Genomic DNA, 48,582 nt, shown 5'->3' with positions numbered 1-48,582 from the left:
CGGGGCTATGACAGTAACCGGATCAGAGAGTCTCTCGCAGACCGCAATATCACCGCCTGCATTCCTCCAAAGAAGAACCGGAAATCAAAGCCACCTTACAACTGGCATCTGGAGGGTTCGAAAAACCCCTATCCAAGCTTTTGTGTAATGCGCAATATCAATGAGTTATGACTCTGCTGTGATCGAAAAAGGAGGGTTTTTAGAACCCTCCATCTGTATAAAAAGCGCCATCTGCTCGAAAACATGGTCGCAAAGCTCAAAGACTGGCGACGGGTGGCCACCAGATATGACCGGTGCGCTCATACTTTCATGTCCGCAATCCATATCGCTGAGCGCGGCCGATTGGTTTTGGACTAAAAGACACAAGGTTCTGTACCCCAAAACCCGAACCTGTAACGCCTCAAACAGGGTCTGTGAGAGCCCTGTTTGAGATCACTAATTCACCTCTGAGCGGTAGCTTTCCGCTCCCTGTGCCAGACGACCAGCGGGTCACGACAGGCACAGCTTCAAACGCTCTGAAGATGTCTCTGACCTCCGGCTGGTCGTTAATTGACAACACAAATGCGCCCTTCAGATGTGCCAGCAGATCCGCCAGACGCCCGAAGTCGTCGGGTGTAAACGGTGCGTCGTAATAATCTTCCGTCCCGAAATAGGGTGGGTCCAGATAGAACAGGACGTCCGGCCGGTCATAGCGCGTCAGGATGTCTGAATAAGGCCGACACTCGATCGTAACGCCGGCCAGGCGCTGGTGGACGTCCTCCAGCATCGGAACCAGTTTCCTGACGTCGAACCGTGAACTGCGCGTCGCCGGCGAGAAATGCTGACCACGGACCTGCCCCGCATAGGCAATCCTCTGGAGATAGAGAAACCGCACGGCACGTTCCAGATCAGTCAGTGCCACCGGATCTGTGACCTTCAGCCGGTCAAAATGCGCCCGTGACGTGATCTGCCAGCGGAGCATGTCCGTGAGCGGGATCAGGTGACGCTGCAGCACCCGAAACAGGTTGGCGACCTCACCGTTGTAATCGTTGATGACCTCAACCTGAGCGGCTGTTTTTCGCCGGAAAAACACGCCTCCCATTCCAACAAATGGCTCAATATAAACTCTGTGCTCAATCCGGCTGATCAACCGCGTCAGAACAGATGCCAGATTCCTTTTTCCACCAATATACGGTGCCGGAGGCAACGCACTGACAGATTTTTCCTTTTTCATAACCAGGGACACTCATACTGACTCCGCCTCTGCAGAGGTGGCGGGTCGATTTATCGGGCGTGTGTCCGCACGCGGCTGGGCTGTGTCAGCAGCCTGAGCCCCCGTCCGCAAATCTGGCGGATACGGAGGTAACGGGGTGAACTGGCGAGGCGGTAACCCCAGACGATCATCCAGTTCATGAACAATAAGTCTCGCGGCCAGCGCCTGCGCCTGAATATCCGCCAGACAATCCAGCAGGAGCCAGCGACCCTGACGCAAGCCATCAATCTCGTCGGCGTAAGAGAGGAGCAGATCATTCAGCCTGACGATCTGCTCCTCAGACGCTGAAACCAGCCTGAGAGCGAGCTGACCAGTCTCATAGCGTTTCTGGCGGGCGACCTTCCGCGACCTGAGAAGATAGCCCCACCAGCCGCTGAGAACGCCACTCGCGAACTCAATCGGCTCATGAAACTGCGTCCAGAAAGGCAGAAAGCCGTGAACCATTATCAGACGACACTCGCGCCATTTCCGGAATCAACATTCCAGACCACGCCTGCGGCATCCGTAACCGTGGAAGCCCCGGTGGATGCTGTCGTGAAATCAGGCCCGTAAGCCGGCGCTCCGTTGCCGTTTCGGGCAAACGCACTGAAGACCTTGCCGCCAATCATTCCAGCGGCAATGACAGGATACGATCCGCCGGACGCGGCTGTTTGCAGACCTGTGCCTGAATACGCCTGCGCGGACCCGAGCGCCTCCCATGTCGAACCATCAAGCGACTGAAAGAACTGCGCGGTATCGTTCGCCACGACCTTCCCGTCATATGCAGTAAAGGCGGCGCCTGACGCATTCAGAATGCAGCGAATGCCACCCTCTTTACCCGTGGAGAACCCGACTGGCGTGCCGGCAGTGCCCGTCTCTGCCCAGAGCTCATGCGTTGTCCCGCTCTTGTCGTAAACGTTGATCCCGGGTGTGCCATCTGTCCCAAGCAGAAGCCCAAAGGAGCAGTTCGCGGCAGTATTGTTCGTGTTGTTGGGATCGTAGTCACCGAACAGGAACGTGTTTTTCGTGAACGCCGGAACCGTGGCCGAGGTGTAGCCGTTCAGATCGAGCAGGATTTCAGAATCAAGGACGCCGTTCGTCAGGTCGATGCTCTTCTGCACCCACGCGCCACCATCATTCGTCCCGAGCTGCAGATAATGCGCAGGCTCTGTTGGCGCGACAGGAGCGACAGGCGTAGCCGACTGGTCAGCCGAATACGTGGTGCCGACGCTGTTCGTGGCACCCACCTTCACGGATACAGCCGTGCCGTTCGTCAAGCCCGTGACCGCGTAGGATCCTGCCGCCGTCAGGGTCGTAACCGGGCTGCTCGCATCGTTCACGATGATCGGATACCCCGTGATCGTGGCGCCGCCGTTATTGGCAGGAGCCGCGACCGCGACGACGATCTGTCCGTTGCCTGGAGTCAATGTGACGGCCGGAGCACCAGGCGCCGTCGCCGCCGCACCCGGGGTTACGCTGGCTACGGCTGACTGTTCCCCTTCGCCAACAGCGTTCGTCGCAGAGGCGGTCATATAAACCGTCGTGCCGTTCGGCTCAGGTGACTGGACATACGTCACCGGAGCTGTGCCGTTGGCGGCGACAGTGCCGATTTTCGACAATGATCCGGCGCTCGTGCCGCCATAGATGGAGTATGACGCAAGAGCTGCTCCGCCATTATCGGCGGGTGGCGTGATGACGATCGTAACCTTCGCATCACCAGGCGTCAGAGCGATCGTCGGAGCACCCGGAACCGCTGTTGCAATCGGTGTCACCGTTGTCGTTTCAGACTGGGTGCCAGCCGTGCCGTCGGCCTCGATGGGCGTCGCTGCGACATAATACAGTGAGCCGGCTGTCAGTCCGGTCGCTGCATAGGTCACAGGACTCGTGCCATTCGCCGCGACATTTCCGATCTTCGCCAGTGTGGTTGCGGACGAGCCCGCGTAAATGTCGAATGACGCCGCCGCTGTCCCGGATGTAGCCGGCGCGACAGTAACGTCGGCACCGTTAATGGTCGCCGTCGCTGATACGGTTGGCGCGCCTGCTGGCGGCGCAACCACCGCAACAGAAACCTGAGCCGACGTCGGACCACTACCACCCACACTCAACGGCGCGAACGTCGCATAGATCGTCTGCCCTGCAGTAGCCGCTGGCGTCCAGCTCGTCGCCGTTCCCGACAGTGTGGTGGACAGGGACGTGTCCGTCGGCGACGTTCCTGCCACCACACGGATGCCAGCAATGTCGCAGGTCGCTGTCGACGGCAGGCCCCACGAAAACACCGCTTTGCCGCCGCTCGAAACGCCAGCGACGTTCGTCAGAGCAGGCGGAACAGCCAGCGTTCCTGCATCAGAGACCGCATCAGCCACCGACCATTCCAGCGTCGAGAACGCGTAAGGCTGGAGCGTCACCTGGCGCGCTGTCCCGGTCACACCATCGCGCACGACACATGTGTCCGACCCAGCCTGATTGTTGAACAGCGCGACGACAATCGTGCCGTCAGGGCGCAGACCGGCAGCGTTCTGAATGCCTGCATAATTGATGCCGAAGCCCGGATTTGTGCTGCGGATGATTTTCGTGCCCGGCGGAAACATCTGCGCGATATGCGCGAGGTAGTAATATTCGGCGGTTTTTGTCACAGCCAGCGTGCTGCGATTGAAATCCAGAACGCCGTGAAAACTGTTTCCTTCGGTCAGGGATGCCTGCCACGGGCCACCGATGTCATCCAGAATCATATTCCAGAGTGTCAGGGAACAGCCCTGCGCACGAATATTCCCGATGAACATCTCCGGAATCATCATCTGCGCGCGATAAGTCGCCGTGAACCGGTAGTCGGCACAATACTCGGTCATGTGCGCGCGAAGTGGTGTCGCGATGTCGCCATAGCCCGAGATCAGAAAGGTCTGGCTGCTCACGCTGCCGGCGTAATTATGAAACGCATAATCGCGGACGAACGCGCCATTCGCGGCCATGCTTTCCGTGAACCGGTTTTTGCTGTTCAGATCATCGCCGTACTGCCAGCTAACGTCGCCCCCCATCACCAGCGTATCCAGACCGGCTTCCATCAGCGCGGATTTCAGGATCGGCGCAAATGCGGTGAGGTTGTCGGCCGACCAGTAGGTCGAGGGCCACGTACCAGAACCGAAATTGTTCTCGTTACCCATTGTGAGCGCCCACACAGGGACGCCGTGCGCCGCATAAGCCTGAACGAATTTAATCAGATAGAGCGCATACGCATTGAAGACCTGAGTGGTCGGATTGATCTGGCCAGCGTTCCAGCTTGGACCGGTGCCGCCCGAGCCCGGACCGGAGTAGGCTTCTTTGAACATCAGCGGCGGCGTCCACGCGCTGCCGATGATCTTGATATCCGGATTCACCTCGCAGATTTCGCGCAAAATCATCAATTTGTATTGTTCGTCATGCGGCATCGAGAACGTGCTGCACGTCCAGTCGTCTGTCACATCATCCGCAATGTAGGGAGGCCAGTCCGTGAAACGATAGTCGCACGGTCCGATTTCGGTGCGGATGGTGTTCATGCCACCTGAGCCCCAGATCATATCATAGAGCTTGAGACGATCGGCTTTCACCGGAAAATAGGTGAGCAGATTATAGGCGACACTGTCCGTGACCGCACAACCGCAGCCCATCCACTCCTGCACGACGGTGCGCGGATCGACAGTAATCTGATTCATGCCGCCATTGTTCACGACTGGCGCAAAAGCAGCGATTTCCTGATCGGATACCGGTGCTGCCAGTGCGAGGTCGGTCACGGTGAGCTTTGGCTGAACAATCAGTCCGCGTGTCAGTTCGGCTGCATTTCCTGTCCCGGCCTGGATCTGAGCAAGTGCCGCGGCGATCGACATCCGCGTGCCACCGACCGAGACACTCAGATCGTCAGCCTCTGTCAGAGGCGCGTCACCGATAATGGTGACACCACCGTCATCCGTCGAAAGCAGCACAAGCAGCTCCGCGCCAGCCGCCGTGCTGAAAACAGGAGCGCTGCCGGATCGCCAGATAATGCCGGAACCCCATGTCACGGCAAAACCACCCGTCGCAGGCTGGGTCAGATGCACAGCCATGAACTGCACCTGTCCCTGCGTTCCGCCCGACGCCGACAAGGTCAGCGGTGCATTAGGCACAATGGAAAATCCGTTGTTTCCAGCGGCTCCGAACGCAAGATTATACGTCGCGCCCGGCCCGATGACTTCGGTGACAGGCTGACCGCCCGCGAGCAGGCTGCTGCTAACGCGCTTCCAGTTGCCCGCCCTGACAAGCAGAATAGCATCGCCTGCCTGAATTTCAGTGACCTCTTCAAAAGACGCCACATCCTGAAATGTCGGCATTGCCGCTGTATCGCTCATTTTGTTCTCCTCAACCCTTCGCCAGAACCATCGGCACCACACCACCCGCCGACGGGACAGCCTCCGCCACACTCACTTCACCGCCCAGAGCCGCCGCGATCGCGAGCCCCACGGCCGAAGCCGGGTCAATCGCAACCACAGTCGAACCATCTGAAAGCGTCAGAACCAGAAACCCGTCCGCAGCCGTCGTCGCCGACACCACCTGAGGCGTCACAGACACCGGCTGCGACGGGTAAACCCGCACGCTCATCATCGCGGTCATCAGAGGCCCGCTCATCGCGTCACGCCGCGCAGCATCGTGAGCATCCATGGCCGCGTCGGTGTCGTCAGACCGTTCGGCCAGGTCACGTTGAGATCACACCAGAGCTGCCCGGGCGGCCACTGTGTCGTGTCCGATACCGCGATCTGAACAGAGCCGGGCTGCGAGGCCACCGCCGTCACGGTCATCGTCGCAACCAGCGTGCCGAGCGCATCGCGGACCTGAGAGGCGAAGGCACAGCCCGTCAGATCCGCCACACCACCATTCGGCGCATCAATAGCGACCAGCATTGCCAGAGGCAGACCGAGCCGGAATCCCAGCGTCGTCATGCCGTCACCCATGCCGGCAGGCCATCAGGCCCCGTGCCGCGACGTTTTCCGGGCCGCGCCGAGCCAAGCCCATACTCAACGAACAGCGCCGTATCGACCTCGACCGCGTCGGACGGCCAGCCGTGAACGCTGGTCTTGTAAATTTCGCGCAGTTCAGCCGGATAAAACGTCGAGCGTGACGCGCTCCAGAAAAACACGCGGCCTTTCATATCAGTAGCCATCGGCGAACCAGACACAGGAGAGCGCGTGCGTGCAGTTGATCATCATGTGATCGAGTTCGGGAACATCGACGCAGATCGACACGCCCGACGGATTTGCTGAATCAAGGATATTGACGCCCCACCGCCGCACGCCGTTCGGAAACGGAATCGCGAAATACGGCTCATAGACAGTCGGATCGAGCGCACCCGTCGGCGCATCGTGCCAGACCACACCGGACTGCATGATCAGTCCGTCCGGAGAACGACGGTAACCCGAAGCGGCTCCCGTGTCCGAAACCCAGGTGGACGGGGCGCTCCAGGCCGATGAATAGTCCGGCAGACCGACCAGACGGCCGTTCCAGCCATCGCTGGACAGCCACGGACCGCCAGATCCTGTGGAATCAATCAGGTTCCGGACAGGGCGATCAGCCGCCGCCGGAGAAGATGGAACCAGAAACCCGAGATCATTGCCGTCGACCGCGAACCGAAGAATGCCGGCGAGATCCGCAGCCAGACCAATATTGATCTTATTGGCACCCTGGTCCGGCCGGCCTCCCTGCTGCACGGGCGTAAACCCGACCTCGCCTTCAACCTCGACACCCTTCGCGATCGAGACGATGGCCTGCCATAGCTGGGTCAGATCCGTCGCTGACGGCGCCAGGCCGGCCTTGGCGATAACGGTCATGATCTCGACCATGGTCGCGGTTCGGTCTGCCGCGATCAATGCGGTGCCTGGCACACCGTTCGCCGGATCGCGATCGGCATACTGACGGACACCGTCCACCGTCACATAACCGGGCGCAGTCGTGTAATCCATCAGCTGTTACCCGCATAATCAAAGACCAGCGTGAGATCGGGCGGCGAGTTGCGGCGGAACGGACATTCGAGTCCCGTTTCGTGATTCGGAAGCGTCACGATCCAGATGAAACGCAAATCGATGTCACCACAGACCGTCTCGCCGCAAACCACCTCACCACAGACTGGCGGCTCAGGCTCCTCAATCGAAATCGTCACGCCAGCCGCATCGGACAGTCGCCTGAAAAACGCGTCGCTGACACCGGATGAGCCGATCCAGCGTGCATTGTCGAACGCCTGGCGCGCTGACAGGGCCATACCCGCCGGATCAGTTCCGCAGGGATCCGCGCCGAGAACCACCTCATAATCAGACAGCAGCAGCGTTGACTGCGCCGGGCTGATCTCAAGAGCGAGCGCCGCGATATCCGCGTCCAGAGCCTCGATCGGCACCCCCAGGCCCGACACCATTGATCCGAGATTACTGCCCGCGACATGTGGCCACGCCCATCCGGGCGGCAGCAGATCGCGCAGAATGCCAGTCCGGATTTCGTCGAGCGTGCGCGGCGGCCGCGGACCCTGGTCGAGCAGAGGATCGCCATTCTGATCCAGTATGACCGTATCAGCGCTGTCCAGAAGAACGCTCATCTGCCGGTCATCTGCGCTGAAATACGCGAAATGACCGGTGCGCTGACTTTAAATGGCACCTCGACGAGCAGAGACGTGACAAGATCAACGTCCCTGCGCTGAAGCCGTAGCGTCACCTCAGCCTCCGGCCTGGTCGGCGGAGAAGACGGGGATGCGTCCCTGGACCCAGCTTCCTCCGACCAGGACACCAGCCTGCAACCACCCATACGCAGGAGCGGCTGTAAAAGGCGTCGCAGTATTCGCTGCCACCATTTCGCCCTGGAGCATGAAATTACCTCCGGTGGCGCAGGAGAGGAGCATGTTTGGCGATCCATTATTTCCCTCATTGACGTAAAGGCCGGCAGCCTGCTGTTCAGTTCCGGCCTGCACCTGCAGCGTCGCGTTCGGATCCGCCATCGGCAGGACGGAAAAAAGCAGATGGCCGGTGCTGTTTTCGAACAGCAGTCCGTTGTCACTGAACTCGATCCGCTGGCCGTTCGCGGCTGCCGCCACCGATGACCAGACCATCGCGCCAGTGCTCGCGCCCTGAACATTTTCGACTGTCTCGGGCGTCGACCACGACAAACCCTGCCGGGCCGCCATCACGATCGCAGACCCGTAGCCGCTGTCCGTGCCGTCCGTTCCGGTCAGCGAGCCAGCCGCGAACATCAGACCATATTTCCAGCGCGACGGGTTCGACACGAATGTCAGCGCCGCCTCCGCGTCACTCGTTCCACTCGTCTGACCGCCGCCAGACCCGAGCTGAATGCCGTAAACACCACCACCGCAGTTCACGTGGTAGGGCGTGGTCATGCCTGACGCGTCGCCACCCAGATTGACCGCCTCAAGCTCCATCCCGAAGGTCGGCTGATAATTCACGCCCGCCATCCGCCACGCCTCGCCGTAAAAGGCATAAGCCGTTGCGTCCGTCGGGTTCTGTGTGCTGTCCGCAATGCCCCACGATGACACACCGATGCTGCTGGGCATCGAGCCCAGCGCGGCCGCATTGCTCACCGCGTCGGACGTGCGCGATCCTGCCGCGACCGCGCTCGCACCGATCGTCGACAGTGCAGCCAGTGTTGAACGCCAGATCGCCCAGCCACCGATCGATGTCGCAGCCATCTCTGAGGTCAGCCAGTCCGTCGGTCGGTTATCACGGTCCGCCGCACCGTCGTTCGCGGTGGCTGACCCGACAAACAGCCGGTCTCCATAGCGGGCCACAGTCGCGCCCTGATCCGAATAAAACTTACCCGTGCTTGCAAACTGCGCCGCCGCGCCTGAAATCGATCCGGTTTTCGCCCGCCTGGACCGGCCGTTTTCGTCCACGACGTAAAACGTTTCATCGCCAGTCAGAGACGCAAGAAGGTCGTAGTCAGGAATTCTCATGACGCTGCCTGCCACGCCACGCCACCGAGAACGGTCAGCTGATTTGGCGCGAGTTGCTCGTTGTCGGTCGGAGAGATGATCAGATGACTGGTTTCGCCAGCCACGGACGAAATCGCGTCGGACAGCTGAGAGAGATAAAGTTCAGCCCCGAGACCAGTGCCGCCGTAAAATGAACTGACAGCCTGCTCCACTGCTGCCCGTGCTGTCAGAGTGTCAGGATCAATCGACAACACGATGGTTTTCGACACGATGGTCGCCGGAATAACCGTCGCATTGGCGCGGACGATTTTTCTGGACGGATCGTCGATATAGGCCTGAATGGCCGATATCTGCGCAGCGGTCGGAGCGACGCGACCAGCCATAGCGACAATCACGCCAACGGTGCCGACGCCGAGCCAGCCGCCCACCACGTTCACATAGGCAGCGCCGGCAGCCTTCGCCCATTTGACGTAATCGTCCGGCGTGCCGCCACCCGGCGGATTGCGGATTTCGTCGATGATCCGCGCCCGCCAGCTGTCGGCCGCTTCAATCGCAGCCCCGCCAGCGAGCCCTGATCCGTCCACCACAACGGACGTCACGCCTGCGATCGGTGTCACCGCTGTCAGAGCTGTTCCCGCAGCCAGATTACCGACCGATCCGGACGTCGCGGCCATCACCGGCATGCTGACTGTTGTGCCGGCCACCAGTGTTGTTTCCGCCGTGACCGTCCAGTTCACAGATCCGTCGATCGTCACGGCCTGTCCGATCGGCACAACAGTCGGCAATGTGCCTGCCACCAGAACGTTGCCGATCGCGGACTGCGCGGCGATGCGCGGCACCCCCCACTGCACCGCATGCTGCGGCAGTAACCCGTTCGGGGTCGCTGTCGTGACCATCAGCTCAAGACACCAGTCGCGCGCATAGCGATAGACGCCGGTCATCTCCATCGAGAACGCACCGCCAAGAACCTGCTCGACCGAGCCCGGAGCGTTAGCGTCAAGAACCACCTGAGATCCGTCAGACGCAGTCACCGGGTTCGCCAGCAGTGCCGCAGCAAAGCGGCGCGCGATGGTCGATGGCGTCGGAATTTCCAGCGTCATGCGCGGCCTGCCCGCGCGCGGACCGTCGTGCTGGCCACTGTCACTGAAATCTGCAGAACACCAGCCCGAAGCCAGCCGGCTGTCACCTGCGCGTCCACTCCGGTATAATCCGCAACAGGACCGACGGCCTCTGCCGCGTAGCCGATCGCCGCGACCCGGTCGTCCTCGTCGGCTTTGCCTCGGGAGAGAAGCCACAGACGCGAGCCCTGCCTCGTCGCGAGCGGCAGCAGTGTGTCGCCAGGCCAGCCACGGCGACCAAAGGCACCGCCGCTCTGCGCGGGCAGCAGCGCCACTTCCTGCGGCAGAGTATCAGACGGATCAGCGCGCCGGTCGCTTCCTATCTGAGATAAAAGCATCGTTTCCGGGGTGGCATCGACCATGATCCGGCCGCGACCGTTGCCGGACGCCGCGACCATCAGGTCGCACGCACCCAGCTCCGCACGAAACCGCATCATCATTCCGGCTGTCTGAACCATGCGCGAACCATCGCGCGCGCGGAGGGCTCATACTATGATCCAGCGCTTTATCAGTCCTGCGGCGCGCCCGTCGTCGATGAGCCGCCCTGAACACCGCCATGCACATGCTTCGTGAGTGAGATCCCACTGGCCACAACGTCTTTCTGCGACGTGACATTGCCCTGAACCGCGACATCACCGGAGACGCTCAGACTGCCCGTTACCGCCGCGCCGCCCGCCGTGACCTGAAACACCATCTTGCCACCGATCCGCACGTCCATCGACGTGTGCGCGTCAACCCGGACAATCCTTCCGCCGGACAGATACACTTTCTGCCCGACTGAATCGTAGAGAACCGCTTCACCTTCGGCCAGCGGACCCACCCGCGCGACCGACGGATTAGCTGGCGGCAGCGCAACCAGATCAGCCTGATCGCCACCCGTCGCCACAACATGCGTGACGGCCCCGTCCAGAGGAACGCTCGACGCGAACCCGAACGGATAATGAACAGGAACTTTCGTGCGCGGAGAGCCATAATGCGCAGTCAGATCCACAGCCTGCTCGGCACCCGTGTCATCGATCGCATGAATCACCGCGCGGACCGTATGCGCGCGAAGAGCCATCCACAGATGATCGCTCATCGTCTCGCCGCCGTCGAAGGCTCGCCCTCGATGTTGTAGGCATCCAGGCTGACCACCGAAATTCGTGTGCGGTATCCACTGGCATCCGCGACATACGTCACAGCCCCGATCAGCCTGTCGCCGTCAATCCCTGAATAACTGTCGCGGACGCGCACAACCGTGTTCGGTCGCCATAATTCGTCATTCACCGCGTAGCCAGCGACCGTATAAACCCGCGCGGTGCCATGAGCTTTCGTGCTGCGCATCCGCCACTCGGCCTGATCCTGGAGCGTCCACGGGTCTGTATCGGACCGTGGCTTCGAAGCAGCCCGCTTTTTGCTGCGACCCGTCGCCGCAGGCGCCGCATGATAGGCTGCCGGATTCAGGCCCTGACTTCGCAGGAATCCGGCTGCATCAGCGTCCAGCGGCGGATTGCCCGCGTTCTGCGTTGCTTTCGAGCCACCACTCTGCGTTTTCGCCAGCCACAAACGCGGACGCCACCGGCCGACCGACGGATCGACCGCATGGCCATACCGCGCCGACGCATTCATTTCCTGTTGCGTGAACGACTGCGCTCCGGACGCGCTGACCGGCCGATCAGCCGGCGCTGAGGAAGCACTGAGCGTGGCCTGAGCGGGCCGGAGCTGGCTGGGAAACTGCCCCTTGACCCAGACGTCCGAATAATGCTCGCGCACGGAGACCCTCGTCTCCAGAGACGTGCCTCGTGTCGGAAAGATAATGTCGCCGGCAGCGCGCTGCTGCCCGGCCTTCGTCAGCCTGAGACCACCCACACCATCGGACACGATCAGAACCCCGCGCTGACGGCTCAGTTTCTCGATGGCCGACATCACCGGCTCTCCCTCGTCAACCGCCACCAGCGTAAACGGCGCACCGGTGTCCGTATCACTGTCGATTGACAGACCGTAGGGTTTCACCAGCGAGCCGACGACATCGAGCAGCTGCACCTGTCGATACTCACCCGGGCCGACCGGATTGGCCGCACAGTCCACCAGGTCGCCAGCGCGGTCGCGACCCGATGCCGTGCAACGTGCCTGGCCGTCCTGGCACACCAGGTCGAGATCATCGATGTAACCGTTCAGAACCAGCGCGCCGTGAATGTAAATCTGCACGGCCATGTGCTCATGAACCGGAATCGCATCGGACGACGCAGACTGGAAACCTGCATCAGAGTCTCTGAGAACATCGGTATATTCAATGCGGAAAGCCCCGGCGATGTCAGCGAGATCGCGGCCGGCCTCGACCGTCGTCCATGTCAGCAGTTCACGGCCAGCGACCAGGACGCGCACCGGGCGCCTTGAAGCCGTGACCGTCGCGGCCGTCGCGCTCACGATGAAGGCTCCAGCACCATCACATCGCCCGGACCGGCCAGAGCCGGATGAATCAGGTCGTTACGGGTGACGAGATCATCCCATATGGACGCAACATCCGATGGCGTGTCACCTGCCACCGCATAAGCGACCGCCCAGGCGTTTACCGGACAGCCCGTCGTGACAGTCACCAGAGCAGGCAGACGGCCAAGCTGTGCGCTGATGTCGGCCGTCACCTGAGTCCGTGCGTTCTGAACTGAAAATCCCAGAGCCATAAGCGGCACGGTCGCCACTGACATCGCCGCATCGAGATCTGCCTCGACACCAGCCAGCGCGGCCAGCATCGTATCCCGGGCCGTCAGTGCATCAGGCTGGCTCGCATAAACCTGCGCGGTCTGTGCCGCCATCGCCTGAGAAACCGTCAGAACCCGGGCAGCCAGAGACAGCGCCAGAACATTGCCAGGCACCACGGAAGATGCCGCCGCCGCCGTGCCCGCCGCACCGATCTGAACCGCCGCTGTCAGCAGCAGCGTGACGGCCGTCGTCACATCGACATCATCCGACACATCACCGACGACCGCGACCGAAGCCGCCACCGCAGACGTATCGGTCGGGATGGCCGCGTTCGCGATCGATGACGGCACGTCCGAAAGGACTTCCGTCACTGAATCCGCCCAGCTCGTATCCGCGTTCGTCGTCGGCGCGGTCACACCCGCAGCCAGCGCCGTCTGCCCGCTCAGCGCCGCTGCCTGCACCGCGACAGGCGAGGAGCCCACGAGCGCGTCCCAGACACCGCTGACCTGACTGACCACTCCCTGCGCCGCGCCCGCCAGCGCGAGCCCCACATTAAGCGGCGAGAGCACACTCTGGACCACCATCGTGGCCTGATCGACCAGATCGTCCGCCGATGTCAGAACTGAATCGATCGTGCTGGCGATCTGTGAAAACAGACCTCCCGAAGTGCTGGCGGCCTGCTCACGCAGAAACGTTGCCTCGAAGCGTGCGAGACGGATCTCGCCGTCCGAGAAACTGATCGACGCCGGCTCCAGCAGCCGTGCCTGCACCGTCCCGAACCATGGATGAATCAGCGTCGCCGGGCCGGATTTCTCCAGCGCCGCCGCCATCCTCTTCGCACGAATGACATAGTCGTCACCGATGATCAGCCCGCGAATCCGGATCGTCTGCGGTGCCTTGCCGAAATCCTGGACCCGCCAGGTGTCCGACCCCGGAAACAGCAGCTGGACGAGACGACGGCCGGCGGAACTCTGTGAAGACGGCATGAAAAACGTCACGCCACGCCAGCTCGCCGTGCTCAGGATCGAACCGAACGGCGATGCCAGCAGACCGGAGACACCGCCGGCCGAACTCAGAACGGCGGCGCCCTCGCCCTGGGCAAGCGACCCGATACTGCTCAGCGCACCCAGAAATCCACTCACGGCTGCGCTACCATCCGGCCGCGATCCGGACCGATCGTCATCGCGCCACGTGGACCACCCGTCTGCGTGATCCGCAGCCCGGGCTCATGCGACACATGCAGCCCGAACTGAGACTGGCCACCACCCGAAGGGATCGCCGGCACAAGATGAGGAACCGCAGACATCCCCATAAGGTGACCAAGAGACGACGATGCGATCCGGTTTTCGATGTCGTGAAACGCCGCCGAAAAACCGTCGAAAATATGCGAGAAGAAAGACCCGATCGACCTGCCCCATGACGTCATCCACGAACCCAGAGCCGTGAAATAAGGCTTTATCCCGTCCCAATGCTTGTAAATTTCATAAGCGGCCACACCGACGCCAGCGAGCGCCATCCCCACGAGTCCCCAGGGGCTGATCAGCGCCAGTGCGCCGATGCGCAGCAATGACAGGCCGGCCAGAAGCGGACCACACACGGCACGGATCACGCCAAGAGCCGTCGCGAAAGCCAGAAAACCACCGACACCGCCTGAGATCGTCGAGGCCCAGCCACTCGTGATTTCATTGACCGCATCAAACCCGCTGACCAGACCTTTCAGACCGAAAGTCAACGTGTTGAGAACCGGCACAAAGCTTGAACCGATCCGTCGGTTCAGCTGACCCAGCGCATCTTCAAAAGCCTGCAGGCGGATTAGTGTCGACTGCAGACCCGTATCGAAATCCGCATTGATCATTTGCGGTGAGGTGTTCTGAATCCTGTCGCGGATCGCCATCATCTGATCGAACTGACGCGTCATCGCTGCTGCGGCTGTCCGGTCTTCTAAATTGGCGAACAGCTCGGCAACCGCGTGCTGTCTCCCGCGCGCTGTCGGAACGGCCTGTATCCGGTCCATGACGGCGGCAAGCGGATCTCGCCCCTGGTCGTTCGCCTGATCCATGATCGTCTGCGGGTCGACCCCCAGAAGCTTTTTGAAACGCGTGCGACCGTGATTTGACGTAAATGTTGAGATGACACGACGAAGGTCCGTCGTGGCCTCGCCTTCTGTTCCGACATTTTTACGGATGATTGCCATCATTGACGCAAGATCGGCCACACCCTGCGGCCCGCTCACACCGATTTCTCCGGCAGCCGACGCGACCAGAGGAAAGAGCGGAGCAAGCTGCTCCATAGGAAGCGCGGATTCTTTGCCCACTCTCGCTATCATCGCCAGAGCTGTTGGCAGCTGTGCATCGCTGATGCCGAGATTCTGATTCAGGGCGAAGGCGGTTTTCGCCACGGCGGACGGCGCTGAATTATAGGCCGTCGAGATCCGTGCAACCTGCGGCAAAAACGATTCAATCTTCGGCAGCGAATAGCCTTCCTGGCTGAGAAAGGATGCCGCCCCCACAAGATCCGGACTTTTCTGCCCGGTCTGCCGCGCGATCGCATCGATCCGCTCGCCCAGCGCGCGCGCGAAAGGCGCGTTCGCAGCACCCGTCTGTCCCAGCGTAATACCGATATGCGTCAGATCGTTGTCATATTCCGCCGCCGCGTGGATCGGAGCAATAAGCCCAAGTCCGGTCGCCGCCGCGCCAAAAGCGTTACCGATTCCTGCGTTTATCGAATCGCCAAAACCACTGATCGCCCCTCCGGCAGCCCGGACCCGTCCCATCCCGCCGCCAGCACTGCCCGCGCTACCGCCATAACCTGCGTGAAAATCATTCATCGCGGAAACGCCGCGCATCGCCGACTGCATTCGCGCCGCCGCATCCGAAACCCGCGCCGCCGCACTCTCGGCCTGCGTGCCCACAACACTCAGCCCCTCGCCGGCTTCCGCCGCCGCCGATCCGGTCACGTTCAGCGCTTCATTCAGAACCGTCGTCGCTTCACTGGCGCTCCCGGTCGCCTGTGTCGTGCGCGCCAGCGTTTCATTCAGAGCCTGAGTCGCGGCGGTGGCGCGCGCGACAGGCGCGGTCATTTCTGCGAACGGATCGACAGCCCGGCGCAGCTTGTCCAGCGCCCCGTCAATTCTCTGAAGGATCTGCTCGACACGACTGATCGCCTCGGTCGAACCGACGTTGAAATCGAGCTGAAACTTTGCGCGAAGATCATCAGCCATTACGGTTTCTCATGGCCTCCTCAATCGCATCCCGCCGCTGTTCGGCCAGCCCGGAGGCAGCCGCACACCAGAACGCGACGTCCTCGTAAGACATGGCGAGAATTTCAGTCCCCGAGAACCTCAGCTCGCGGGCAAGTCCTGCGAGGATGACGGGCCAGCCCTCCGGCCATTCTCCAAAAAACCGCCCGCGACCTCAGACAACGTGATGAAATCCTGTCCGTCGAGATCCGAGATGAACTTCGCGCCCTTTGGCCCGACAAAGCCGAGAGAGCCCAGCACCATGCGCTCCGCACGATCGCCGTCTCCTTTCGCGTTCATCACATCGACCATCGCGCGACCGTTCAGCCGCGCCATCACAACTGAATCGGGCGAACCCTGAACCGGAAAACCGAGCGGCACAGTCACGGTTCCGTCGTCGTTACGCACGCATCCTGCCGGCAACGTCCCGCCAGCGTTCAGATCATCGCTCATGATGTCGTCTCCGAATAAGTGCTCATTTCCCAGGTGATCGGCATCTTGCCGCCGTCATCGGTCAGTGTCGGTGCATCCGTGATATACGCATCAGGAAAAACCCAGCTCTGACCGGTGTCCGCCAGAACCTGCAGCTCGCCCTCATCCCCCGGATTGAATGTCTCCAGACTCTGCCCGACAAGGAGGAGTGGAGTCGCCTTCACCTGGCCCTGCTGAAACTCTCTCGACCGATGCGCGGTATAACCTGCCACCTGCGTCACGTTGCGCATCGCCGGCAGCCGGATCGAGCTGCCTTTCTGACAATCATACTGCGTTCCGAGCCACCAGATGCTGAGAACGCCAACTGATTCCGCCATGTCTTACTCCTGCAACTGAATCGAGCTGGCGACGACGATCAGCGCACCGATCACCTGAATCGGCAGATAGGAATCCAGCCTGTTCCTGTCAGTCGCGTGCCGCGTAAAGATCGCCTTTTTCGCCAGATCGGACGTGTTCTCAATCCAGCCCTGATTTTCATACAGACGGGACTGCCCGGCCCACGCGTTACGCACGACTGTCGGCGTTACGACCTGTGCGGATGTCACGTTCGCCAGCGGCGATCCGTCATCGGCCAGCTTCGCGCGCGGATACGTGGTCGAAATATACAGATTCCACTCATACCGGATCCGTGTGGCTGTTTTCGGAACCATGATGTCGCGCGCGTCCATCTCAGCCGCGTTCCCGTTGGAATCGGCCTGATATGTCGTCATCGCCCGCTCGATCGTCACGCTGCCGTCCTGCCCGACCAGAAACGTGCTCATGCCGTTCTGAAGCAGAATGTTGCGCATCGATTCATCAAAGCGATCCGCATCATCCGGGCCGAGCCCCGCCAGCGCGGTCAGCGCAAGTCCGCGCAGCTGTCGCGACGGATCCGTATTCAGCGCCGCCGACGCCACCGCCGCCAGAGAAGCAGCCGCGACCGCAGGATGCCACCGCGCGCCCCCGGCCGGCAGACACGTCATCTGCTGACAGTTCAGCGTCTCAGCCTGCGCCAGAGCCTGCCCGTACGTCGCTCGCGCTCCGAAATATCCATGCGCGTCCAGCTTCACCATCGCATTGAAACGACGCTTCAGTTCCGTCGCGAAAGTCACCAGATTGGCAGCGTCATACAGGCACGTGACGATATCAGTGTACCACGTGTGGCTGGTGACACTCAGGGCCGGTGTCATATCCGGCCAGCCTGTTCCGGCCGTGAGCGTCGAAATCGCAAATGAAACGCCAGGCACCGTGTCGATCGCCAGCGCCGACTGCCGCACGTCGATATCCGCTGTCCACCCACCAGCCTCAACAGCCGTCAGTGTCAGCACGCCAGAGGCATCGGCGACACAGGCCACCCCGGTCGTTAACTGAATGTCGGACGTCCACGCCGCCGCGACCGCAGCTCCGAGCTGAGCCGCCGTCATTCCGCCGCTCACCGCGACAGGCACGCGCACACCGTTCACCTGCAGTGCAGTCTGTCCGGACGCAGACGCTGCGGCAACCACGACCGGCGCGACGCCGGTGGCAGTCGTCGAGGTGCCGGACGCGGAAGCAGCCGTTGTTCCGGAGGAGGAAGACGAACCCGAGACCTGAGGTGTCACCGTCCACGCCTGTTTCGCCGCTCCGGGCTGCGGGCTGACCAGAACCATATCCAGAACCGTGTAAGGCGCATCCGTGACAAATGCCTTCACAGCCTGAGCCATCAATGAACCCGGGCCGGCCAGCGACTGCGCGGAGGATGCGGTCACGTTAGGATAAATCGTGCCGGCCTGACCTGTTCCGGAAGCGCTGAGAGCGCCGATCAGCAGCACACGCAGCGGCATCCCGGCCATCGTCGTGCCGGAATTGATCTGCGTAACTTCCGCGTAAGCACCGGGAACCTCCCACTGATCCGGGATTTCTCCGAACGTAATCGAGCCGCTCATGAATTCTTCCCTTTGCCGGGCTTTACAGGCACAGCGACCAGATCACCGCAACGGATCAGCGCGGCCCAGAAAAGACATTTTTCGTCCACCTCAACCGTCTGTCCTGACGGCACGACGCGCCCCGTCTGATCCAGAACACGCCGTCCGTCCGCCACTTTCACCGGTGTCATTCGCCCCTCACTTCCAGAACCGCGTCCGGATATGTCGTGTCGTTGACATCCCAGCTCTCGCCGAGACGCAGAAAATCATCCGCCTGCGCGTAAAGCGCAGCATCATCCAGTGAGACATTCTCGAAGACGGCCGTAACGCCCACGATCGCCTGGGCCTCGTCGATCCACTCAGCGGCGGGCGGAAGCTCCACATCACGCACGACGCACCTGCCGACATCCGTGACAGAGAAACCGTGCAGCATCGCTGTCAGCGTCGCGACCAGTCCGAATGTTCCGATTCCGCGCACCTGTTCCGACCCGAGATAGAGCTGCTCGACGTTTTTCATCCTCACCAGGCCGAACACCGGAAAAATCAGGTCACCCCGAAAGGTTTTCCCTGTGTCCGACGACGGCTTCCAGCCTGAGAAACCGACCGCGATCGACTGATCCGGAGACAGAATGCGGGTCCACGTCGCTTTACTTGCATGGGGCGGCACGACGAAATGTTTGAATTTTGTCTCGGGAAGTCCCTTTCGCAGCCGGGACCGAAGCCCGTTCCAGGCCGCCGTGACAACGTTCCCATCCTTCAGAAGCCCTGGATAGAGTTCGTCTTTTTCGGTCATCAGAAGCACCTGCTCGACGAAAGTCCGGGCCGACGCGCCTGAAACCGCGACCACTGATTACTCGTGTCGGACGTCACCGCTTTCTCAAGCGTCGCTTTTCCCGCGCCGATGTCGTTCAGCCAGCCCTGGGCATCCTTACGGTCCGCCCGCATCTGGTCCGTCGGCACAGTCGTTGAACTGACCGCCAGATCGTATCGCGCCAGCTTGCAGCAGGCATGGACGAGAGCCGGTGTCGGCGGAATGACGGGCACCACGTAACGACGGATCAGATAGCTGTCGATCAGGCTGGACGCCTCATCCAGAGCCCGCCCGACCCGTGCTTCGTTGACTTCGCCAATCAGCTCATCACGGGATGCGGTGAGCGTCTGCAGCTCATCCAGCCCGTAACGCTCAATCAGATCGGCAAGCGTGGCATAAGCCATCAGCGGACCCTGATGACTTCAAACTGCGGGTCCGCCGCGATCGCCGCGACCGTCTCTTCAGAGAGATCACCGTCGGCGTAAATCTCCAGCCCCTTGTGCTCGATGCCCGCGCGCCGGAACCCCGGACGCCGGCACACCACGATGACAGAACCACCCGGAACGGCGATCGTGCCGTCGCCGCGCGAGAGAATGTCAGCGCCGCCAGCAAAAGCCACAGCCGCATCGACAGCCTTCTTCGTCTCTTCACTCATGTCACCGCTCTGTTTTGTTTGTGGTGCCCGTCCCATCATCAGCCTCCGTTCGTCAGAGACAGGCGGGGCGCGATGAGCAGTTCAGCAGCACCTTTCCAGGGGTTGCTGACAGAAACCGCATTCGTTCCTCCCGTGGAGGGCACGAACTCCGCGTTCAGCAGCAGTCGCCCGGAACCTTCCAGATTTGTCGGCACCACCATCAGGTTCGGCCGGATGCCATACGGCGTCCCGTCCTTCCGACGCTGACTGGCCATCGCCGTCAGAGCATCCTGAAACGAGGCTCCGGAAATCGGGCGGGTCGAGCGATACGCCACCTGATACATGCCGACGCCTGCCGCACACCGGCCGTCGACGCCCCAGAGAAACCGGTTCTCGTTGAAGACATTCCCTTCACTCACCTGCGTTTTCGCTGTCACGGTGAAAGGCCGGCGCGGCTGAAAGATCATCGGTTTCAGAGGGCGCGTCGTATCGAAAAGATACCAGGCTGGCCCGGCAGTCTCACCGGACTGCGGCACTCCGACATTGGAATACGCAATGACCCTGCCGTTTTGATCGTAAGTCTGATGGTCCGGATCGAAGAAGTTCTGACCATCCATGCAGACGGTTGTTGTTCCGGCCATCAGAGCATCAAAAACCAGCTCGTCAGGCAGGACGGATGCGTTGTAACCGAGCTGCTCGATCGCAGGCGTCAGAACCCCGAACTGATCATCCTCCAGATCTTCGCGGCGAATACCGAGTGTCTGCTCGAATGTCCGGTTCGGAATCCGGAAAGAACCAACCCTGAGCTGCTCGATCTGCCTCTCACCAACCCACTCGCGCAGACCGCCGATTTCGGCGATGCGCGGATAGAAGTTCTCCCCTGACGACGAGGGCACGGTCATGGAGAACCGCTGGTAGAGCGATGGCGCGACGGTCAGATATTTATTGAATGCTGTGTTCACCTTCGTGGTGAGCGCATTCATGTTTCCTGCATTGATTTCCATCTTATCTCAGCCTCACGCGATCAGAACGAAGGCGTTTCCAGCCTCGTCGAAGCCGGCAATCGTGCCGACGGGAAGCCGGGCCGATCCGCCCGACGGTGTTTCAGTGAGTGAGACCTGAGCGTCATCGACCGCATAGGCCGGCTTCCCGTAATCCGCCCATGTCGGAGCTGTATCGAACGGGAGAGCCCAGCAGCCTTTCTTCGGCCAGAGTGGCGGCTCGCCTCCGACTGCCGGCGCAAGCCCCGCCGTGGCGGTCGCATCAAGCTGCCGGTCAGCAAGGCCGACAACAGCAACAACCGGAGAAGGTGGATTTTCCGTCTGCGGCAGAACAATCGTGCCGTCCTGGCAGACGAGGCAGATCGACCCGCGAAACGTTTTCACACCGGCCGCCACGACGTGCGGAAATTCAGGACCGTGCGGAACCCTCTTTTCCAGATATGAGGAATCAGATGTCAGCGGCATCTCACTTTTTCTCCGTCAGGCCGAGTGCGTCATCCATCGCCGATGACAGATCTGAAGCCACACCACCTGAACCGGCGGTCGGCTGAATCTTTGACGCGCCCCGGGAATGCATGGTGACGTTCTTCGGAACATCGACCAGACCATTGACGATCATCTCGGCAGTGTCCGGATTCTGCGAGTGCAGCGTCAGAAGCTCTTTTCCAAGATCTTCCGAAATCACCTTCCGCTTTCCTGCCGTCTCCAGCCATGCCTGCGACGCACGCTCGCGCACTTCGCCGAGCTGCTTTTTCAACCCGTCGATCTGCTGCTGCGCATGCGTACTGACCGTTTCCTGCTTCGCCCGCAGCCCGGTCACCAGCGCATCCGTCGACGTGGACGCAGGCAGGCCGGTCAGTTCAGTCACCTGGCTATGCAACGTCAGGGCTGAACCGGCGCGACCAAGCGCCGCGCGAATATCAGACTCTGTCGACCCCTGAGGAAGCCCCAGAAGCCGCGCGATATCATCAGGGTTCATCCCCGCGTTCTCCGATTGTGTGTGAAGATGTGTCAGCGTCAAATTCGGCAGATTCGTCAGGGATGCCCGCGCGATACGCGTGACCACGCCGTCTGTGTTTGTCGCGAACGCCGGAGACAGACCCCGGTATGATTTTTTTTCCCAGACGTCATCGCCAGCCTTCGTCCAGTCGGCGCGGCCCCAGATCCCGTCTGCGCGGGACTGAAGCTCGACGATCCACGCCATGGCCGGTGCTGAACCGCCGTGTTTCGCCGCATGGTCGGTGATGTGGTTTTCATCGAGAAGGATCTTGCCGTGCTCGATTTCCATCGAATGACGGATCAGCGCATCAGGGTTCTCCAGACGATAGGGACCACGGCCGTCGGCTCCGCGAAACACCCCGGCCGGAAGCAGATGAATCCACTCAGGCGGTGTTTCGCTGTCCGGCAGCATCGTGTGAAAGTGAAGCAGAGCGTTCATTGCATCGTGATGCCAGACGGGCAGGCATCCAGCCATGATCCAGCGTTTTATCGCGTGGTAACCCGATCGCGCGCGCAGAGCGCCGCAGAGCCGTGATGCAGGCTCCGGACAGGCAATCACCCAAAGCCACGCTAAAAAGCCGCCTGACCCCCGCTTAGCGCCGCTTAAAGACCACCTGAGCGTGAAAGGCGATCATGACTTCATCGCCCGCTCCAGAAATTCTTCCAGTTCGGTCATCATCATTGCACGGTCATCCGCCGTAAAGCCGAGATAAGGCCGCTCAGGGATGAAAACCGATTTTACGCTGAAAGGAATCCCGCCCATCTCAAAGCTCAGATAGGGTTTGTTTTTCGGAAATATCCAGCCACCCATCTGATGGATGCGCGCATAGACCTTGCCGGAACCCCATTCGAGCACGTTTCCACGCACCCGAGCCGTCAGGCTCGCATACAGGCCGGACGACGAAAAATCCTTTCCACGAAGGATTCCCGGCCCCTCCTTGCCGGACGCGTAGAGTGGATTGAGCGGCGCATAAGAGTCCCACTTCACACCACGCGGATCGACGCCGTCCTTCATTCTGCTTCGCGTGTTTCTGACGACACCTCTTCCCAGCGCCAGCAGCACCCGTGACGGATCACGGCCGATCGACGCGATGCGCCCCAGCGCGTCCTGAACTGGCTGTGTCGATCCTGTTATCGAGATCCCGGCCATTCCTGTCGCCTCACATTCTCAATGGTGCTACTGTGATGTCGTGGCGCATGGCGACACGGTGATGAATCTGCTTGCCGTAGCACGCTGTCTGCAGCGGAGCGCTTTATGGGGTTGGCCAGCAGGCCCCATCCGTGCGCCACATCACTCGTCGTCAGCGTTGCTCTCCAGTTCATCCGGCACAGAGCCCCACAACATCGTCCTGTTGCGAGCCAGCCGCTGCGCGTCACTGACTGACAACCCGTTAAACGACGCCAGAAAAAGCTCGTGACCGTCCTGCGTGCGTTTAATTGCAATGCGGTAAAGCCGCTTTTCCCGGCGCGAGATCATCACGACCGATGTCGGCTTTCTGTCCGCCACAATTGCTTCCGGATGCGCGATCATCTTCGGCAGAGCCCCGTATTCTTCATCCGTAATCTCGCGGTGATGCACGCGGTTTTTCTGCAGAGTATCATCAGAAAGCTTTACACTGTCTGTCTTCACCTTCAGAGCTTCAGTCACCGGCTCTGGTGCCGTTCCGGCCTCCACAGTGCCGGCCGGCATGTCCATCGTCACCAGCCGGCCGATCTGCTCCTGCTGGACTTCCTGCCGTCGTTCCGGCGTCACGCGGGATGGCAGCTTCCCATCGATATTCTGCACCGGCTTCAGCGCTGTCTCCGCCCGCGTTTTTTCCGCCTCAAGCCACAGCTTCCCCGGATTAGTCTGGAAGCCGGGATCAATGCCTTTCGGAATCATTTCGGTCTTCCCGCTCACAGGATTTTTCCACGACCGCAGATCAAGCGGCGGAGCCTCGCCAACTTCCCACCTGTTCCGGCGCAGATCCGCGCGCGACACAGGTTCGACCGTGCAGTGACACCTCCAGCCATTCGGCGGCCAGTGCGTATTCCACCACGGATCATCCGCGCGCAGGATCATCCCTCCCCACGCCTCATGATCATGTCGCGGATGCTGGCAGACGTGGTGCTGATATTGCCAGTAAGGGAAAATATCGAGTGCTTCGGGTGTGGTAAGCTGTCGGTAATTCCCGGCGGAATAGGCATTCGACAGGTTCTGCGAGTAGATCAGATCCGCCCGCCATCCCGCCGTCCCGGTGAATTCCCAGCCACGCCGCGTCACGATGCTGTCGAAATCCGTCCGGAACTCCGCCAGCGTCGTGCCATCCGTCAACGCCTTGCCAACGGCCTTGCGGAAATCATCCAGCAAAGCCTGAGAGGTCGCGCCGGCAACAGCAAATCCCGTCGCATGCGCGTGCGCCTCGATCTCGCCCCAGCGCTCCGTCGGGACATTCACCTTGTCGCGAAAGAATTTTATCGCGTCTGACGGCGGCAGCGTCGCGCCATAAGCAACATCGTCAGCCACGCTTCATGGCATCCAGAGCGGATGCCTCACCCGCCAGTTCCGCCACGAGAACACCGGCCTGCATCGCCACGCCGAAAGCATCGTCATCAAGATTCAGCCGCTCCAGACGGTCGCGCAGATCCTCCATGCTGGTCGCCAGCGTCAGCTGCTCACGCACAGCGCCTGTCATCCCGTTCACGGCTGATGCCGCCGTCCGGGCCAGTCGTTGCGTCATCAGGTCGATGACGTGCGGCCCTTCAGCCTGAACGTGCTTTTCAAGCAACTGCCCGATCTGTGCATGCAGTGCCAGCTTTCCGCCGGATTTCTGCTCCCGCAATTCCTGCCCCTGCGCCGGCTCGCTCTGCACTGTCGGCGCAGATGCCCGCGCGGGCAGGGACTGCGGCGTCCGCTGTTCGCCAGGCAGATCGTGCGACGGCTGCACGGGCTGCGGCTGCGCGGCAATCCCGATCGTCTCGTCCCCGTCCTCCGGTGGCGACAGCGACATGCGGTCGAGAACCTCCTGCGCCTTCACTTTCAGGCCCTGCGGTCCAAGCCACTGAACCGCCTGCACAAGTTCGGAGAGCGGGATCTCATCCGGCCGGCCGATCATCACCAGCGGATAATCGCCATCGGCACCACCGAAAGTCATGTCGATCATCGGCCGCACGATCTGCTCGTTGACTGTCCAGCTCAGCAGCAGGCCGTCCGCGCGCTCGATGTCCTCCTGCACCTGCCGATGGATCGCACCGGATGCGTGCGTGCCGCTCCGCGCATCCGTCGTTCCGGTCTGTCCCAGAACAGCCTTGCTGATCTGCTCGTCCAGCCACTTTGCCCGTCGCTCATGAATGTCGTTTGAGCCGGCGCCGTGTTTCGGCTCGACAAGCTCAAAATCCATGTCCTTCGGCATGATCGCGCCGAACATGCCACCATAATCCGTGACTGCCCGCCACAGAACCTCGCGGTCCTCTTCGGACGCTCCCGGGCCATACCGCCCGATCCGGCCCGGCAGTCCAAAGTTCTGAACGAAAATACCCCAGTCCCGCACGGTGAAAAACTTGAACATGCTTGCCCAGGCAATGGCGCGCGTCAGGCCGGACTGAAGCGTCAGTCCCGACCAGCTCGGATGGCGGTGAACGACATACTGGCGCGGATCAACCCCTGCGAAGCCGCTTTCCGGCAAAGCCCCGATCATGTCCGGCGTAAAGGTTACGGATGCATCGTCGCGGATCTTGAGACTTTCGCCATCCTGATACGAGATATCGAACCAGCGCTGCGGTCTGAACAGCAGCTTGTCCGGCACGTAGCCGCCCGTCTTCAGACCCCACTCGATCGCATGAACTGACCAGCCCTTCGCGATCGCGTCCAGCATATCGAAAATCGCGTGCCGCAGCACGCCGCGTTCGACCCAGTCACGGACAAACTGCGCCTGCTTCTTCTGCTTCCGCGACGGACCGGCATCGGTCACGGTGATCGGAACCTGCGCTACAGTGCGCTTCCGCGTCGACAGCACGGACAGATAATGCAGATCCCGGCTCTCGATTTCTTCACAGAACGTCTGCCATGACAGAGAATTTCCCTGAGCGGCATCGGTGAGGAGAGACCCCAGCATCCGGGGATCAATGTTACCGATCGGCGTCGTGTGAATCGCCGGCCGTGACCCGACCAGCGTTGGGCCGCCGGCTACCCGGCGCAGCATTGCGGGAGGAAAAGGTCTGTTCGTCACAGGATCAATCAGAGCCATCAGTAACGCCCCTGCTGCTGTTGCCGCATCAGACGGGCAGCCGTCTCGCAGCCGACTGGCTTCTCCACGGGAATCAGCCGGCAACGGCAGTTACACACATCAAAAGGTCTGCCTGAGAGGGATGACAGACGTTCGCAGGCCTCCATCTCGACGAGTTTTTTCAATTCAGGATCAGAGTCCGGATTCATGTTCACTGCGCCGCCTGACAGGCCCGCACCTGGTCGCGCAGTCCGCCATAATCACGCACGAACCGATGCGTTTCAGGCAGCGCGGCACTCGCGAGTTCCTGCCTCAGCGTGCTCTCATCACTCGCTGAATACGTCATGAGAGACGGACAGATCAGCTTCACCGGCCGCGTGCATCCACACATCAGGGACACAAGCGCGATCGCGACGATCAGAGCACCTGCGCGCAATGATCCACGTCCGATTTTTCGCAGCCTGGCGATATCGGTATCGGTTTCACTCCACATCAGAACGTTCCTGCTTTCAGGCGCGTGTCCAGCGTCGTGTCATCCGGCGCCGCGTTTGTCTGCGCCGCCGTCATCTTTGCCGAAACCGTGGCCACGTCATCTGCTTCCGTTGCAGCGCGCTGCGCCTCGGATGACTGCTCGGATCGCCCGGACAACACGATCAGGCACACGCCGAACAGGCCTATGATTCCAATAACCACCGCAAGACAGATCCATCCGATATCAGTCACAGCCGCACACTCCCCCGTAATCCGTAAAAATCGCGCCGCCCTGAACGCTCTCTTGCGATTTCATCCTCGACAGCCCACTCGTGCCTGCCACCCGATCCGCTGTTCATCCCATAAGGATTCGGCGCGGCCTGGTAGCCATATTCCTCGGGATCAGCCCGTGAGGCCGCCCACGCCATGGCAACCGCGATCGCCGCGTCCCCATGCCGCGTCCCGGTCTGATCGGCGGAGCGGCTGTCCGGAACCCTCGCGATACCGCGCACGATTTTCAAAGAGCGGATATCGTCGTGAATGTCCCGATCGGCGGGGATCGTGATCGTCCCGTCCTCCATCGCAGCTTTGAATGGAGGCATGTTGTCGCGATACCAGCCCTCACTCAGCATCACTGCCTCGATGCGCTCGCCGTAGCGCTGCACGGCAACTTCGGCCAGATACTGACCGTTACCGCGAGAATCCATCTTGCCCGCCCGGAAGCGCGGCAGCCGGTCGACAATCCAGAACAGTATCTGTTTTTGCTGCTCAAAAGGAACGTTGCGCAGTTCGAGAACGAAAGGCGTGTGCCGCAACAGGCTCCGCTCAATAGCGAGGAACCACAGCACGGTCAGATCGCCGGTCCGGCCGAAATCCTCGCCGAAACAGTGTGGCGTTTTCTGATCAAGCTGCTCAACGACAGGCAGAAGCTGCTCTTCACAGAAGCGCCGCGCCTCGGCCTCGCGGATCTTCTCCGGCAACAGCGTAAAGGCCGGATCGCAGGACCACCGGATCACATGTGCGGAAGGCACTGAACGCGCCTCGATTACGGCGAGCGGGATGTACGCCCCGGTCGAAGGCTGCGGAATGCAGAACAGCTCCTGCTCCGCTCCGTCACCGTACATCCGGATGATCTTGTCGCGCCACCCGGCCTCTCCCTCCGCCGACCAGTCCTGTCCCTGGCGCAGACAGATCGTTCGGTAGAGGCCCTGGGCAAGCGCATCGTCAAACGTAATGCGCATCAGCGCATAATCAGGATGACGGCCCGCTCTGATGTCGTTCACGAGTGTATTAAACGGGCTCTGATCGCCATTATGCGATGAGATGATAACAATCCGTCCGCCCCAGATCAGCAGCGCGAAGGCCGCGTCCAGAACCGCCTGCAGATCGTCAATGAAGGCGGCCTCGTCAATGATGACCAGCCCCTGCTTCGACCGGAAGGCGCGCGCGACGGACGGCAGGCCGAGCACCTCGTAGCCCGATCCGAAATCAAGCCGGAAAATCTTCAGATCCCTGTCCGGATTTTCCGGATCGATGAAAAGGCTCTCGCCGACTTCAGATGCAGGGATCTCAAGTAGCTTCGCATGATCCGCAGCATCGGACACGAACTGGCGCGTCATGTCCTTTTCAAATCCCATATAAAACACGTCCATCCCGCCGGCTTCCCGGCTCGATGACGCGACGAGAGCGGCGAGCCAGCTGACCCCCCATGACAAACCGACCCGCCGTGATTTCTCGATCACTGTCACTTCATGAGACAGGATCAGGTCATTCGCCTTTCGCTGATAGGGAAGCAGCGGCCATTCCTGCGGACTGTTCGTCATTTGAGCCCGAGGACCTTTTTGCGGATCTTCTCGGCCGTATCCGGACTGAGCCCGCGTTCCTTCATCGCCTCGTTCAGACGCTCGTCAGTTTCCTTCTTGATCCGCTTCTCGATCCGATCTTCCGTCTGTTTCTGATTCTCGATGTCCGCCCGGGATGATTTCGTCAGATGATCAATCGTCCGCGCCAGTTTAACGACCGTGTCAGCAGTTATTCCTTCCCCTTCTGACGCGGATCCGGTTGCATCAAACAGCAGATTCAGCACGGCAGTATTCAGCAGCTCGATATTCAGCTGCGCGGTGCGCGACGCTGGCGCATCACCGAACTGACGCGTCACCGCCTCGGTGATGTTCTGCGCGTGACGCAATGTCTGCCCGACCTGTTCCATGGATTTCACATGCCGGCCCAGCGCTGACCGGCTGATCTCGGTCACGTCCAGTTCGCGGAGCGCAGCAAGGATCTCGTCGAGCGTATGCCCGTTGCCGCGCAGTCTCCCGATCTCCTCGCGGATCTCGGGCTCCAGCCGATCGATGGATGACGGGCGGTTCGCCATGACTCAGGACGTCAGCCGCCGGCCGACACCCGAAATCGTCTGCTCGCCCTGAACCGCGCGCTGCCCGGTCGGTGTCAGAACAACCTTCCAGAGCTGGCCATCCGCACAGGGAAGCTTTTCAACGCGCACACAGCTGCGCTTTTCCAGAAACGTCAGATCGTCGCGCATCAGGTCATGGTCTGTATCCCGACCCGTCGCAATCACGGCCCGCAGCAACACATCCTCATTGAGCATGTGATTGCTCATCTCTGCGATGCAACCCAGAATCCGTAGCCGCCTGTCCTCAATGATCGACTCAAGCACACCCACTGTCTCAACCTTTCGCTATGTGACCACGGACGATCGTGTGAACCATCTCGCGCGTATCGTTCCCGGATTTCTCTATCCCGCTGAGCATGATCTGCACTTCACGCATCACACCCTGCGTCTCGCTGATCGTTGCCTGCATGCTGTGAATGCCGTCGTCGACCGACATCTCGATCCGGTCGACGCGCTCACGCAACTCCGCGTGCTTCTGGCTGATTTCGAGATGCCGAAGCTTCTCGATCACGGCCAGAATCACCACCAGCACCACAACCAGCCCAAGGCCCAGGCCAAACACCAATTCCATTGAGCCAGTCGTCATTGTCCTGGTTCAGATCAGGACGCGGTCGTGGCAGTCGTGGCAGTCGCCGTGGCGCTCGTCGCATCCGACACAGGCACAAGGATGCCGGCCAGATCCGCGACAGCCGCCTTCAGATGAGTGATCACCGCGTCCTCAGTCGGAAGCGCAACCCCAAGAGATTTTGCCAGAGTGACAAACTCGGAGACCGACATCTGCACCAGCGGGTTCGATGTCTCAAACTTGTCGTAGGCAGCCTGAAGATTGCTGATGCCGCCGTCGATCGTCGTCACGGCCGATTTGATTGCGGTCTGCGCGATCGTTGAATAAGTCGACAGTTTTCCGCCCGCAACACCAGGAATAATCGCATTCAGCACCGGGAAAATCGACGACAGAATACCCGAAACACTTACAGTCATGTTCAACTCGCTTTCCTGCGCCGCGTCCGCGCCGTTCCTTTATGTCGCCGTCCCCCGCCGGAAACGGAGAATTCATGCGGCGGCGCTGGCAGCATCCCGACCGGACCACTGAAACGCGAGATCGACCCGGTCGCTGAGACGCGCCAGCCAGCCATCGCCGCTTCCCGTAAATCCGCGATCACGACGATAAGCCGCCTCCTGTGCCGTCGCGAGGGCCGCGATCAGCAACAGGTCACGGCCGCCCGATCTGCCCACGGCCTCCAAAGTCACGGGGCCGATACGGCCATCCACGTTGACCCGGACATGCTCCTGAAGATCTTCAGCCCATCGGCGCGAAATATGAAAAATCAGCATCCGGTTCGTCGCGACAGTGAGCCGGCGCAGCAGATCCTCGCTCATGATGTCCGTTCTGTCGTGCGCGCCGAACAGCCCAGAAAGTTCAGTCAGCGCACCATGAACGCCGGCGTTAAAGCCGAAATCGAACATCATCAGATCGACACCCGAAGGTAGTCGGTCACACCACAGAGTGTTCCAGAATTTTGCTCGCGCGATCACACGAAACTCAGCGGCCGTAACCGCCTTCATGCGCGCGGCATCAACCAGCGCAGCATCACCCAGCCACTCCGCCAGCAGCGGCGCCGAAATGCCGCGCATGGAGCCTGCGAAGGTGCCGTGCCCCATACGTCCGCCAGTCCAGTTTCCACCGTCATCGCGACGGCCACTGTAGCGGCCTTCATGTTTTTCAGTGAAATCGAAGCTGAGATCGGCGTTCTGTTTCATGCGCGAAGAATTACGCGCGCGCGCCATGGTCCGAAACGATCAAGCGCTTTATCAGGTCGGTCGCCAGCTATCAGAACAGCGAGGTCTGCCGCTCATCTTTCGGCCGGATCCGCTCCGGGCGTCCGTCTCCGGACGCGAGCTTCTGATGGACTGCGACGAATGAAATACCAGCTCGCGCAGCCATCTCATTTACGGTCAGTCCCATGCGCGCATAAAGTTTTATACGCCACGTCTTGCACATCGGGACGATATAAAAATCTCCGCCATACCGGTCACAGATCACCGATGCGACGTCGTCGCCATAAACCTCGGCAAGTCTTGATCCGGCTGCCTTACGAGGAATTGTCAGCCGCTGCCCGGCGGCGCTCTCGATAAACCGGAGAGCAGAATCTTCGCCGACAGCATCGACCATCCACGCAATATGTGCCGGCGGCTTAATCATCAGGCCAGGCTCATCACGCCCGGGAAAAATCCACGGTCTGCCCAGAGTTCACCACTGCGATGCCGCAGCAGATCGTCCGCACTGACAACCAGACGGACTTCATCCTGAGCAGGCTCTGTCAGCGCGCACAGCGTCGCGTCCATCACGCCATCCTGAGACCAGCGGACAAAACGGTTATAAACCGTTTTCCATTTTATCCTGTAGTCAGCAGGCACGTCGCGCCACAGAACTCCGCTGCGGAGAACCTGGACAATCGCACTCAGCACCGCGCGATCATCGATGCGAGAAACACCGTGCGACTTTGGAAACATCACACTGACAGCATCCATCTGTTCGTCGGTTGCCCACCACAAATATTCGTTCGTCGCGACCGTTTCATACCGGCAGCACATCACACACTCTCCGTGTTAATTTTCCGCCGCGCAGATGAGACCCCGGCCGCAAGCCGCACCCGCCACGCTTTCAGTGCCTCAATCACTTTCTGCGCTCCCTCATCATCAAGAAACTCCGGCGCATCCACTCCCGCAGTCCGTTTCACAAAGGCCCTCAGAGCCGCCTCAGAGCCTTCTGAGCGAAGCGCTGGCGCCATCTCTCGCCAGATCGCCCAGACCTTCCTCACGGCGGCGCTCGTCTCGACGCGGCGCCGCCCTGCCTTCACGCGAAAACCGAGACGCTTCATTTCCTTCAGCACATCCTCAAGCTGCCCGATCGAACAGGCCGCGCACGATGTATGGCCCGTCACACGCCCCAGGATATCCCGATACGTTTCAACCTCCAGCGCCAGATCCTTTCTGGCAACATGGATTTTCGTGATCAGAGACTGCCGCCCAGCGTTTTTCTTCACACCGGGCTGCATGTGAGGATGTTCGGTCACGACCGCCACGACGGGCGCTGAGAAAATCTGGGAAGAAAATGGTCCGTCAATTTTCCAGTCGAGCGGTCAAGGTGCCGACGAATGCCGATCACATCATGCAAAAGATTAAAATCGTCCGCTTCATATAGCCTCTCCAGGTCCAGCGGACACCCATTTGAATGCGTGGCGATAAGATCCATCTCGATTTCAAGGTCAATGTCGTCCACGTCTTGCGACAGCAAGCATGCAGGCTTGAGATCGATTATCCGTTCGGCAATCTTCCTGGCTAATTCTCGCTCTTCGGGACAACAACTGAAGCGAACACGCATCGGAACATCAATCATCACACGCCCCTGTCTCATATCGCGAACCACAAAACGGACAGAACGTCGGTATGGCGTAGCAAGCGCGACCACGCCGTTTTTCGGGGATCAGCTTGTCTTTCCGGATGATGTTCATGACGGGGAATTCAGCCAGTGCGCCGTTTACCACACGCATCGCTGTCGCAATGCGTCCACCCTGTCTTTCTTCAATTTTAGTATTCATGTCTTCCAGACAGTCGCAGGCCATCACACAGCCCTCCTGACCGCATCCCGCTGCCAAACGAGCAGCACCAGGCCACACCACCCGAAGATGGCTCCGGCGCCCACAGCCATCGCAATGGCCAGCACCCACATCGCATGAAAAACAATGTTCATCACCGTCATACCTTCGAGAAGTCAGGAACGATCTGTTCCCATGGAGCAGTGCTCTCAGGTCGAACATGCACACGGATACCCGTTTTCGAACCTCCGACCGTCACTGCGTCGGAAATCGCTGCCCGCGCATCCTCCCAGCGCGGGTGCTGAAGATTCAGCTGCCGCAGGCCGATCAGACGCTGCACATTCACCCGACCGGTCCGTTCATCCCGCTCAAACGCTGCCGTTACCAGCGTGCGCAGATCCGCACTGACGCCGCCTTCACTGATCAGATCATCCAGGATCTCGTTCACCAGAGCCTGAGCCGCCGGAAGAGCCTCGGTCGTTCTCATATAATCAGACGTCGCGACGGTGACTTTGGTGCAGCCATCAAAACTCTCGAACGAGAATCCACCACGCCTGCCACCGATGCGCGCGTTATACTGGTCAAATATCAGCTGCTCGAAAGCGGCGATGTCGCTGAAAATCTCCTGTTTGACCCGCGCATTATATTCGGCGAGCGCCGCCAGCTTACGCCTGATCACCAGCGCAGTCTGATGCGTCAGAACAACCTGCGGACGAATGCGGCTCACAGTCTGCGGTCGCCCGAACCGGTTGCGGACCATCTCCACGCCGTCGATCATCTCGAAGCCCCATTCATTCACGCTGCTTTCTCCGCCCGACATCCGACATCCCTCCGGTTCATTCCCGAAAAATAAGAAATAATTCCGTCATTGATTCCGACCATGCTGACCCGAAGCTTCTCAACCGCTTCAAATGCCACCTGATCTGAAACGTCTGCGGAGACACCGGGAACCGCATACGCAGATCCGGTCCATGCACGCGCTTTGAGCGCGGTCTTGATCACATCCCGATCACCACAGCACAGCGGCAGCTTTCCATCCGGAAAACCGACACCGGCCTGAAAATCGATCCGTCCATCGCGGCTGACCCACGCGGTCGAAAGATCACTCCTGACGCGGGCCATCAGAAATCAGCTCCCGCACTCAATATCCGCTTCACTTCCATATTCAGAAGGAGCGCCATGACGGCCAGATCCGCTGAACTGCCCGACAGAGCATGCAGATTCCTGTGTCGCCCCTCATTGAGGCGAACGCATTCCGACTGCACCGCAACAATGCGCGCGCTATCCGCAACCGCGTAAGAAAGCCGTTTCAAACCCGGAATTTCGCCGGCAGCCCGGTCATGCAGCCGGCGAAAGGCCGCAGCAGCCGAAACAGAAAGCACGTTCTGAAACTCGCTGAATTCGATCTGTCCCGACATCAGTGAATCCTCCCTCCGACATCACGAGCCTGCATCGTCTGTGCCGATCTGAGCAGCAGGCAGAGACAGACGGCCTCCAGGACCATCATTCCCGAAGCCCGCATCTCCTCATCTGAAATCGCAAGATGCGCGATGCGTCGTTTACCGATAAATCCCAGTCGCTCAGCCAGATTGGAAAGCGTTTCATTCATCGAAAACGGCTCAGATGCCGTCTCCTCAAACCGCAGATAATCCTCGCACAGCGCATCGAAAAACACGCGCAGATCATCTTTCTGTTTCTGATTCCTCTGCATCACAATCCCTCCCGAATGATTGGCACAATCTGTGCCGTGCCGTCGCGAGCAGGCAGCGCCTGCTCCTCCAGCAATTCCTCCGTCAGCGCCCGCACGGTCGCCTGGCTGGCCCGAAGCTGCCTGCCGGCGTCCGTCAGCGTTTCTCCCAGCGACCGCAGTTCGTCTGCCTTCAGGACACGATCCTCACTGGCCTGCTTCAGGAGCATGCCCACTGCAAAAAGCTGCTCTGCCATCGGCGCTTCCGTGCCGTTCAGTCGTCCGATCATACTCATCACCACTTCGCTTCCAGCGCGGAAATCACCTCACGGACTGTCTTTGACTCTGGCAAAGCCTGCAGGAATTCCCTGATTCCTGATCTCACGGCTGACGAAACATCGGCATCCACCGTTCTGCCATCCGTGCTCTCATAAAATGCTTCGAGAATGTCATCGTCTTTCATGTGCCATCACTCTCCCGCCGAAACCGGCAACTCGCCATTCGTCAGTTCCCGCCACGCGGCCTTTACGTCGCTGACAGACATCTCCGCCCGTCCCGCAGAGGTCGCGAGCATCCGTGCGTAGCTGATCGTCTTGTTCATCTGCCGCAGCCCACCGGGCTGCATCGCAATGAAGCGGCAGAGATCCCGGATCGTCTTTTCAGAAATCCCCCAGGCATCGAGCAGCATCGCAACGTCCTTGACCTGCGGGCGATCACGCTTCTTCCGCATGCCGATCCGGGAAAAGATCATAGCGTGGGAGGCTTCACGGCCCATGCCCTCAATGCGCTTGCGCAGCGGCTCATTGCCCATGAACACGACGCCAATCCGCGCGCGGTCGTGAACCGATCGCAGCTGATCGATCGCATCCGTTTTCAGGTGCTGCGCCTCATCGATCACGACCAACCCCTGAGTGTCCGTCACACGGCGGATGATCGACGACATCATGCGGCGGGAATTGACGTTTTCCACACCAATCACGTCGCACAGTTCGCGGAGAACCGCGTTTGGGGTTTTCATGTCCGGGTCAGCGGTCAGGATCCACACATTCGGATTGCGCCGCTGATGTTCAAGCGCCGCCTCCGTTTTTCCCACACCCGCGCCGCCGGTGATCAACCCCATGTCAGGCGTGAACTGGGCATACTCCAGGACACTCAGCAGCGTTCCCGCGGTAGGGATATCCAGAAAGCCGGGTGTTTTTGCGGACGAGGTTCGCACCTTGTCCCGTGATCGCTGCGCGTTGAGCCACGCCTCGACCTTCACATTGATTGAATCAACCCGCCCTGCGTAAGCATCCTTCATCCATGCATTGAGGGTCGAATATCCAACCGCCGCCTGCTCCGCGACCGTCCGGACCGAAAGGCCGTCCCGATCAATCGCTGCCTGCAGGTCAACCCGCAGGACACGGGCGCGCGTTTCCTCATCTGATGCTTGCGCATCAGGCACCAAATCCATTACTTCACTCATTACTTGATGTCTTTCAGTATTGCCTTGAACCGGGCGACTGCTCTTCCAGTCGCCCCATCAGCCCGCCCAGCGTTCGGGCCGGATTACATTGCGCAATCTGCGCGTCCGCTCCTCTTCCTCCTCCTCACGGGCGATCAGCGCGTCCTCATCCTCCTCCAGCGCCAGAGCAGCATTGCCCTGAACCGCTGGCCGGAACGGCCGCACCACCTTCGCTTCGATTTCAGTTTCTTCCGTGACAGGCAAAGCGACGTGAATGGCCGCAAGCTCATCCACACTCATCTGCACCTCCAGCTTCCGCGCTTCCTTCGTCGCCTTGCGAAACGCCTTAAATGCGCGTGACTGAGCCTGTGCCGCCGTCTTGTCGTTGAAGCCGACCTTTTCGACGCATGGTGCCGTGCCGAGAAACGTGCCATCGAGCCGGTAGACATGAGCATCACCGTGCATGGCCTGCGGATCGAAGCGCACCACAACCTTCTCGCCGCGATGCGCGTGGAGGAACTCGTCCCAGAAACGATTGCCTTCCAGAGAAATCGTGCCATCCACACGATTGACGGTGATTCCTTCCGCCGCCATCAGCCAGAGCCGGCGCTGCTCATCCGTCGCGCGAACGATCGTCGAGCGCGCATAGGATTCCTCGAACACCTGGTCGAAGCTAAGCCGCCCCTTACAGATGTCTGAGCGCCGCCCCAAACGGGAATTGTGCTCACGGATGCCCTCGGCAACCACTTCAATGAAAACATCGAGCGGCACCGCAGACGATCCGTAATTTTCCGGCTTCGCCATCGGATGGTTGCCTGTATAGGCGCCGGCGAAGCGCGGATGCTTTGAAAGATCGCCAGCCAGATCCCGCCACGCCCGTTCCACCGGCTTTGACCGGCCGGAATAGGGCGTTGCCCAGTGAACCTCGACGCCGAGAAGCGGCAGAATACCCATCGGTTCCTCATCCCGAACCTTGAACCGATATCGGTTTGGAATGCCGCCCGTCAGCCATTTTGACGCGAAGTTCCGCCCGTTATCGAGCAGACAGTACGACGGGATGCCATACCGATCGACCAGGTCGCCGAAGGCGAGCCGAACGCACTCTTTGTTTTCCGAGACATCAAGACGCCATGACAGGATTTTTCCACTGTAGATGTCCTGAAATCCGACCATGACCGGACGCACGATCTTCTCGACCCCGTTCTCGACCCAGCGGACGAACACATCAAACTTGTGCCCGTCTGCGTTGACTGCTTCGAGAGCGTGAAACACAGAATGATCACGCTTCTGTGCAGGAAACATGCGCTTCAGCGCCTCGTCACCTTCACGACACAGTGCCAGGAGCTGCGGCGGAAGCTTCTTCATTTCCCGTTCAAGGGTCTTCGATGTCGGAAGAACCCACCCGCGCTCTGACGCAACCTTCTGCAGCCGGCGAAAGCAGGCCGCAAACTTTGGCTTTTCCAGACGCAGATAATCGGCTTTCAGCATCTGCCATGCTTCTTCCGGAAACTCCGTCACGGCTGCCTTCCCGCAATAGTGCGGCGCAAGCCCCGCCAGCCAGTCGCATCGGTTCAGCCCCCGGATCTGCTCATACCAGGTCCAGATCGTCGCCCGCCCAACGCCTTCCATTCTGGAAATCTGCATGATCGCCATCGTCTTTCTCGCACCGGATAACACCAGCATCTCGATTGCATCAATAATCCGCAGAGCCTTCTTCGCGCGATCCTTCAGGCGCTCCGGCAGAGCGTCATAACGCCGCCACAGATCCTCCCGCTCACGCCGCTCGCGATAAACATCTTTCTCTGACACCTCCTTTTCGCTGCTCTGCCGTAGCATCAGAGCAGCCTGCGCCTGCAACGGCAGCGCATAGACCGTAAATTCGTAACCACCCCCACGACCTTCACGTCGCCGCCACGTCTGTCCTTCACGCTCTGGCACCATCCAGTTCTCCGTTTCGATGCGCGCCTGCACGCCCTGTTTTGTTCCTGGCATTCCAGGGAGCGCCATTTCCGCCAGTTCCGCAGCAGACAGCCACGGAACCTGTTCAGCGGCGGTCTGCATGACCAGCCTGCTCCAGTGACTGCACCAGCGCGAAGTATTCTCTCAATCGCTTCCCGCGCTGCCGCTCCGCCTCATCGACAAACCACGTAAAACTGTGGGACGCCGCCTCGACCTGCGCCTTCTGTGACGGCGAAAGACTACCCTTCGGAAGCCGCTTCGCAATCTCACGGATCAGATCGGACGCGACAATCAGCGCGCCATTCATCGCCGGATCGAACCTCATCACGCTGCCTCCCGCCGTGTTACACCGGCCGTTACCGGACGATCTGCGAAAATCTCCTCCGCCGTCACCTGTCGCCATTTGCCATGCAGCACCGGCACAGATCCGTAATATCCTGACTTCCGCCGACGTTCGGACCAGAAAGCCAGAAACACGGCCACCAGGCAGGGCAGTCCAAAAGCCATCACAAACCAGCTCATGTGCATGGTGATCCCTTCCACGCGGCCCGCTGCAGTGACCGCTCCATCCGTGAAAGCTCCCGCTTTTTCGCCTGCGTTTCCGCAAGCTGAATCATCGGCAGCATCCGCCGTGAAACGACAGCCATGTCATGCGGCGCCGCGAGAAACTCCAGAAGCCGCTGATCGCCTGTTGCGAAAACCAAAGCATCGAAGCGCGGCACGCTGATCGTGTGCGTGTCGCGCATGGGAGAGGCATAGGCGTTCAGAATGTTGACACTGATCGGACGACCGATCCGGACCGACATCATCTCCGCAATCACATCGCGAGAACGCCCACACCCTTCAAGCGAAACTGAAATCGCCCGCGATAACCGTGCCTCGAACGTGTTCCCACGCACCATCCGCTCATCGAATTCGCGGATGGGCGAAGGCGGCTCCCAGTCCAGCAGAGAAAGCTGGGTCGCCGCGTTGATCCTGCGGCCGGTCATCGCATACCTCTGCGACGTTCACCGTCTGCGACAAGGAATTTCAGAACATCATCCGCACTCACGTCGCAAACGTAAATGTAATCGAGAAATCGCATCATCGAGAGAGGCTGCACTCCCTGCTCAGCCTTATTCAGTGACGCGACACTAATCCCCACTTTCTCAGCAAGAGATGTCTGCGAGAGACCTGCCTGAGCACGAGCGCGCTTCATGAATTCTCCGACGAGTGTTTTCAGGTCATCGTCACCAGCGAAGGATCGTCCGTTGAACCTCGCGCCATCCGCTTTCCGAACCGGCTTTACAGGAATCGTCACGCTATAAAGAACAGAATCTGAGACACGCATCATGCCGCCTCCCTGCTGACCGCACCAGGAAGAGAGGGGGCGATATCTTCTATGATATTTGCCCGCTCATCCTCCGAAAACGAGAGCCAGAGCTGATCCCATGCCCCCGCGATTTCAGAGCGGACATGCACCAGAGCCTGAAGTCGCGTCCGGCTGTCCATTTTTCTCCACATGGAGAGAAACTTCTCGAACGCACTGGCAGGCGCGGCCTTCGGCTTATTCTGTATCTGCCTGACAATTTCGACGACATTCCGGACGCCAGGCCACTGGAGAACATAATCAGCAATCTGCCGCTGCATCTCCGGCGTCTCTTTCGCCAGCGCGTCCAGCTGCACACCACTCGATGCCAGCCACGTTCCCGAGATTTCCGTTCGAACATCAGGTGTGATGCTGGTATAGCGGGTGATAGAGCGTCTGATCGTTCTGCTATCCAAACCGAGCTTCAGGGCAGTTGCCTCGGTAAAGGACGGGATCAAGTGGACAAGGTTGTCCACTTGATCCGACTTCCGGTCGCCGCCGTGTTTCGTCTCCGGATGCAACTCCTCATAAACGGCCTTTCGTCGTGCCAGGAATGTCGCCCGATCCAGTGGGTTCAGTTCATGCCGGCAGAGATTTTCATCAATCTCCAGAAGCTCCGCTTCGATATCGGTTGCCTTCATCACGACAGCGAACGCCGCGTCGATCCCGGCGATCTCCAACGCACGCAGCCTGTGCGCGCCAGCGATCAGACGATATCGCTTGCCAACCTTTCGCACCTCGATCGGCGTCCGCTGCCCATGCTCCTGCATGCTTGCCGCGATCACACATGCGTTGTCTTCGTCAATCGCGCGCAGACGACTTCCCACGTCGATCTCGCTGAGTGGAATGATATCGACGTTCATGCCGCCACTCCGTTTGCACGCAGACCGTCATCACGGCGGACGGTTACGATCCGTCCCAGTGACTGAGAAACGGGAGTGCCATTTGCATGATACCGATCCGGCCAGATCAGCCTCGGCTCCTTACACAGAACCTTTGCGATCTCTTTCTCGACCGGCGCCGAATATCCCGACGCGCTGATCGTCTTGCTGACCGCCCGCTCATCACGGCCGATCAGAACGGAGAAGGCAGCCATAGAGCCGAAACGCTTGCGCAGCGCGGCCTTGATGTCCTCCGGGTGCATTCCCTGCGGCTTTTGTGCCATAGTCTCATCTCCTCAATCCGGGGCGGTGCCAGCCGCCCTTTTCTTCAACCCGTTGCGCGGAACATTTCGCCGCGTGCTTTCGTCCCGAGTTGTTCCGTGAAGATACGCCGAAAAATCGCTGTGACAACGATAAAACACTCCTTCCCAGTTCTTTTCTGTGAATATTCTGTTGATAACAACGCTTTATCGTTATATTTCAGTAGCTTAATTATAGCGAATATTCGTTGTGAGTGATTTCCCAGAAAGCGACAACAACTGGAAAACGTTGCGTGGACCCGAGCGGGTCCGAATTGCTGTTGAAAATGGGGGAGGCTATTCAGCGGTAGTTCGTCGTTCCGGCATCTCAGGCAGCTCGCTTAACGATTATCTTAAGGGCCGGGTGCTGCGGATCGACACAGCATTAAAGCTTGCTCACGCCTGCAACGTCAGTCCGCAGTGGCTTATTTTCGGCGATTCTCCATCAACGCCCGTCCCGTCGGTTCCCGCAGAGCAGTGGGAAACCGTCGATATCCCTGATTACGATGTAATTCTGTCCGCCGGATCGGGATCAGAAGCACCGGCACATGATAAGCGCCGAATGGTCGCAATACCGAAAGTCATGCTCCCACCTTTAGCCGCACAGAACACAAGAAACCTCGCCTACGTTACCGTCAGAGGCGACAGTATGATGCCAACAATAGACAGCGGAGACCGTGTTTTATTGCGAACAGACGTGTCTGATATCCGCAGCGGCTCGATCTATGCCATCCGCATAGATAACAGCCTCTTGATCAAGCGGCTGCATCTTAAAACAAACGGAAACGTCTCGGTCGTAAGCGACAACCCCGCCTATACCCCGGAAGAGCTGGACGCCGCCAGCATCCGCCAGATGATCTCCGACGGCGGCCACCCCGCCAGAATATTAGGCCGCGTCATCTGGCGCATGGGAGAAGTAGGAGCAAGATAATGATGAATGAGACCGCAATTTATTCGTCTGGGAAAATCAACATTGACAGGAACTTTATTAAGGTCGGCAACAATAGTTATTCTGTTCCTTCAATAGGAAGCGTGTCTTTGAAGGTGACCAAATTTTATTGGGCATCAGTTGTCGCCTTGATAGCACTGTTCATAGGTGTCGGTTGCTTTTCCGATACTCCCAAAAATGAAGGTGCTGGAATTTTTTCTATTTTTATATGTATTATTTTTACAGTAGCCTGCTTCGGAAAGCAGTATGAGGTTCTGATAAAGAACTCGTCCGGAGATCAGCCAGTTTTTACCACCCGCGATCGAAAGGTGGCAACCGCGATTAAGGCTGCCGTTGAAGAGGCCATGATCTCCCATCGCCCACCTGGCGCCGTCGCATAATTTTCTAAGTGGTCGCTGAGAGATCTCTCAGCGACCATTTTACCGAAGCTACCGAAATCCAGAACCATATGTCTAAACCGAACGAAAACCGATTTAGTCCAGGACATTGGATCTCGGCGCGCTCAGGCCTGTGGGTAACTTTTCCGCGCAATTTAACCGCCGCCGGCCGCCACTTTTTATCCCGCCATATCCCAGCCAATCCAACATGATCCCGGTCCTCACCTAGTCCAATACTATGTGTCTTCCTTCAATCGCAGCAAGCGTCATCTTCTGGCTCAAAGAATGAGTCCTGAGCCTAATGCTCGCACCATCACCGTCTCAATCAATGAAAACGGTGAATCACGATGCACCTTCAGTATCACCACAACGTTTCAGAGTGCAGTGGAGACACTCTAACGCTAACAGCGCGTTTCAGATACTATCCATATTGAGTTACGATCATCCAGCCTGCCCCCCCGTCACCACCATTCTGGTAAGACTGATTCGGTCCCGCACACGCCCCCGAGCCACCACATCCCGGGCTACCTCCGTTCCCCGCACCCAACGAGCCCGCTTCATCGCCACCGGCAAACCCAGGAGCATTTCCGCCCTTACCGCCAAAGCCAAAGAAATAGTCTGATGACATACCCGTCGCATGCCCACTGCTTCCACCGTCCCCGTTGGACAGGACAGGCGCATCAACACCGGAGGTTGATGTAAACTGAAATGTTCCGCCTCTACCTGCTCCTGCGAGAATGGCGGGACCGCCGGCGAGAATGGAGGTTCCTCCCACGCCACCATTAAGTGTCAGGAAACTTCCCATTGACGAATTGCCACCATTATTACCGCTCATAGCACCCGATGAAGCCTGTCCGCCACGTCCTCCGCAACCAAGCACGATCGGCACGGTCGTACCGAACACAGACATATTAATAATAACGCGCGCATATCCTCCGCCTCCGCCTCCGCCTCCGAGCCCTGCCGTGGCCGCAGCAGCCGTAGCCGCACCACCACCCCCGCCACCGCCGGCACAAAGTTCAATGATAGCGATTCGACATCTGGAGGAGAGTGCGAGCGTCATGGACGTGCTCCCACCATCTGTGGCTGCCGGCCCTGTGTAATGCTGTTGTGAAAGAAGATTCCCGGCAGCCCAGCCAGTGACGAATGCCGTGGTTGCCAGGCGCGTACTACTGTCGGTCGAAGGCGGCGTCGGAGCTTGGGGAATACCAGTAAAAACAGGAGAGTTTGTTGGTGCCAGTTCCGGAATTGTTGGATAGAACAGATTGGAATTGTTCAGCGAAATCATATCCTGCGTGATCGCGGCTGCACCAGCTGGCACGTCCACACGCCACACGGGCACGATATCAGTGTCCGATGCCGTCGCAGAGATAGTCAGAGTGGCAACTGCCGCACGCAGGGTAGGCTGGCTCACTCCGTCATTTGAAACACCTGACAAGGTTCTGGTTTCATCTGTAACATCCGCATAACGAAGCAGAGTCGCTCCGGTGTCCGTAACGGACAATGTCGCGGAGATGTAGAGCGTCTGAGCGGAAGCCGCAGCAGCAATTGTGAAAGATGTTGCTGGTGCAACATACTGTCTCATGACAGACTCTGAGCTTGTGCCAAGTGTTCCGTAAGCTGTGGGATCAGTTGTTGCTACTGCGACGATTTGTCCTGCAGCAACACTGACCACCATGTCAGTGCCGGAACACGTTGCCGCCAGGCCGCTCGCATAAGGCCCGGTTTCTCCCATTGTCAGACCCAGGACCTGCCCGACAGCCTGCTCGGTATTGCGTTCCGCGATCAGCGTATCCGTGTCCGCGACGATTTGTCCCGGATAAACGATGACTCGATCCATATCTGCTCCTTATGCCCTTGTGCCGGGCTGATAAGCAGGCAGAGCCGAGAAATATTTATCAATAGATTCTGCCAAGATCAGCGTTTTACCACCAAGTTTTACGGCAGATATACATCCCTCCGAAAGAAGTTTGTAACAGTATGTCCGACCAACACCATAATCATCACATACATCTTTAATCATCAGGTATTTAGAGTTTCTTTTTTTCTTTACAGCCATCAATCATTATCCATCAGGAACGCCGTCACACAGGAGCGGATCAGGCCTGATTAAATGTGTCTCTGCCCTCGTTGTGCACAAAAATCGCTGAGAACACAGAGCGACGCTGGCGGCCATACGTCCAGTGAGCAGAATTTTATGAAATAACAACGACAAGACCGGAATAATCGCCAGGCTAAGTCGAGCACAATCATCTTTCCAGTCACGAACAATCATCCGCGATTGGAGAAAGGCGTTTATATGAAGGAAACTATCGTCATATTGTGTTGTTTTCAGTGTAGTGACAGCATTAAACCTAAATAATTTTTGCAGCTACACACAAATCATCAATAAACAGAAAGCCTTTATAAATCAGATCAGGATGATGAGATTTGCCAGAAGCATAACAGCGTGGAGTATTCCGGCTATTTTAACCCATGAGGATCTTCAACAATCGGCCAGAGTGGTCGGGTAAGTTTTGTATATCGCGTCCGCCGTGCATCAGACGGGTAATGCGTTCCGGCATCAACATACAGAATTTCCGCGGCAACCGGTTTAAATGCCGCGTAGAAGTGGTTGGTTGATTTTACTACGAGGTATTTTTTCGTGGTAATATCAATTCCCAGGCCAGAGAAGATATCAGGATCAAAAGTCTGTGTTCTGTTCGTATTCAGAATTACATCTGTTCGGGTATCGATAATACGTATGACAGCTACCGGGCCGAGCGGAACCTTACTTGCTCCGAAACTTTCCCAGGCTTCTTCAACAGCTTTCAGAACGATCACCTCAGCATCAACAGGATCTCCGGCACCAGGCCCGCTCTTACCCCCGAACCGGAGATGGATACGCGCTCCCTCCCCTGCAGCCAGACAAAAGGTTACCGCAATTGGGTCCCATATTGTAGCAACGGCTGTGTCATCTATGCCTGCCGCGAGCATCGCCTGCAGGATCAGCGTCCCGTCGCCCGCGACACCCCCTCCAGGATTGTCCCATGTATCAGCCAGCACGATCGGCTTTGTCGCACCGGCCCGCACACATGCGCCTGCCAGTTCAAGGGCTTCACCAATACTATGCTGCGTCATGCGCGTCGTGCCGCGCAGAGCAAATAGCGCCATGCCTTTCTCACGGGCCAGTCGCTCGCCCAGCGCAGGATTATCGTCGGTAACAATCACCAGTCTGGCACCCAGTTCGGGAACATCTCCGGCGAGGAAACCATGGATCAGTGAGGCGCTCAGAACACCGTCATGACCTTCCAGTGCCCGTAAATCATCCACGAAACCACGCATCGGCTGCTGACTTGTCGGCAATACGTCAATCATCCGACAGTCAAAAACTGAAATTACGGGACTAATTTCGCCGCGTGCCGCGCGCATTACAATATCCACAACCTGCTCCGCACGCGCAACAAAATCCGTATGTGGAAATTCAAGAAATGCATTGAGGACATTCAGATTCTTCACGCGCTTCGGGGTCAGATGGCTATGTGGATCAAATGTCGCGCCAATTACCACATCCGGTCCAACGAGCGTCCGCACCCTTGCGACAAGATCTCCTTCGCAGTCATCATATCCCTGAGCAACCATGGCGCCATGCAGACCCAGAACGACGGCATGCACTGGCAAAACTTCCCGCAACTGATCCAGGATTTCGTCGCGCAACACCTCGTATGTCTGGCGCTGGACCAATCCCCCCGGTTCGGCCCAGGCTGCTGTACCTTCGATAAGTTCGAACTCTTCCAGCCTTGCCCGGTCACGCAGCACAGTAAATATTGCTGAACATAACGTTGGTGTTACGGGATGCGCCCCTGGCGGTGCATAGAAGGCTGCCAGGAAACTCGCCCGATCCGTAGGAACCGGGGAGAATGTGTTGGTCTCTGTCGCCAGAGACGCGACGAACACCTTCATGACTGAACCTCTGTGTCTGGGGGATATCACGACCGGATGACATGCGCCGGTCAGAAAGGCAAAGATAGTTTCAGACCGGTTTGTAGGCAATTGCCTCAATCTCGACCGTGATATCCACCATCAACCCGGCTTCAGCTGTTGTCCGGGCAGGCGGCTGGTTCGGGAAAAATGTTGCATAGACTGCGTTGAAAGCTGAAAAGTCATTTTTATCTGTCAAAATCACGAACGTTTTAATGACATCAGACAATTCACAATCCGCCAGCTTCAGTGCTGCAGCAACGTTTTCCATCACAACCTTCGTTTGAATACTCACATCGCCTTCGACAACTTTTCCGTTCTTTACCGGAACCTGTCCGGAGATGTAAACGAAATCTCCGGCACGTACTGCCGGAGACAGTGGAACATGTGAACTACCAAAAACAGTTTTCACCACAACAATACCCTTTCAGAATAATGAAAATCTCAGACAACTTTACCGCGAGCAGCCACGGGCAAAGCATCCAGAACATGCCCGCCTGAAACCAGATAGACTGTATCGAACATATTGCTGACTACACAGGCATGGTTAGGCACGATTTGCACGCGATCACCTATTTCCGGCAGCCCGGATTCCGCACGAAGAATGCCATGCTCCTCGCTCAGGCCACTGACATGAGCCTGTGGGCAGGAAGGAATATGGCCGAAACCGTCCATTCCGAGGATGTCACTCGTCAGGACCTTGGTTCCGGCATCAATGATTGCCCTGTCCGGTCGTGGCTTGCTGACCACAGTTGTCAGGACAGTCAGAGCGCAATCCTGCATCATTGCGGAACCCGCTGCGACCTGCGACCTGTCCATATAAATGTAAGTTCCCGGACGATACTCCGTAAGGCATGCTACAGTATGTGCTTTCCACATATCCGGTGTGCCACCGGCAGAAACTGTTTCGACAGTCACCCCGGCCTTATCAAATGCCGCTATGGCAGCACGAAGCCATTCAGACATCTCTTCTGTCTTCCCGGTCGCAGGGTAGGTCATTAGTCCGGCAAAGCGTGCTCCCCCCCGCAAGGCGGCTGCGAGAGTGACGGCTTCGTCAGGTGTTTGCACGCCGCAACGCCCTCCCCCCGTATCGCACTCAATCAGCACGTCGAACGTGGCGCCAGTTGTCTCCGCGACAGCATTGTAACCGTCGACGGTGAAACGACTATCCGCTGCAACTGTAAGCTTTATTTTTCGTGCCAGGGCTGCAAGTCGACTCAACTTATCAAAGCCAATGATATTATAACTGATCAGAATATCATCAAGCCCGGCATCAGCCATAACCTCTGCTTCACCCAGCTTCTGGCATGTGATTCCGCGAGCTCCAGCCTCAATCTGCAAATAAGCGAATGCCGGAATTTTGTGTGTTTTGATATGCGGTCGCAAAGTGAACCCATAAGTATCAGCGTAGTCCTGCGCACGCTGGATATTCGCCTTCATCTTGTCAGCGTCAATCAGCACACAGGGTGTGGAGAGTGCGTCGATATTCATCAGTTTAACTCCACAACGATATCATCAGGAAAAAAATGAAAAGAACTGAAAAATGATGGCCCCGGCAAGTGCCATCAATGCAATTACTGTTTCAATCACTGACCAGGTCAGCAAGGTCTGGCCAACGCTCAACCCCAGATACTCCTTGATCTGCCAGAAGACCGGGTCAGTTACTGGCCCGAACGCGACGGAACCGGCACCAGTCGCGAGGACGAGGGCCTCCGGCGAGACGAGGCCGGATTGCTGCGCAACGGGTGCCAGAATGGATGCCGCAGTACTCATCGCCACTGTTGCAGAGCCGGTTGCAAGCCGCACCAGGGCAGCCAGCCCCCAGGCAAGCAGGAGTATGGGCATGTGCCAGGTCACAGCAAGTCCCGTCAGCACAGTTGACACTCCTGCATCAATCAGCGCCCGGCCAAATCCGCCCCCCGCACCGACCAGGAGCACGACGAAAGCAACAGGCGCCAGGCAGTCATGAAGGTGCCGCGCAACTCCTCTGTCTGCAATGCTCTTGGCTGACCCAAGCGCAGCGCAGGCAAAGAGCGTCGACAGTACGAGCGCAATATCGGTCGATCCGACAAAGTTTCCCAGCCAGTCTCCTCCCGGGCCAGGAAAGACCGTCCAAAAAATCTGGCCTGCAAGGATCAGCAACACCGGCATAAGGACGCACAAAACACTGATGCCAAACGGAGGGAGCGATCGTCCCTCCTCATGTTCCAGAAACTGTGCTTCCAGCGAACTGATGCCCGACACATTCAGAAGTGGCACGATGAAACATGCGAAAACAGGACCTGCCAGCACAGCCGTCGGGATCATCACGACCACACCGAGTAACAGCATGACCGGGACACTGGCATGATAGGCCTGAATGGCGATCATGATGGCCGGGTGCGGTGGCAGGAGAGCATGCGCGACTGACAGACTGGAGGCAAGCGGGAGTGCAGCCAGCAGGAGAGGTTGCCCGGCAGCCCGTGCTGCCACAAATGCCAGCGGCGCCAGCAGTACAAAGCCCACATCAAAAAACACCGGCAACCCGACAACAAGACCGATAACCATCATCGCCCAGTGGATATTCTGTGGTCCAAATCGGTTGATCAGTGTTTCCGCAATCCGTTCAGCCGCACCGCTTTCCGAGACAATCCGACCAAGCATGGTTCCGAATGCGATGATAAATGCGATATGTCCGAGTGCATGACCAGCACCGTTCTCAAAAGACGTAACAGCGTCTGATGGCATACGACCAGTTAGAGCACAATCCGATCTAATAGGATCATTTTAAGATTCCCATACTGGCCGAAATCTGATTCATACTATGTGCCGGTATGGAGGCCGGCCCGTATGACCCGAGCCCTGTCTGCTGACCTTCGCCGCCGCGCGATTGCGGCTGTTGCCTCTGGCATGACCCGTCGTGCGGCGACGGTTCGTTTTGGTGTGTCTTCGTCGAGCGTTATCCGCTGGGTTGCTGAGTGGCAGGCCAGCGGTCGTG

Annotated in this window: 65 protein-coding genes; 3 read left to right on the top strand and 62 right to left on the bottom strand. The window is 59.1% G+C overall.

The window, feature by feature from the left end; genetic code table 11:
- Positions 1–400: 400 nt before the first annotated feature.
- From GOB85_RS12725 to GOB85_RS12455, 56 genes are all read right to left on the bottom strand, one after another.
- Complete coding sequence (locus GOB85_RS12725; protein WP_173577867.1) at positions 401–1,213, bottom strand: DNA adenine methylase; 813 nt, start codon at positions 1,211–1,213, stop codon at positions 401–403.
- A 12-nt stretch (positions 1,214–1,225) separates the two neighbouring features.
- Positions 1,226–1,696 (bottom strand): hypothetical protein, encoded by a 471-nt coding sequence (locus GOB85_RS12720; RefSeq protein WP_173577866.1) that lies wholly within the window; start codon positions 1,694–1,696, stop codon positions 1,226–1,228.
- 2 nt (positions 1,697–1,698) lie between these two features.
- Positions 1,699–5,586: a hypothetical protein gene (locus GOB85_RS12715; RefSeq protein WP_173577865.1), complete on the bottom strand. Its 3,888-nt coding sequence runs from the start codon at positions 5,584–5,586 to the stop codon at positions 1,699–1,701.
- 10 nt (positions 5,587–5,596) lie between these two features.
- Positions 5,597–5,863 (bottom strand): hypothetical protein, encoded by a 267-nt coding sequence (locus GOB85_RS12710; RefSeq protein ID WP_173577864.1) that lies wholly within the window; start codon positions 5,861–5,863, stop codon positions 5,597–5,599.
- Complete coding sequence (locus tag GOB85_RS12705; RefSeq protein ID WP_173577863.1) at positions 5,860–6,186, bottom strand: hypothetical protein; 327 nt, start codon at positions 6,184–6,186, stop codon at positions 5,860–5,862. Before GOB85_RS12705 ends, GOB85_RS12710 begins: the two co-directional genes overlap by 4 nt.
- Complete coding sequence (locus GOB85_RS12700; RefSeq protein WP_173577862.1) at positions 6,171–6,395, bottom strand: tail fiber assembly protein; 225 nt, start codon at positions 6,393–6,395, stop codon at positions 6,171–6,173. Before GOB85_RS12700 ends, GOB85_RS12705 begins: the two co-directional genes overlap by 16 nt.
- On the bottom strand, positions 6,385–7,191 hold the full coding sequence (locus GOB85_RS12695; protein WP_173577861.1) for a hypothetical protein: 807 nt from the start codon (positions 7,189–7,191) through the stop codon (positions 6,385–6,387). The genes GOB85_RS12700 and GOB85_RS12695 overlap by 11 nt, the downstream gene beginning before the upstream one ends.
- Complete coding sequence (locus GOB85_RS12690; protein WP_173577860.1) at positions 7,191–7,814, bottom strand: putative phage tail protein; 624 nt, start codon at positions 7,812–7,814, stop codon at positions 7,191–7,193. Before GOB85_RS12690 ends, GOB85_RS12695 begins: the two co-directional genes overlap by 1 nt.
- Before the next feature lie 117 nt (positions 7,815–7,931).
- Positions 7,932–9,179 carry a hypothetical protein gene (locus GOB85_RS12685; protein ID WP_173577859.1) on the bottom strand — a complete coding sequence of 416 codons (1,248 nt, stop codon included), beginning with the start codon at positions 9,177–9,179 and terminating at the stop codon, positions 7,932–7,934.
- On the bottom strand, positions 9,176–10,258 hold the full coding sequence (locus tag GOB85_RS12680; protein WP_173577858.1) for a baseplate J/gp47 family protein: 1,083 nt from the start codon (positions 10,256–10,258) through the stop codon (positions 9,176–9,178). Before GOB85_RS12680 ends, GOB85_RS12685 begins: the two co-directional genes overlap by 4 nt.
- A complete protein-coding gene (locus GOB85_RS12675; RefSeq protein WP_173577857.1) occupies positions 10,255–10,734 on the bottom strand; it encodes a phage GP46 family protein in 480 nt (159 codons plus the stop codon). The genes GOB85_RS12680 and GOB85_RS12675 overlap by 4 nt, the downstream gene beginning before the upstream one ends.
- 50 nt (positions 10,735–10,784) lie before the next feature.
- On the bottom strand, positions 10,785–11,354 hold the full coding sequence (locus GOB85_RS12670) for a phage baseplate assembly protein domain-containing protein (protein WP_173577856.1): 570 nt from the start codon (positions 11,352–11,354) through the stop codon (positions 10,785–10,787).
- Positions 11,351–12,682 (bottom strand): phage baseplate assembly protein, encoded by a 1,332-nt coding sequence (locus GOB85_RS12665; RefSeq protein WP_173577855.1) that lies wholly within the window; start codon positions 12,680–12,682, stop codon positions 11,351–11,353. The genes GOB85_RS12670 and GOB85_RS12665 overlap by 4 nt, the downstream gene beginning before the upstream one ends.
- Positions 12,679–14,097: a DNA circularization N-terminal domain-containing protein gene (locus GOB85_RS12660; RefSeq protein WP_173577854.1), complete on the bottom strand. Its 1,419-nt coding sequence runs from the start codon at positions 14,095–14,097 to the stop codon at positions 12,679–12,681. The genes GOB85_RS12665 and GOB85_RS12660 overlap by 4 nt, the downstream gene beginning before the upstream one ends.
- The gene (locus GOB85_RS12655; protein ID WP_173577853.1) at positions 14,094–16,175 is read right to left on the bottom strand and encodes a phage tail tape measure protein; all 2,082 of its coding nucleotides are present in this window, start codon (positions 16,173–16,175) and stop codon (positions 14,094–14,096) included. The genes GOB85_RS12660 and GOB85_RS12655 overlap by 4 nt, the downstream gene beginning before the upstream one ends.
- Positions 16,176–16,295: 120 nt before the next feature.
- Entirely contained in the window at positions 16,296–16,646 is a 351-nt protein-coding gene (locus GOB85_RS12650; protein WP_173577852.1) for a hypothetical protein, read from the bottom strand.
- Positions 16,643–17,002 (bottom strand): phage tail tube protein, encoded by a 360-nt coding sequence (locus GOB85_RS12645; RefSeq protein ID WP_173577851.1) that lies wholly within the window; start codon positions 17,000–17,002, stop codon positions 16,643–16,645. Before GOB85_RS12645 ends, GOB85_RS12650 begins: the two co-directional genes overlap by 4 nt.
- A 3-nt stretch (positions 17,003–17,005) precedes the next feature.
- Entirely contained in the window at positions 17,006–18,589 is a 1,584-nt protein-coding gene (locus tag GOB85_RS12640) for a phage tail sheath subtilisin-like domain-containing protein (RefSeq protein WP_173577850.1), read from the bottom strand.
- Positions 18,586–18,759, bottom strand: coding sequence for a hypothetical protein (locus tag GOB85_RS12635; RefSeq protein WP_173577849.1), 174 nt, complete (start codon positions 18,757–18,759; stop codon positions 18,586–18,588). Before GOB85_RS12635 ends, GOB85_RS12640 begins: the two co-directional genes overlap by 4 nt.
- Positions 18,756–19,361 (bottom strand): hypothetical protein, encoded by a 606-nt coding sequence (locus GOB85_RS12630; protein WP_173577848.1) that lies wholly within the window; start codon positions 19,359–19,361, stop codon positions 18,756–18,758. The genes GOB85_RS12635 and GOB85_RS12630 overlap by 4 nt, the downstream gene beginning before the upstream one ends.
- A complete protein-coding gene (locus tag GOB85_RS12625; protein ID WP_173577847.1) occupies positions 19,361–19,783 on the bottom strand; it encodes a gp436 family protein in 423 nt (140 codons plus the stop codon). The genes GOB85_RS12630 and GOB85_RS12625 overlap by 1 nt, the downstream gene beginning before the upstream one ends.
- Entirely contained in the window at positions 19,783–20,034 is a 252-nt protein-coding gene (locus tag GOB85_RS12620) for a hypothetical protein (RefSeq protein ID WP_173577846.1), read from the bottom strand. The genes GOB85_RS12625 and GOB85_RS12620 overlap by 1 nt, the downstream gene beginning before the upstream one ends.
- Before the next feature lie 38 nt (positions 20,035–20,072).
- Entirely contained in the window at positions 20,073–21,017 is a 945-nt protein-coding gene (locus GOB85_RS12615) for a Mu-like prophage major head subunit gpT family protein (protein WP_173577845.1), read from the bottom strand.
- 12 nt (positions 21,018–21,029) lie between these two features.
- Positions 21,030–21,479 carry a hypothetical protein gene (locus tag GOB85_RS12610; protein WP_173577844.1) on the bottom strand — a complete coding sequence of 150 codons (450 nt, stop codon included), beginning with the start codon at positions 21,477–21,479 and terminating at the stop codon, positions 21,030–21,032.
- A gap of 1 nt (position 21,480) precedes the next feature.
- Positions 21,481–22,488: a phage protease gene (locus GOB85_RS12605; RefSeq protein WP_173577843.1), complete on the bottom strand. Its 1,008-nt coding sequence runs from the start codon at positions 22,486–22,488 to the stop codon at positions 21,481–21,483.
- 156 nt (positions 22,489–22,644) lie between these two features.
- Positions 22,645–23,163 carry a phage virion morphogenesis protein gene (locus tag GOB85_RS12600; RefSeq protein WP_173577842.1) on the bottom strand — a complete coding sequence of 173 codons (519 nt, stop codon included), beginning with the start codon at positions 23,161–23,163 and terminating at the stop codon, positions 22,645–22,647.
- A gap of 141 nt (positions 23,164–23,304) precedes the next feature.
- On the bottom strand, positions 23,305–24,519 hold the full coding sequence (locus GOB85_RS12595; RefSeq protein WP_173577841.1) for a phage minor head protein: 1,215 nt from the start codon (positions 24,517–24,519) through the stop codon (positions 23,305–23,307).
- A complete protein-coding gene (locus GOB85_RS12590; protein WP_173577840.1) occupies positions 24,512–26,239 on the bottom strand; it encodes a DUF935 domain-containing protein in 1,728 nt (575 codons plus the stop codon). The genes GOB85_RS12595 and GOB85_RS12590 overlap by 8 nt, the downstream gene beginning before the upstream one ends.
- Positions 26,240–26,429: 190 nt before the next feature.
- Complete coding sequence (locus tag GOB85_RS12585) at positions 26,430–26,711, bottom strand: hypothetical protein (protein ID WP_173577839.1); 282 nt, start codon at positions 26,709–26,711, stop codon at positions 26,430–26,432.
- Positions 26,711–26,941 (bottom strand): hypothetical protein, encoded by a 231-nt coding sequence (locus GOB85_RS12580; RefSeq protein ID WP_173577838.1) that lies wholly within the window; start codon positions 26,939–26,941, stop codon positions 26,711–26,713. Before GOB85_RS12580 ends, GOB85_RS12585 begins: the two co-directional genes overlap by 1 nt.
- Positions 26,938–28,512, bottom strand: a complete 1,575-nt coding sequence (locus tag GOB85_RS12575; RefSeq protein WP_242011488.1) for a hypothetical protein — start codon at positions 28,510–28,512, stop codon at positions 26,938–26,940. Before GOB85_RS12575 ends, GOB85_RS12580 begins: the two co-directional genes overlap by 4 nt.
- Entirely contained in the window at positions 28,509–29,063 is a 555-nt protein-coding gene (locus tag GOB85_RS12570) for a DUF3486 family protein (RefSeq protein ID WP_173577837.1), read from the bottom strand. Before GOB85_RS12570 ends, GOB85_RS12575 begins: the two co-directional genes overlap by 4 nt.
- Before the next feature lie 3 nt (positions 29,064–29,066).
- Positions 29,067–29,372 carry a hypothetical protein gene (locus tag GOB85_RS12565; RefSeq protein WP_173577836.1) on the bottom strand — a complete coding sequence of 102 codons (306 nt, stop codon included), beginning with the start codon at positions 29,370–29,372 and terminating at the stop codon, positions 29,067–29,069.
- A 4-nt stretch (positions 29,373–29,376) separates the two neighbouring features.
- A complete protein-coding gene (locus GOB85_RS12560; protein ID WP_173578997.1) occupies positions 29,377–29,673 on the bottom strand; it encodes a hypothetical protein in 297 nt (98 codons plus the stop codon).
- Between the two features lie 29 nt (positions 29,674–29,702).
- Positions 29,703–30,083 carry a hypothetical protein gene (locus GOB85_RS12555; protein WP_173577834.1) on the bottom strand — a complete coding sequence of 127 codons (381 nt, stop codon included), beginning with the start codon at positions 30,081–30,083 and terminating at the stop codon, positions 29,703–29,705.
- Positions 30,084–30,155: 72 nt separating this feature from the next.
- Entirely contained in the window at positions 30,156–30,890 is a 735-nt protein-coding gene (locus GOB85_RS12550; protein WP_173577833.1) for a glycosyl hydrolase 108 family protein, read from the bottom strand.
- Positions 30,891–30,933: 43 nt separating this feature from the next.
- Positions 30,934–31,305 carry a hypothetical protein gene (locus tag GOB85_RS12545; protein ID WP_173577832.1) on the bottom strand — a complete coding sequence of 124 codons (372 nt, stop codon included), beginning with the start codon at positions 31,303–31,305 and terminating at the stop codon, positions 30,934–30,936.
- Complete coding sequence (locus GOB85_RS12540; RefSeq protein WP_173577831.1) at positions 31,305–31,697, bottom strand: transposase; 393 nt, start codon at positions 31,695–31,697, stop codon at positions 31,305–31,307. Before GOB85_RS12540 ends, GOB85_RS12545 begins: the two co-directional genes overlap by 1 nt.
- Positions 31,697–32,149 (bottom strand): phage protein GemA/Gp16 family protein, encoded by a 453-nt coding sequence (locus GOB85_RS12535; RefSeq protein WP_173577830.1) that lies wholly within the window; start codon positions 32,147–32,149, stop codon positions 31,697–31,699. Before GOB85_RS12535 ends, GOB85_RS12540 begins: the two co-directional genes overlap by 1 nt.
- 26 nt (positions 32,150–32,175) lie before the next feature.
- Entirely contained in the window at positions 32,176–32,502 is a 327-nt protein-coding gene (locus GOB85_RS12530) for a DUF6874 family protein (protein ID WP_198912213.1), read from the bottom strand.
- Positions 32,495–32,728 (bottom strand): hypothetical protein, encoded by a 234-nt coding sequence (locus GOB85_RS12525; protein WP_206752438.1) that lies wholly within the window; start codon positions 32,726–32,728, stop codon positions 32,495–32,497. Before GOB85_RS12525 ends, GOB85_RS12530 begins: the two co-directional genes overlap by 8 nt.
- Entirely contained in the window at positions 32,728–32,856 is a 129-nt protein-coding gene (locus GOB85_RS19605) for a hypothetical protein (RefSeq protein ID WP_277875920.1), read from the bottom strand. The genes GOB85_RS12525 and GOB85_RS19605 overlap by 1 nt, the downstream gene beginning before the upstream one ends.
- 5 nt (positions 32,857–32,861) lie before the next feature.
- Complete coding sequence (locus GOB85_RS12520; protein WP_173577828.1) at positions 32,862–33,521, bottom strand: DUF3164 family protein; 660 nt, start codon at positions 33,519–33,521, stop codon at positions 32,862–32,864.
- The gene (locus GOB85_RS12515) at positions 33,497–33,823 is read right to left on the bottom strand and encodes a hypothetical protein (RefSeq protein WP_173577827.1); all 327 of its coding nucleotides are present in this window, start codon (positions 33,821–33,823) and stop codon (positions 33,497–33,499) included. Before GOB85_RS12515 ends, GOB85_RS12520 begins: the two co-directional genes overlap by 25 nt.
- On the bottom strand, positions 33,823–34,119 hold the full coding sequence (locus tag GOB85_RS12510; RefSeq protein ID WP_173577826.1) for a hypothetical protein: 297 nt from the start codon (positions 34,117–34,119) through the stop codon (positions 33,823–33,825). Before GOB85_RS12510 ends, GOB85_RS12515 begins: the two co-directional genes overlap by 1 nt.
- Entirely contained in the window at positions 34,119–34,412 is a 294-nt protein-coding gene (locus tag GOB85_RS12505) for a hypothetical protein (protein ID WP_173577825.1), read from the bottom strand. Before GOB85_RS12505 ends, GOB85_RS12510 begins: the two co-directional genes overlap by 1 nt.
- Positions 34,412–34,684: a hypothetical protein gene (locus tag GOB85_RS12500; RefSeq protein ID WP_173577824.1), complete on the bottom strand. Its 273-nt coding sequence runs from the start codon at positions 34,682–34,684 to the stop codon at positions 34,412–34,414. The genes GOB85_RS12505 and GOB85_RS12500 overlap by 1 nt, the downstream gene beginning before the upstream one ends.
- Positions 34,684–34,851, bottom strand: coding sequence for a hypothetical protein (locus GOB85_RS12495; RefSeq protein WP_173577823.1), 168 nt, complete (start codon positions 34,849–34,851; stop codon positions 34,684–34,686). The genes GOB85_RS12500 and GOB85_RS12495 overlap by 1 nt, the downstream gene beginning before the upstream one ends.
- A 6-nt stretch (positions 34,852–34,857) precedes the next feature.
- A complete protein-coding gene (locus GOB85_RS12490) occupies positions 34,858–35,841 on the bottom strand; it encodes an AAA family ATPase (protein WP_173577822.1) in 984 nt (327 codons plus the stop codon).
- 69 nt (positions 35,842–35,910) lie between these two features.
- On the bottom strand, positions 35,911–37,893 hold the full coding sequence (locus tag GOB85_RS12485) for a transposase domain-containing protein (protein ID WP_173577821.1): 1,983 nt from the start codon (positions 37,891–37,893) through the stop codon (positions 35,911–35,913).
- The gene (locus GOB85_RS12480) at positions 37,877–38,116 is read right to left on the bottom strand and encodes a hypothetical protein (RefSeq protein WP_173577820.1); all 240 of its coding nucleotides are present in this window, start codon (positions 38,114–38,116) and stop codon (positions 37,877–37,879) included. The genes GOB85_RS12485 and GOB85_RS12480 overlap by 17 nt, the downstream gene beginning before the upstream one ends.
- Complete coding sequence (locus GOB85_RS12475; RefSeq protein ID WP_173577819.1) at positions 38,116–38,313, bottom strand: hypothetical protein; 198 nt, start codon at positions 38,311–38,313, stop codon at positions 38,116–38,118. Before GOB85_RS12475 ends, GOB85_RS12480 begins: the two co-directional genes overlap by 1 nt.
- Positions 38,310–38,780 (bottom strand): phage regulatory CII family protein, encoded by a 471-nt coding sequence (locus GOB85_RS12470; protein ID WP_173577818.1) that lies wholly within the window; start codon positions 38,778–38,780, stop codon positions 38,310–38,312. Before GOB85_RS12470 ends, GOB85_RS12475 begins: the two co-directional genes overlap by 4 nt.
- The gene (locus tag GOB85_RS12465; RefSeq protein ID WP_173577817.1) at positions 38,777–39,124 is read right to left on the bottom strand and encodes a helix-turn-helix domain-containing protein; all 348 of its coding nucleotides are present in this window, start codon (positions 39,122–39,124) and stop codon (positions 38,777–38,779) included. The genes GOB85_RS12470 and GOB85_RS12465 overlap by 4 nt, the downstream gene beginning before the upstream one ends.
- Complete coding sequence (locus tag GOB85_RS12460; RefSeq protein WP_173577816.1) at positions 39,121–40,002, bottom strand: ParB N-terminal domain-containing protein; 882 nt, start codon at positions 40,000–40,002, stop codon at positions 39,121–39,123. The genes GOB85_RS12465 and GOB85_RS12460 overlap by 4 nt, the downstream gene beginning before the upstream one ends.
- The gene (locus GOB85_RS12455) at positions 39,999–40,304 is read right to left on the bottom strand and encodes a helix-turn-helix domain-containing protein (protein ID WP_173577815.1); all 306 of its coding nucleotides are present in this window, start codon (positions 40,302–40,304) and stop codon (positions 39,999–40,001) included. Before GOB85_RS12455 ends, GOB85_RS12460 begins: the two co-directional genes overlap by 4 nt.
- Before the next feature lie 226 nt (positions 40,305–40,530).
- Here GOB85_RS12455 and GOB85_RS12450 point away from each other — a divergent pair, with 226 nt between their 5' ends.
- Both GOB85_RS12450 and GOB85_RS12445 read left to right on the top strand, forming a co-directional pair.
- The gene (locus GOB85_RS12450; RefSeq protein WP_173577814.1) at positions 40,531–41,250 is read left to right on the top strand and encodes a S24 family peptidase; all 720 of its coding nucleotides are present in this window, start codon (positions 40,531–40,533) and stop codon (positions 41,248–41,250) included.
- Positions 41,250–41,648, top strand: coding sequence for a DUF6232 family protein (locus tag GOB85_RS12445; protein WP_173577813.1), 399 nt, complete (start codon positions 41,250–41,252; stop codon positions 41,646–41,648). The genes GOB85_RS12450 and GOB85_RS12445 overlap by 1 nt, the downstream gene beginning before the upstream one ends.
- A 418-nt stretch (positions 41,649–42,066) precedes the next feature.
- Here the strand turns inward: GOB85_RS12445 and GOB85_RS12440 are convergent, their stop codons facing one another.
- The 6 genes from GOB85_RS12440 to GOB85_RS12415 form a co-directional block, all read right to left on the bottom strand.
- Positions 42,067–43,485 (bottom strand): glycine-rich domain-containing protein, encoded by a 1,419-nt coding sequence (locus GOB85_RS12440; RefSeq protein ID WP_173577812.1) that lies wholly within the window; start codon positions 43,483–43,485, stop codon positions 42,067–42,069.
- A 9-nt stretch (positions 43,486–43,494) separates the two neighbouring features.
- Positions 43,495–43,704 carry an excisionase family DNA-binding protein gene (locus GOB85_RS12435; RefSeq protein ID WP_242011487.1) on the bottom strand — a complete coding sequence of 70 codons (210 nt, stop codon included), beginning with the start codon at positions 43,702–43,704 and terminating at the stop codon, positions 43,495–43,497.
- 404 nt (positions 43,705–44,108) lie between these two features.
- Complete coding sequence (locus GOB85_RS12430) at positions 44,109–45,587, bottom strand: M81 family metallopeptidase (RefSeq protein ID WP_173577811.1); 1,479 nt, start codon at positions 45,585–45,587, stop codon at positions 44,109–44,111.
- Positions 45,588–45,657: 70 nt separating this feature from the next.
- The gene (locus GOB85_RS12425; RefSeq protein WP_338421728.1) at positions 45,658–46,017 is read right to left on the bottom strand and encodes a RidA family protein; all 360 of its coding nucleotides are present in this window, start codon (positions 46,015–46,017) and stop codon (positions 45,658–45,660) included.
- Between the two features lie 32 nt (positions 46,018–46,049).
- Positions 46,050–47,096, bottom strand: a complete 1,047-nt coding sequence (locus GOB85_RS12420; RefSeq protein WP_173577809.1) for a D-TA family PLP-dependent enzyme — start codon at positions 47,094–47,096, stop codon at positions 46,050–46,052.
- A gap of 24 nt (positions 47,097–47,120) precedes the next feature.
- The gene (locus tag GOB85_RS12415; RefSeq protein WP_173577808.1) at positions 47,121–48,332 is read right to left on the bottom strand and encodes a GntT/GntP/DsdX family permease; all 1,212 of its coding nucleotides are present in this window, start codon (positions 48,330–48,332) and stop codon (positions 47,121–47,123) included.
- A gap of 102 nt (positions 48,333–48,434) precedes the next feature.
- Here GOB85_RS12415 and GOB85_RS19775 point away from each other — a divergent pair.
- On the top strand, positions 48,435–48,582 hold a 148-nt coding region (locus GOB85_RS19775), incomplete at its 3' end, for a helix-turn-helix domain-containing protein (RefSeq protein WP_173578996.1).

Source organism: Acetobacter fallax (assembly GCF_011516735.1).
Classification (GTDB): Bacteria; Pseudomonadota; Alphaproteobacteria; order Acetobacterales; family Acetobacteraceae; genus Acetobacter; species Acetobacter fallax.
This window is presented reverse-complemented; position numbering and strand designations above follow the sequence as displayed.

Excerpts from the sequence above, each read along its gene's own strand:
- GOB85_RS12725 (WP_173577867.1), bottom strand. The coding sequence starts at position 1,213 with ATGAAAAAGGAAAAATCTGTCAGTGCGTTGCCTCCGGCACCGTATATT.
- GOB85_RS12720 (WP_173577866.1), bottom strand. The coding sequence starts at position 1,696 with ATGGTTCACGGCTTTCTGCCTTTCTGGACGCAGTTTCATGAGCCGATT.
- GOB85_RS12715 (WP_173577865.1), bottom strand. The coding sequence starts at position 5,586 with ATGAGCGATACAGCGGCAATGCCGACATTTCAGGATGTGGCGTCTTTT.
- GOB85_RS12710 (WP_173577864.1), bottom strand. The coding sequence starts at position 5,863 with ATGAGCGGGCCTCTGATGACCGCGATGATGAGCGTGCGGGTTTACCCG.
- GOB85_RS12705 (WP_173577863.1), bottom strand. The coding sequence starts at position 6,186 with ATGGGTGACGGCATGACGACGCTGGGATTCCGGCTCGGTCTGCCTCTG.
- GOB85_RS12700 (WP_173577862.1), bottom strand. The coding sequence starts at position 6,395 with ATGGCTACTGATATGAAAGGCCGCGTGTTTTTCTGGAGCGCGTCACGC.
- GOB85_RS12695 (WP_173577861.1), bottom strand. The coding sequence starts at position 7,191 with ATGGATTACACGACTGCGCCCGGTTATGTGACGGTGGACGGTGTCCGT.
- GOB85_RS12690 (WP_173577860.1), bottom strand. The coding sequence starts at position 7,814 with ATGAGCGTTCTTCTGGACAGCGCTGATACGGTCATACTGGATCAGAAT.
- GOB85_RS12685 (WP_173577859.1), bottom strand. The coding sequence starts at position 9,179 with ATGAGAATTCCTGACTACGACCTTCTTGCGTCTCTGACTGGCGATGAA.
- GOB85_RS12680 (WP_173577858.1), bottom strand. The coding sequence starts at position 10,258 with ATGACGCTGGAAATTCCGACGCCATCGACCATCGCGCGCCGCTTTGCT.
- GOB85_RS12675 (WP_173577857.1), bottom strand. The coding sequence starts at position 10,734 with ATGGTTCAGACAGCCGGAATGATGATGCGGTTTCGTGCGGAGCTGGGT.
- GOB85_RS12670 (WP_173577856.1), bottom strand. The coding sequence starts at position 11,354 with ATGAGCGATCATCTGTGGATGGCTCTTCGCGCGCATACGGTCCGCGCG.
- GOB85_RS12655 (WP_173577853.1), bottom strand. The coding sequence starts at position 16,175 with ATGGCTGATGATCTTCGCGCAAAGTTTCAGCTCGATTTCAACGTCGGT.
- GOB85_RS12650 (WP_173577852.1), bottom strand. The coding sequence starts at position 16,646 with ATGAGCGATGATCTGAACGCTGGCGGGACGTTGCCGGCAGGATGCGTG.
- GOB85_RS12645 (WP_173577851.1), bottom strand. The coding sequence starts at position 17,002 with ATGGCGGAATCAGTTGGCGTTCTCAGCATCTGGTGGCTCGGAACGCAG.
- GOB85_RS12640 (WP_173577850.1), bottom strand. The coding sequence starts at position 18,589 with ATGAGCGGCTCGATTACGTTCGGAGAAATCCCGGATCAGTGGGAGGTT.
- GOB85_RS12635 (WP_173577849.1), bottom strand. The coding sequence starts at position 18,759 with ATGACACCGGTGAAAGTGGCGGACGGACGGCGTGTTCTGGATCAGACG.
- GOB85_RS12630 (WP_173577848.1), bottom strand. The coding sequence starts at position 19,361 with ATGACCGAAAAAGACGAACTCTATCCAGGGCTTCTGAAGGATGGGAAC.
- GOB85_RS12625 (WP_173577847.1), bottom strand. The coding sequence starts at position 19,783 with ATGGCTTATGCCACGCTTGCCGATCTGATTGAGCGTTACGGGCTGGAT.
- GOB85_RS12620 (WP_173577846.1), bottom strand. The coding sequence starts at position 20,034 with ATGAGTGAAGAGACGAAGAAGGCTGTCGATGCGGCTGTGGCTTTTGCT.
- GOB85_RS12615 (WP_173577845.1), bottom strand. The coding sequence starts at position 21,017 with ATGGAAATCAATGCAGGAAACATGAATGCGCTCACCACGAAGGTGAAC.
- GOB85_RS12610 (WP_173577844.1), bottom strand. The coding sequence starts at position 21,479 with ATGCCGCTGACATCTGATTCCTCATATCTGGAAAAGAGGGTTCCGCAC.
- GOB85_RS12605 (WP_173577843.1), bottom strand. The coding sequence starts at position 22,488 with ATGGCTGGATGCCTGCCCGTCTGGCATCACGATGCAATGAACGCTCTG.
- GOB85_RS12600 (WP_173577842.1), bottom strand. The coding sequence starts at position 23,163 with ATGGCCGGGATCTCGATAACAGGATCGACACAGCCAGTTCAGGACGCG.
- GOB85_RS12590 (WP_173577840.1), bottom strand. The coding sequence starts at position 26,239 with ATGGCTCTGATTGATCCTGTGACGAACAGACCTTTTCCTCCCGCAATG.
- GOB85_RS12585 (WP_173577839.1), bottom strand. The coding sequence starts at position 26,711 with ATGTGGAGTGAAACCGATACCGATATCGCCAGGCTGCGAAAAATCGGA.
- GOB85_RS12575 (WP_242011488.1), bottom strand. The coding sequence starts at position 28,512 with ATGACGAACAGTCCGCAGGAATGGCCGCTGCTTCCCTATCAGCGAAAG.
- GOB85_RS12570 (WP_173577837.1), bottom strand. The coding sequence starts at position 29,063 with ATGGCGAACCGCCCGTCATCCATCGATCGGCTGGAGCCCGAGATCCGC.
- GOB85_RS12560 (WP_173578997.1), bottom strand. The coding sequence starts at position 29,673 with ATGGAATTGGTGTTTGGCCTGGGCCTTGGGCTGGTTGTGGTGCTGGTG.
- GOB85_RS12555 (WP_173577834.1), bottom strand. The coding sequence starts at position 30,083 with ATGACTGTAAGTGTTTCGGGTATTCTGTCGTCGATTTTCCCGGTGCTG.
- GOB85_RS12550 (WP_173577833.1), bottom strand. The coding sequence starts at position 30,890 with ATGGCGCGCGCGCGTAATTCTTCGCGCATGAAACAGAACGCCGATCTC.
- GOB85_RS12545 (WP_173577832.1), bottom strand. The coding sequence starts at position 31,305 with ATGATTAAGCCGCCGGCACATATTGCGTGGATGGTCGATGCTGTCGGC.
- GOB85_RS12540 (WP_173577831.1), bottom strand. The coding sequence starts at position 31,697 with ATGTGCTGCCGGTATGAAACGGTCGCGACGAACGAATATTTGTGGTGG.
- GOB85_RS12530 (WP_198912213.1), bottom strand. The coding sequence starts at position 32,502 with ATGATTGATGTTCCGATGCGTGTTCGCTTCAGTTGTTGTCCCGAAGAG.
- GOB85_RS12525 (WP_206752438.1), bottom strand. The coding sequence starts at position 32,728 with ATGGCCTGCGACTGTCTGGAAGACATGAATACTAAAATTGAAGAAAGA.
- GOB85_RS19605 (WP_277875920.1), bottom strand. The coding sequence starts at position 32,856 with ATGAACATTGTTTTTCATGCGATGTGGGTGCTGGCCATTGCGATGGCT.
- GOB85_RS12520 (WP_173577828.1), bottom strand. The coding sequence starts at position 33,521 with ATGTCGGGCGGAGAAAGCAGCGTGAATGAATGGGGCTTCGAGATGATC.
- GOB85_RS12515 (WP_173577827.1), bottom strand. The coding sequence starts at position 33,823 with ATGGCCCGCGTCAGGAGTGATCTTTCGACCGCGTGGGTCAGCCGCGAT.
- GOB85_RS12510 (WP_173577826.1), bottom strand. The coding sequence starts at position 34,119 with ATGTCGGGACAGATCGAATTCAGCGAGTTTCAGAACGTGCTTTCTGTT.
- GOB85_RS12505 (WP_173577825.1), bottom strand. The coding sequence starts at position 34,412 with ATGCAGAGGAATCAGAAACAGAAAGATGATCTGCGCGTGTTTTTCGAT.
- GOB85_RS12500 (WP_173577824.1), bottom strand. The coding sequence starts at position 34,684 with ATGAGTATGATCGGACGACTGAACGGCACGGAAGCGCCGATGGCAGAG.
- GOB85_RS12495 (WP_173577823.1), bottom strand. The coding sequence starts at position 34,851 with ATGAAAGACGATGACATTCTCGAAGCATTTTATGAGAGCACGGATGGC.
- GOB85_RS12490 (WP_173577822.1), bottom strand. The coding sequence starts at position 35,841 with ATGGATTTGGTGCCTGATGCGCAAGCATCAGATGAGGAAACGCGCGCC.
- GOB85_RS12485 (WP_173577821.1), bottom strand. The coding sequence starts at position 37,893 with ATGCAGACCGCCGCTGAACAGGTTCCGTGGCTGTCTGCTGCGGAACTG.
- GOB85_RS12480 (WP_173577820.1), bottom strand. The coding sequence starts at position 38,116 with ATGAGGTTCGATCCGGCGATGAATGGCGCGCTGATTGTCGCGTCCGAT.
- GOB85_RS12475 (WP_173577819.1), bottom strand. The coding sequence starts at position 38,313 with ATGAGCTGGTTTGTGATGGCTTTTGGACTGCCCTGCCTGGTGGCCGTG.
- GOB85_RS12470 (WP_173577818.1), bottom strand. The coding sequence starts at position 38,780 with ATGACCGGCCGCAGGATCAACGCGGCGACCCAGCTTTCTCTGCTGGAC.
- GOB85_RS12465 (WP_173577817.1), bottom strand. The coding sequence starts at position 39,124 with ATGATGCGTGTCTCAGATTCTGTTCTTTATAGCGTGACGATTCCTGTA.
- GOB85_RS12460 (WP_173577816.1), bottom strand. The coding sequence starts at position 40,002 with ATGAACGTCGATATCATTCCACTCAGCGAGATCGACGTGGGAAGTCGT.
- GOB85_RS12455 (WP_173577815.1), bottom strand. The coding sequence starts at position 40,304 with ATGGCACAAAAGCCGCAGGGAATGCACCCGGAGGACATCAAGGCCGCG.
- GOB85_RS12445 (WP_173577813.1), top strand. The coding sequence starts at position 41,250 with ATGATGAATGAGACCGCAATTTATTCGTCTGGGAAAATCAACATTGAC.
- GOB85_RS12440 (WP_173577812.1), bottom strand. The coding sequence starts at position 43,485 with ATGGATCGAGTCATCGTTTATCCGGGACAAATCGTCGCGGACACGGAT.
- GOB85_RS12435 (WP_242011487.1), bottom strand. The coding sequence starts at position 43,704 with ATGGCTGTAAAGAAAAAAAGAAACTCTAAATACCTGATGATTAAAGAT.
- GOB85_RS12430 (WP_173577811.1), bottom strand. The coding sequence starts at position 45,587 with ATGAAGGTGTTCGTCGCGTCTCTGGCGACAGAGACCAACACATTCTCC.
- GOB85_RS12420 (WP_173577809.1), bottom strand. The coding sequence starts at position 47,096 with ATGAATATCGACGCACTCTCCACACCCTGTGTGCTGATTGACGCTGAC.
- GOB85_RS12415 (WP_173577808.1), bottom strand. The coding sequence starts at position 48,332 with ATGCCATCAGACGCTGTTACGTCTTTTGAGAACGGTGCTGGTCATGCA.